Genomic DNA, 56906 nt, shown 5'->3' with positions numbered 1-56906 from the left:
CACATCGCGGCTTGGCGTGGTGGGATCCGATCCGGTGTCGGCATTGGACCAGAACAGGGCGTTGGAGCCGGGATCGACGCGCTTTTCGTATGTATCGGTGATCCGCACGACATCATGCTGTGGCAGCGTGTAGTGGAAGAACGCCACGACAACGAGCCAGAAAAGCCCCCAAAATCCCCATTTCACATAGACCATTCCGGCCCCCTTACATGAAGTTCGTCACATAGATGATCACCGCCACCGCCACGGTCGGGATCACATAGACCAGCAAGATCAGCTTGCGTCGGAGCGAGTTCTCGTAATCGGTCATCCCGGCTTTGATATAGGTATCCTTGTCGCTGGGCCTACCCTGCTCGTCCCATTCGCGCTCGAGTTTTTCGCGACGCACGGATCGCGACCAGATCGATATGACCACGTAAATCGCCGTCAGGAAAAGGAAGCCGAAAAATACCAGCCGTGCAAATGCCGCCATGCCGCTTACCCCCGTACCACTTGTGGTCACCTGTCACACCCTGAATACGGGCTGTGCCAGCGCGGTGCAATGACGTGATCGCCGCAGACCAAGGCAAAAGGGCGGCCCATGGGACCGCCCTTGCATGTCAGGGATCATTGAACCGGCTTAGCCGACCACGTTGAACTCAGGGCCGTAAGGATAGCCGGTGATGTTCTCGTTGCCGTCCTCGGTGATGACGAGGATGTCATGCTCGCGGTAGCCGCCCGCGCCGGGCTGACCTTCGGCAATCGTCAACATCGGCTCCATGCTGATGACCATGCCGGGCTGCAGGATCGTGTCTATATCCTCGCGCAGTTCCAGCCCCGCTTCGCGCCCGTAGTAATGCGACAGCACCCCGAAGGAATGGCCATAGCCGAAGGTGCGGTATTGCAGCAGATCGCGTTCCTCGAAGAAGGCGTTGATCGCATGGGTCACCTCGGCGCAGCTGGTGCCGGGCTTGAGCAGCGACATGCCATATTCATGGGCCGCGACGTTGGCCTCCCAGATGCGCAGGCTGGCATCGTCCACCTCACCCACGAACATGGTGCGTTCCAGAGCGGTGTAATAGCCCGAGATCATCGGAAAGGTGTTCAGGCTGAGGATATCGCCGCGCTCGAGCTTGCGGGCCGTGACAGGGTTGTGCGCGCCGTCGGTGTTGAGGCCCGACTGGAACCAGACCCAGGTGTCACGGTATTCGGCATCCGGGAAGCCTTTGGCGATTTCCAACTCCATCGCATCGCGCCCGGCCATGGCCACGTCGATCTCGCGCGCGCCGACCTTGACCGCATCGCGGATCGCATAGCCGCCCACATCGGCCACCCGCGCGCCCTCGCGGATCAGCGCGATCTCGGCGGAGGATTTCCACAGACGCTGGCGCATCGTGGCGGGGGCGACATCGACCATGGTCAGCGGCTTGAGAAAATCCTCGAGCTTGTCGCGCTGCTGCAGGGTCAGGTGATCGCCCTCATAGCCGACGACCTTGTTTTCACCCGTCACCGACAGGATCGCACGCCAGAAATTGTCACGCTGCCAATCGGTATAGGTGATGTTGTCACCGTGACAGCGGCGCCAGGGCTGGCCTGCGTCGATGCCGGCGCTGATCGTGACGCAGTCGCTGTCGGTCACGACAAGCCCGTAAGGCCGGCCAAAGGCGCAATAGAGAAAGCCGCTGTAATAGGCGATGTTGTGCATGGAGGTCAGCACGACCGCCTGAGCGCCGGCATCTTCCATGATCTGGCGCAGACCCTTGAGACGCGCCTCATACTCGATTTCAGCAAAGGGCAGCTTTGCCTTTTCGCCGTTGTGGAAACGATACATTTCAGGACGTGCAGTCATATCGACCCTCCTTCGAAAGAAAGGTCCCGGCGTTCAGGACTGTTGGAGCATGCGGCCTTATGGGGCGACGCCATCGCCCCGACCGTGCACCTTCCTTGCCGATCCTGCGCATTCTGGCAAGATGGTTTGCGACACGCCGAAGGGAAAATAGCGACCATGAGCATCAGACCGGGACCGACCAACCTGATTACCGATGTGCCGGGCCTTCTGGTGGGCAATGCAAGCGACGACCACATCAAGACCGGCGCGACAGTCCTTTTGGGCGAAGTGCCGTTTACAGCGGGGGTTCATGTGATGGGCGGTGCCCCCGGGAGCCGCGAAACAGACCTTCTGGCACCCGACAAGACCGTTACCGAGGTCGATGCGCTGGTTCTGTCGGGGGGGTCGGCTTTTGGGCTGGATGCAGCGTCGGGAGTGGCGGATGCATTGCGGGCGGCCGGGCGGGGCTTTGCAGTTGGGGATCAGCGCGTGCCGATCGTGCCCGCGGCGATCATTTTCGACCTGCTGAATGGCGGTGACAAGCATTGGCCCGAAAACCCCTACAAACGGCTCGGAATGGAGGCGCTGGCACAGGCCGGCACGATGTTCGATATCGGCACCGCCGGAGCAGGGGTGGGCGCCACGACCGCGACCCTCAAAGGGGGGCTGGGATCAGCGTCGGTCATGCTGCCGTCGGGGCATATGGTGGGCGCTCTGGTGGTGGTAAATGCGCTTGGGTCCGCAACGGTCGGCGATGGGCCGCATTTCTGGGCGGCACCGTTTGAAATGGGCGGGGAATTCGGCGGGTTGGGGCCAGCCCCTCATTATCCCGACACGCTCATTCCCCGGACCAAGCTGTCGCAACATGCCAATACCACGATCGGGATCGTCGCCACCGATGCGATCCTGAGCAAGGCGCAGTGTACACGGCTGGCCACGGCGGCGCATGACGGCTTGGCGCGGGCGTTGGTGCCGTCCCATACGCCGATGGATGGTGATCTGATCTTCGCCGCGGCAACAGGCGCGCGGAGCGTTGAAAACCCTCTGGTCGACACGCTGGCGCTTGGCCATGCGGCGGCGATCTGCATGGCGCGCGCCATCTCCCGGGCCGTCCATGCGGCGACGCCCGCAGGCGGCGATACCCTGCCCTGCTGGTCCTCGCTCAGCCGGTAAGGGCGGCGACCATCGGGCTTGCGGGATCGGTGAGCGCATCGATCACATCGAAATGATGCCGACCCTGTGCCACATGATGCCCACAGCCCCAAGCCTCGGCCAGCCAGCGCGCCTGATCAAGAAAGACCGGCCGCTCGTCTGCGCCGACCCAGACGGTGACGTCGACATGGTCCATGGGCCGCATCAAGACGGGGCTTTCCGCCTCGGCTGAGGACATATCAAGACGAAACTGGTCGTTCATCGACGTCCTGAGCAGCGGACGCAGATCCGACACTGGCGAGATCGGGACCGCGCGCTTTAGCCGCTTGGCGGTAGCATCGGCCAAGACCCCCTGAACGCAAAGGCGCGCTGCCAAATGGCCACCCGCCGAATGCCCCGCCAGTATGATCGGACCCGGGATCTCGTCTGCGGCCATCTCGGTGGAGCGGGCGATCTGGCGGGTGATGTCGGCGATCTGCACAGCGGGACAAAGATCGTAGGAGGGCATGGCCACAGCCCATCCATGCGCCAGCGGACCGGCGGCGAGATGCGACCAGTAGGACCTGTCGAATTTCAGCCAATAGCCGCCATGCACGAAGACGCACAGACCGGCGGGCGGACCCTTGGGCAGAAACAGGTCAAAAGCCTGGCGCGGTGTCGCGCCATAGGGCCGATCAAGGCGGGCATGGCCGGTATTGGCAAGCTCTTCGCGAAAGGCGGCGGCCTGCACGGTCCAGCGAGGCGGATAGCCTTCGGCCCCTTGAATATAGGGCCCATTGGCATAGGCATCGTCCAGTTCCATCATAATATCCTGCCTCTTTGTATGGACAAGCCTAGCCCAAGATGATTTCCCTTTGCCAGACCAATCCGAAAAGGGACAAGCCATGACAAAGACCGATCTGAAATCGCTTCTCAAGGATCCCAGCCTGCTGGCCGAGCAGGCTTATGTTGGCGGTGACTGGGTAGACGGTGACAACGGCACGTTCGAGGTGACCAACCCCGCCCGCGGTGACGTGATCGCAAATGTTGCCGATCTGAGCCGGGCGCAGGTGGCCAAGGCCATCGCTCATGCCGAGGCCGCCCAGAAGGAATGGGCAAGCTGGACCGGCAAGGAGCGCGCTGCCGTGCTGCGTAAATGGTTCGATCTGATGATGGAGAATCAGGAAGATCTGGGCATCATCCTGACTGCCGAACAGGGCAAGCCGCTGGCCGAGGCCAAGGGCGAGATCGCCTATGGCGCCAGCTTTGTGGAGTTCTTCGCCGAGGAAGCCAAGCGCATCTATGGCGAGACGATCCCCGGCCATCAGCGCGACAAGCGGATCACGGTCATCAAGCAGCCCATCGGGGTTGCCGCGTCGATCACGCCATGGAACTTTCCCAACGCAATGATCACGCGCAAGGCCGCGCCGGCGCTGGCGGCGGGCTGTGCCTTTGTGGGGCGGCCGGCGACGGAAACGCCTTTGTCCGCAACGGTCATGGGCGTTCTGGCCGAGCGCGCGGGCATCCCGAAGGGCGTGTTCAGCATCGTCACCTCGTCCAAGTCCAGCGAGATCGGCAAGGAGTTCTGCGAGAACCCCGCCGTGCGCAAACTGACCTTTACCGGCTCAACCGAGGTGGGACGCATCCTGCTGCGGCAGGCCGCTGATCAGGTCATGAAATGCTCGATGGAGCTCGGGGGGAACGCGCCCTTCATCGTGTTCGACGACGCCGATCTGGATGCCGCTGTCGAAGGCGCGATCCTGTGCAAGTTCCGCAACAACGGCCAGACCTGCGTCTGCGCCAACCGGATCTATGTTCAGGCCGGGGTCTATGACGCGTTCGCCGCCAAGCTGAAAGAGGCCGTTTCCAAGCTGAAGATGGGTGACGGGCTTGAGGATGGCGTGATGCTTGGGCCGCTCATCAACGCGGATGCCATTGAAAAGGTTCAAGAACATGTGGCCGATGCCACGGCCAAGGGCGCTCAGGTGATCCTTGGAGGCGGCGAGCCTGTGCAGGGGCCGGGATACTTCCTGCCGCCGACCATCGTGACGGGTGCGACGCAGGACATGCAGTTCGCCACCGATGAGACTTTCGGGCCGCTGGCGCCGCTGTTCAAGTTCGAGACCGAGGATGATGTGATCGCCATGGCGAATGACACGATCTTCGGGCTGGCCAGCTATTTCTACGCCAAGGACCTCAGCCGGGTCTACAAGGTGGCCGAGGCGCTGGAATACGGGATCGTCGGGGTGAATACCGGGATCATCTCGACCGAGGTGGCGCCGTTCGGGGGGGTCAAGCAATCGGGCCTTGGCCGCGAGGGCAGCCATCACGGGATCGATGATTATCTGGAGATGAAATACATCTGCATGAGCGTCTGACGCCGAATCGGGGGCAAGCCTCTGGTTAACAAGGGAAAACCCGGTTCGGTATCACGTCGGTAAAACGTCGGTATCGCGTCGGTATCACGGACAGCCGCGCGCCCCGTTAACAGGGCGCGCGGTTTTTTGTGACCGTTTGGACGATGCGCTCGTCGAAGGCGGGATATCCGGGTTATTATTCCCGCGTTCCTGTCCGCCAGAACAGAGTCCGCCAGAATAGAGATTGCAGCATGAAGACATTTGCCACCGCCCTCATCACCAGCGTTTTTTTGGCCACGCCGCTTGTCGCGCAGGATCGCACCCGAGACGTCACCGGCGAGCTGAGCTATCTTGCAAGGATCGCGCTGCCGCCGGATGCGCAAGTCACCGTCGAGGCGCGCGGCGCGTTCGACACGGTCCTCGGGGAAGTTCAGTTTTCGACCGAAGGCCGTCAGGTCCCGATCCCTTTTGCCTTCGACATTCCTCCCCGTCTGTCGGGAGAGGTCAGCGCGGTGATCCGGGTGGGCGGGCAGCCGCGCTGGATCGTGCAGGATGTGCCGATCTCGGCCGGCTCAGACCCGGTCGATCTGGGCGAGCTGCGGCTTGCACAGGTCACGCCGCTGGCCTTTGCCACCGAATTCGATTGCGACGGCCAGCCGGTCTTGCTGGGGATCATCGGAGACCGGATCGCGCTGCGGATGCGGGGGCGCGATATCGTGATGACAGAAGCCATGTCGGCATCTGGCGCCCGCTTCGTCAGCGAGGGCGAGGGTACGGACGAGATCGAGTTCTGGGAGAAGGGCGGCGAGGCGATGCTGAGCATCAACGGCACCAAGGTTGCCGATTGCCAGCGCATGAGCGCGCCGGACGAGACGTATCGCGCCCGTGGCAACGAGCCGGGCTGGACCGTGACGCTTGGCGATGAGACGATCGAGGTGGTGGCCGATTATGGCGAGCTGACCCGCAGCGCCCCGCGCCCCGAGGTCGAGGTGGCTCCGGGCGCCTATGTCTTCGACATGCCGCAGATCGCGGCACGGCTGACGCTGGAAGACAGGATATGCCGGGACGACGCCACCGGCATGCCCTATCCGCATCGCGCGGTGCTGGTGCTCGATGACCGGGAATTGCGCGGATGCGGCGGCGATGCGGCAAGCCTTCTGGCGGCGGGAGACTGGCGGATCGAGGATGTGGCCGGCATGGGTGTGGTGGACGACGCACAGGCCGAAATCACCCTGAGCCGGGCCGGGCGGCTTGCGGGCAGCACGGGCTGCAACCGGTTTTTCGGCACCTATGAACTGACCGGCGAGGGGCTGAGTTTCGGGCCTGTGGGGGCAACGATGATGGCCTGCCCCGATGCGCTGATGATGCAGGAGCGCCGGATTTTCGAGGCACTTGAACAGGTGCGCCGGTTCGATCTGGATGAGACGGGTGCCTTGCTGCTGATCGGCGGGCCAGAGGATGCCCCGCTGTTGAAGGCGCGGCGGTTCTGAGGCGGGGATCAGAAGGCAAGGGGCGTGCCCCCGCCGGACAACTCCGGCGAGGGGCGAGACGGTTCGGGATCAGTTGACCGTTTCGGCATCGACCACGTCTTTTTCGTGGCCGACGGTGCGGGTGCTGGCGATCTCGATCCGGCGGGGTTTGAGCGCCTCGGGCACTTCGCGGACGAGGTCGATATGCAGCATCCCGTCGGCATGGCTTGCGCCAGTCACCTTGACATGATCGGCCAGCTGGAACTTGCGTTCGAATGCGCGGGTCGCGATGCCGCGATGAAGGAAGGTGCGGGTGCTGTCATCCTCGGCCTTGCGGGCGGAGACGAGCAGCGCGCCGTCACGGACCTCGACGCTCAGGTCGCTGTCGGTGAAGCCGGCAACGGCGATCGAGATGCGATAGGCGTCATCGGCGGTTTTTTCGATGTTGTAGGGTGGATAGGTGGGTTGCGCCATGTCACTGGACAACACGCGGTCCATCATGTCGGCGATCTGGTCGAAGCCCACCGTGGCCCGGTAAAGGGGTGCAAGATCAAAGTTACGCATTGGTCATCCTCCTTGTGAGCGATACCTGTGGTGAAGCCTTCCCGTAGGGACAGGCCGTATATGTCCGGCCCGCAGAGCGGCACCGGGACGCCTTAAATCTGGGGAGAGGGTTCGCGGCTTTCAAGACCTGCGCGGCACGGTCTCAGGGACGTGAGAACTTGGCGCCCGAGGCACGCTGCGTGTCGCCCACCTGCACGCGGCGAAAGCCGGTGTTCACGGGTTGGGCGGGGGTTGCCGCGCGCAGATCGCGCTTCAGTCCATCGACCAGCGCCGCAAGCTCCATGCCATAGGCAAGAGGACGGTCACCCCCCGGATCGCCGCCGCTGATGACCGACAGGATGCGGGCGCGATGCCCGTCGCGGGCAAAGACCGGCGCCCCCGAAGAGCCATAGGTCACGTCGCAGTCAAAGGCCATGATCCCGTCCTGATGCCAGTCCAGCCCGCATTCGCGCTGCCACGAGGGTGCCGCATCCCGGTTGCGGCCATAAGACACGACGCTGACGCGCAGCCCGTCGCGCCCGCCTTGATGCAGGAGGAACGGCGCGGCCAGAGAGGTTTCGATGGGTGTGGCCAGTTGCAAGAGAGCGGCATCGAGGCGGACATTGTCGGCGGTCATGCCGGCGGCGGGATCATAGGCCTTGGGCGCCGCATGGCGCGCGACGCCACGTTCGGCGATCACCGCGCCATCGCGAAGACCTGCGCGAAAACGGATGGTGTCGGCGGGGCGGGGGCGGTGCTGCGCGTCATAAAGGCAATGGGCGGCGGTCAGCACGAGGTCGGGGGCGATGAGCACGCCGGTGCAATAGCCCGACTGGCCCAGATCGACACGACCCACGGCCTCCCAGCCGAAGAGGTCGTCACGGTCGGTCAGGCGCATGAGGCCCGTGGTTTCGGCCATGAGCGGAGCGGCCCAAAGCCCGCAGCACAGGACTGCGCCGAGAATGGCCCGCAGACGCGTCATGGCTTTGCGAATTTCGCGCCGGTGTCGCGGGAGGCACCGGTGGTGAACATACGCTTGGGCGCCGCGTCAGTGGTGGCGGAGCCGTCAAGCAGGGCCATCAGCTCTTGCAGGGGACCAGCGAGCGGAGCGGCCAGAGAGACTTTCTGGCCCTTGAGATCGGCCATGGCCGAGACGACTGACACGATCCGCGCCTGGCCGTTCTGGAACGAGAAGATGGGCGCGCCCGAGGCGCCGAAATCGACATCGCAGGAGGTGACCAGCATGCCCTGCTGGCTTGCCATCACATCGCAGACCTGCTGCAGCGAGGGCGCGTCCGAACGGCCCCGCGCATAGCTGACAACGCCGATCTTCTGGCCTGTGACCGGGTCGCTGTCGGTCTGGAAGGGGATCACCTGCGTGTTGCGGATCGGGTGGTGCAATTCCAGCAGGGCCACATCGTGGCGCACCCTCTCGGCGATCATGGAGCCGGAGTAATCATACGAGGGGTGGATCACCGCACGGCGCACCCAACGATAGGCCGAGGCGCGGCCATTGCGCCAGCCCGCCAGGAATTCGATGCGCTCGTGATCGACCCGCGCGCCGGTGTCGCGGTCGAAAAGGCAATGCGCCGCCGTCAGCACCAGACCGGGCGCGATCAGGGCGCCGGTGCAAAAGCCGTGACCGCCGATATCCAGCCGCCCCACGGCTTCCCAGCCCCGGCCATCATCGCCGGTATCGAGCCGCTCAAGCCGACTGTCCTGCGCCGAGGCGGCGCCGGTCAGGCAAAGGGCGAGTGTGATGCACAGGCGTTTCAGCATGGTCCCTCCGGTCGAATTGGCGAAACGCTAGACCGGTTGTGGGACGAAATTAAGGCGCGCCGCGCAGGTTCGGTATTCGGGGTTCGGCACTGTGACCGGCTTGCATCGCGGGGGGCATCGGCCCGCCGGTGGCCCAGTCCAGCAGTTCGACGGTATGGACGACGGGAATGCCGGTGGCCGAGCCGATCTGCATCATGCAGCCGATATTGCCTGCGGCGATCACATCGGGGTTGCGGGCCTCGAGGGTGCGGACCTTGCGCGCTTTCAGTTGGCGCGAGATCTCGGGCTGCATCAGGTTGTAGGTGCCCGCGCTGCCGCAGCACAGGTGGCTGTCGGCGGGTTCGACCACGGTGAAGCCCGCGCGCTTGAGCAGGTCCTTGGGATAGGTCTTGATCTGCTGGCCATGCTGGAGCGAACAGGCGGCGTGATAGGCGACGGTCATTTCGCGCGGAGCGCCCTCGGGCAGATCGAGCTGCATCAGAAGCTCGCTGATATCGCAGGCAAGACCGGCCACGGTGGCGGCCTGTTCAGCCAGGGCGTGATCGCGGAACATATGGCCGTAATCCTTGACCGTGGTGCCGCAGCCCGAGGTGTTGATGACGACGGCATCCAGCCCCTTGCCCTCGATCTCGCGGGTCCAGGCGCGGATGTTGCGGGCGGCGGTGCGGTGGCTTTCGTCAGTCTTGCCCATGTGATGCGTCAGCGCCCCGCAGCAGCCCGCGCCTTCGGCAATGACCACCTCACAGCCCAGACGGGTCAGCAAGCGGATGGTGGCGTCATTGATGTCGGTGTTCAGCGCCCGTTGCGCGCAGCCGGTCATAAGCGCCACACGCTTGCGCGGGGTACCATGGGCGGCAAAGGTCTGCGGATCGTCATTGCGGCTGACGGGGGGTACCTGTTTGGGCGCCATTTCGAGCATCGCCCGAAGCCGGGCATCGGGCATCAGCGCCGCGAAGGGCCTGCCGATCTTGGCCCCCAGAAGTGCCACGCGGAAGCGCATCGGATAGGGCAGGATCCGCGCCAGGATCCAGCGCAGGGCGCGATCCCCGAAGGGGCGCTTGTAGCGCTTTTCGATATAGTCGCGGGCGTGATCCACGAGATGCATGTAATGCACGCCCGATGGACAGGTCGTCATGCAGGCAAGGCAGCTCAGGCAGCGGTCGATATGCTTGACGGTCTTTTCATCGGGCACACGCTCGTTTTCCAGCATGTCCTTGATCAGATAGATGCGGCCACGGGGGCTGTCGAGCTCGTCGCCGAGCACCTGATAGGTCGGGCATGTGGCGGTGCAGAAGCCGCAATGCACACAGGCGCGCAGGATCTGATTGGAGCGCGCGATGGCGGGGTCTTGCAGTTGTTCAGCCGTGAATTCGGTTTTCATCGTTCGCTCACCATTTGTGCCGTGTAGAGCCCGAACCAGGGCAGTGTCGTGGCCATTGCGCCGATGGCATGCGCCCACCGAAGGGTGGCGGCGTCCTGCACCCGGGCGCGGATCGCCAGCATGCACAGCGCCAGCACAGCAATCCACGCCAGCCAAAGTGCCGCCAGCGGCACAAGGGCTTGCGCCGTTGCGCCAAGACCGGGCGTGACCGCACCCGATTTCACCGCGAAGGCCAAGCCGGTACAGCCGCCCGCGAGCACCCACAAGGAAGCCACCCCGCGCATATCGGGCGATAGGCGGCACAAGCCGATGAACAGCGCCGGACCAACGCCGAAGATCAGAAGAAAGGTCAGCGCCAGTGTCATGCGGTCTGTCCCATCAGCCCGGGGTTGAACAGCCCGTTCGGATCGAACTTCAGGCGCAGCCCGTCCTGCAGCGCGGCCACCGGCGCGGGCAGCGGATGAAACACGCCCGCGTTGCGATTGCCCCGGATCAGAGTGGCATGGCCGCCCGCATCGTCCACGGGCTGGCGGATCACGGCGGGGGCTGTACCTTGGGGGACCAGAAGCCAGATCAGCCCCCCGCCCCAGTCGTAAAGCGCCTCGGCGCCCGGCACCGACGCCACGATCCCCGGCGCATCGGAGGGTTTGACCGACAACCGCCAGACATCGCCCGGACGGTCGTGGAACACCGTCACATCACGCAGATCTTGCCAAAGGGCGCGGTTGGCGGCGGTATCGTGGTCAAAAAGCACCTCACCGAAGCCGGCCAGCAGTTTTTGCAACTCGGCCGCGCGATAGGCGACGGATGCTTCGGAGCCTTCGATCCGGATCAGGGTGCGGGCGGCGCCCTGCGCCTGTGGCAGATGCACGGCGCCTGTCACCTCGAAGGGCGAGCCAAGAGCGCGCGACAGCGCCGCAACCGCCGATACATCATCCAGCCCAAGGATCGACAAGGTGGCGGTGGTGACGGTATCCGGCAGCACCTTGAGGGCCACTTCGGTCAGGATGCCAAGGGTGCCGTAGCTTCCGGCCAGCAGCTTGACCAGATCATAGCCGGTCACGTTCTTCATCACGCGGCCGCCATTGCGGATCACCTGTCCCGACCCATCGACGAAGCGGACGCCCAAAAGGAAATCGCGCGCGGCACCTGCCTGAATACGGCGCGGCCCGGAGACATTCGCGCCGATCACACCGCCGATCGTCGGCTCTCCCTTGGTGCCCAGAAGGCCGCGATGGTCCATCGGCTCGAAGGCGAGGCGCTGATTTTCAGCGGCAAGGGCGGCTTCGACTTCGGCCACAGGGGTGCCGGCACGCACCACAAGGGTCAGAGACCCCGGCTCATAGAGTTCGATGCCGGACAATCCCGCCGTGCTGAGCGGGGTGCCGTTGGTTGGCCCGCCGATCGGACGGGTGCCGCCGCCCTGTACGTGAAAGGGCGTGTCGGCACTGGCGACGATGGCGGCAAGATCGGCCTCGCTCTCGGGGGTGAGGATGGTCATTGCGGTGATACTCCGAGGCAGGCGTCGCAGGCGGATGGACGGCAAGGCGCCGTCATTCGGCGGCGATACGGTGGGATTCGCTGGATTGTAGCGGGAAGACCTTGGCCGGGTTCAAGAGCCATTTCGGATCGAACACGTCCTTGACCGCCATCTGCATTTCCAGATCCTGAGGCGCGTATTGATCGACCATCAGATCGCGCTTTTCGATGCCGACACCGTGTTCGCCGGTCAGGCAGCCGCCCACCTCGACACAAAGCTTGAGGATCTCGGCGCCGAACGCCTCGCAGAGTTCCAGATCGCCGGGCTTGTTGGCGTCGAACAGGATCAGCGGGTGCATGTTGCCGTCACCGGCATGGAACACATTGGCCACATCGAGACCGAACTCCTTGGACATCTCGCCGATCCGCTTGAGGACGAAAGGCAGCTGACTGACCGGGATGGTGCCGTCGAGGCACATGTAATCGTTGATCTGGCCCATGGCGCCGAAGGCGGATTTGCGACCCAGCCAGATGCGGGCGCTTTCCTCGGCGGAGGTGCTTTGACGCAATTCCACCGGATTGTGGGTGCGGGCGATCGCCATGATGGTTTCAAGCTGCTCGTCGATTTCGGCGTCCGAGCCTTCGACCTCGACGATCAGAAGCGCCTCGCAATCGGGGTAGCCGGCCTTGGCGAACGCCTCGCAGGCGCGGATGCAGGGGCGGTCCATGAACTCGATCGCGACCGGCAGGACACCGGCCTTGATGATGTCCGAGACGCATTGGCCCGCCACCTCGTTGCTGTCGAAGCCCATAAGGACCGGGCGGGCGCCTTCGGGTTTGTGAAGGATGCGAAGGGTGGCTTCGGTGACCACGCCAAGCTGCCCTTCGGAGCCGCAGATCAGGCCCAGGAGATCATAGCCCGGCGCATCGAGATGCGCGCCCCCAAGTTCCATGATGGTGCCATCCATCAACACCATCGTGACGCCCATGAGGTTGTTCGTGGTCACGCCGTATTTCAGGCAATGCGCGCCGCCTGAATTCATGGCGATGTTGCCGGCGATGGCGCAGGCCAGCTGGCTGGAGGGGTCGGGGGCATAGAAGAACCCATGCTCCTCGACGGCGCCGGTCACGGACAGATTGGTGCGGCCGGTCTGTACCTTGATGAACCGGTTGTCATAGTCGGTGTCGAGCACGTCATTGAGACGCGCCACGCCAAGGATCACGCTGTCGGCGGTAGGCAGGGCGCCACCGGCCAGAGATGTGCCCGAGCCGCGCGGCACCACCGGCACGCCCATCGCGTGGCAGATGCGCAGGGCATCCGAGACCTGCTGCGTGGAGGAGGGCAGGATCGCGGCCAGCGGCGGACATTTGTAGGCAGTGAGCGCGTCGCATTCGTAGGCACGGGTTTCGGACGGATCGGAGATCACCGCATCCGCGGGCAATACCTCCAGCATGCGCGAGACCAGCTCGGCCTTGCGCGCAATGATGTCCGGGTTGGGACGTGGCATTTCCATCGGCGATCCTCCCTATTGGTAATAAAATATAACCAATTTCAGCGGCTGGCAAGTTGTTCTTGTCGGCTGTATCGTGCCCGCATGAATTGGATGGATCGCCTGAGCTTGTTTTCGACATTGGATTATGTCGCTGCCACCGTGCTGTTCGGCGGGTGGATCATTATCGGTTATGTAATTGAAAATCCACCACGAAAATATCCCTCGGTGTCGGTTCTGATGGCTCAGTACCGGCGGGAATGGCTGGTGCAGATGATCACGCGGGATCCGCGCATATTCGACGCGCAGATCCTTGCGACGCTCAGACAGGGCACCTCTTTTTTCGCCTCGGCCACGATGATCGCGATCGGCGGGTGCTTTGCGCTTTTCGGGAACATGGAGAGATTCATCGGGGTCGCCAAAGACCTGACACTGGGCGCGGATCCGAGGATCGTCTGGGAGGTCAAGGTTCTGGTGCTGATCCTTTTCCTCGCCAACGGGTTTCTCAAGTTCGTCTGGTCAAACCGGCTGTTCGGCTATTGCGCCGTGCTGATGGCGGCGGTGCCGAACGAGGCCGACAATCCTCTGGCGGCGAAGCGCGCCGCAAAGGCAGGAGAGATCAACATCACCGCGGCCAAAAGTTTCAACCGTGGGCTGCGGTCGGTGTATTTCGCGCTGGCGGCGACGGTCTGGCTGTTGGGTGCGGAGGCGCTGATCGTAGCGGCGGGCCTGACCTGCCTCGTGCTGCTGCGCCGGGAATTCGCGTCGCATTCGCGCACCGTTCTGATGGAACCTGAAAGCTCCGGCGGAACCAACTGACGGGATAGGGCGGCACGGATCACCGCGCCGCCCCGAACCCTATCGCTGCCCACCCCCTATCAAGGGCGCGCGCTGGACTTGCGTCAATGCGCAAGCCCGTTGCCGTTGAACCCCGGATACGCCGCTGCGCCATTCCGCTGCGTGTCATTCTGCGAACGGAGCGGCTGCGGACCGCCGGCCTTGGCCGTGGCGTCGGTATGGAAGCTATCGATCTCGCCGGCAAGGCTGGCCGATGCTTGCGACAGAAGCCGCGAGGCTGACGTGCTTTGGACCACCATTTCGGCATTTTCCTGCGTCACGCGGTCAAGCTGACAGATGGCGCTGTTGATCTGCGACAGGGTCGCGGACTGGTCACTGAAGCCATGCGCGATACGTCCGACGATTTCGGAAAGCCCGCCGACACCATCGAAAATTTCACCCAGATCCTGACCGGCGCGATTCACCAGATCCACCCCGTCCGAGACATGGCGCGCGCTTTCGGCGATCAGCTCGGCGATTTCGCGCGCGGAGTCCGAACTGCGCTGCGCAAGCTGGCGCACCTCGGAGGCGACAACGGCGAACCCACGCCCGGCAGGACCGGCACGGGCGGCTTCGATCGCGGCGTTGAGCGCCAGAAGGTTGGTCTGCACCGAGATCGCATCGATCGCCGTGACGATGTTCGAGATGCGGCCAGAGGATTTCTGAATGAGGGTCATCGCCTCCATCACCTCTTCGACAAGCCGGCTGCTGCCTTCGGTCTTGGAACTGGAGGTGCTGGCGATCACATTAGCGCGCTGCGCCTCTTCGGAGGCGACGCGCACGGTTTCGGTGAGTTGTTCGACGGTAGCGGCTGTCTGGCTGAGCGCGGCGGATTGTGTCGATGTACGCTCGGACAGGTTTTCGGACGACAGCTGCACCTGATCGCTGATTTTCCGAACCGTGCCTGTCACGGACGAGACGCGCCCAAGAAGAGCATTCCAGCCTTCGACCGTGTTGTTGAACGCCTCACCAAGGATCCCGACGTCCGGAAGCTTGCTGACCTTGACGCGATGGGTCAGATCGCCATCACGCAGACGGTCAAGGGCTTTGGCCACATCCTCGATCGCTTCGCGGCGTTCGGTGATGTCAGTGGCGATCTTGACGACTCGGATGACCTTGCGGGACTCGTCGAAGACGGGCGCATAGGTCGCCTGAATCCAGAGCCTGCGGCCTGTCCGGGTGCGGCGCGGAAATTGATCCGAAAAACTGTGACCTTCGCGAAGACGCTCCCAGAACCGGGAATAATCGCTGCTGCGGGCGTATTCGGGATCGACGAAAATCCGGTGATGGTTGCCGGCCACGTCTTCTGCGCGGTATTCGACCGCTGCGAGAAAATTCTTGTTCGCCTCGATAATGGTGCCATCGACGGTGAAATGAATGACCGCCTGGGTGCGATTGACCATATCCAGCAGTGCTGAGTCAGCCTCGCTCAGGGGTCCAGCGGATGAAATATCGAGTGTCACTTTGAGGTCCTTTGTGTGCATGTCTCACCGAAGAGAACGGCACATGGACTCGATGTTTTAGCATGAAATGAATCGCTTAGCGTCGGCCTTCGCGCAGCCAGCCTCCGAGAATGAGGCCGGAGATGAGCAGCAACACCGCCCAGGCGGGCAAAAGCGGGGTCTGAGTGACCGAGGCGGTTTCGAACGCACCGCGCGGCGTGATGCCGATCCAGCCACGACCCGATGCCGGACGTCCCTCGCGGACCTCGCGGATGCGCGGCAGCCCGTCCTCCAAAGCCTTTGCGCCGCCGCCGGTGCGCTCCAGCACCGGTTGCAGGGCCGAGGCGCTTGCGATGGTCTGTTCGAATTCCACGGGTGCTGCGGGGCCAAGCCCGATCACGGCGGATTGTTCGCCGTTTTCCAGCCGGTAGAGGCCGATCTCGGGGCCGTCATACAGCGTCTCGAAGCGGCCGGGACTGACTTCTTCGAGGTCCCTCTCGATCGTGTCACCCGACGGTGTGGTGATCGTGACAGGCCCGACATCATCGGTGAGCGAGCGACGGATCACGCGCATCTGCTGGCCCGTTGCCTCGGCCCAAAGCGCCTCTTCCTCGAGCTCGGGTTCCTTCATCATCCAATGGGCAAGGCGGCGCAGCAATTCCAGTTGCGGGCCGCCGCCCTCATAGCCCCGGTTCCACAGCCATGCATGGTCCGAGGCCAGAAGCGCCACACGCCCTTCGCCGACGCGGTCGAGCACCAGAAGCGGACGGTCATCCTTGCCGGTCATGACCACATCGCCGGTGGCTTGCTCCACCTCGATCTGACGCATCCAGCGCCCCCATTCGCCATCATATTCCTGCTCCAGCCCGGCGGTCACGGGGTGACGCTGACCCAGTTCGGACACTTTGGGGCGATAGCGTTCTTCCAGAACACGGGCCGTCGGGCGGGCCGGGACGATCGATTCAAGCGGCGTGCGATACAGGCTGTCGGCCGAAGCGAAATCGGGGCCAGCCGCAATCAGCACCGCGCCGCCCCGTTCGACATAGTTGCGCACATTGTCCAGATAGATCGACGGCAGGATGCCACGCCGCTTGTAGCGGTCGAAGATGATGAGGTCGAAATCCTCGATCTTTTCGAGAAACAGCTCGCGGGTGGGAAAGGCGATCAGCGAGAGTTCGCGGACCGGCACGCCATCCTGTTTCTCTGGGGGGCGCAGGATGGTGAAATGCACCAGATCGACCGAGCTGTCGGATTTCAGAAGATTGCGCCATGTGCGCCCGCCTGCATGAGGCTCGCCCGAGACCAGGAGAACCGACAGACGGTCGCGCACGCCGTTGATCTGCACCAGCGCGGTATTGTTGCGGTCGGTCAACTCGCCCTCGACGAAGGGGGTGGTGAATTGCAGCACATTGCGCCCGCCATGCGGCAGGGTCAGCGGCAGGTCGACTTCGCGGCCAAGGGGCACTTCGAAGCGCCGCGGTTCGGCGCCATCGACCGAGATGTCGAGCGGCACGTTGCGGACATCTTCGGGGGCGGAGCCGTCATCGGTGATGGTCAGGGTTAGGATCACTTCCTCGCCCAGAATGGCGAAGGCCGGGGCGTTGCGGATCTCGAGGCGGCGGTCCCAATCGGCGGCGCGGCCCGTATGAAGAAGGTGCAGCGGCGCAGGCAGATCGGGGGCGCGGTCGATGTCATGCAATTGGCCATCGGACAGCAGGATCGCCCCGGCGATGCGGCCTCGGGGTTCTTCGGCCAGCGCTTCGGCAAGGGCGGTCATGGCCTGGGTGCCGCTGTTGTCGGCACCGTCGGGCACGGTGATGCGGCGCACCTCGGTGTTGTCGCGCGCCTCGAGCCGGGCTGCCAGATCGTCGGCAGCCGAGCTGGTCATCGCCGCGCGGTCGGCAAGACGCTGGCTGGCGCTTTGGTCTTCGACGATCAGCACGATATCGTTCAAGGGCTGGCGGTCTTCCTGTTGATAGACCGGCCCCATGAGCGCGGCGAGGATCACCAGCCCCGCCAGCGCCCGCAAGGGCCAGCCCGACAGCCCCCTCCAGAGCGCCAGCGCAATGCCGGCGGCCATGATCGCACCAAGCGCAGCAATCAGCCAGACAGGCAAAAGCGGGTCGAAAACGATGCTCGAGGTCATTGGCCCAGCCTGTCCAGAAGTGCGGGGACATGCACCTGATCGGATTTATAGTTGCCGGTCAGCACATGCATGATGAGGTTGACACCGAAGCGGTAGGCCAGTTCGCGCTGCCGCTCCCCGGCATAGCCGCGCCCGACGGGAAAGAGCGGCGCGCCGCGATTGTCCATCGCCCAGGCCGCCGCCCAGTCATTGCCGCCGATCACCACCGGGGTCACGTTGTCGTTGAGATTGCGGAACGGCATTCCCTCGATCCGTTCGGCATCGGCGGGTGCGGCCTCGACCCAGACAGGGCGACCGGAATGGCGGCCGGGGAAATCCTGCAGGAGATAGAAGGTGCGCGTCAGCACATGATCCTCGGGGATCGGCTCGAGAGGCGGGATGTCAAGCGGTTGGGCCAGCCGTTGCAACATCTGACCATTGGGCGAGGATGCGCCGAACCCCGCGACGTTGGCATCACGGGTATCAAAAAGGATCATGCCGCCGGTGCGCAGATAGCTGTTGAGCTTGGCATAGGCCTCTTGCGAGGGGATCGGCTGTTCGGGGGTGACGGGCCAGTAGAGGAACGGGTAAACCGCCAGCTCATCGGTTTCCAGATCAACGCCGATCGGCTCGGACGGCTCGACCGAGGTGCGGAAGAACAGCGTTTCCGACAGGCCCGCAAGACCGGCGCGCGCGGTGTCATCCAACCCGCGGTCGCCGGTGAGCACATGCGCCAGAACCACTTCGGATACGGCCAGCAGTTCCTTGTCCAGCGTCGAAGGCGTCCCCTCTTGCGCGGCGGCGGGGGGCACGGGCAGCATCAGGCCCGGCAGCATCACCGCGCCGAGGACTAATCCCGCGGCACGCGCCGGCAAAAGGCGCCCAGACAGCGCAAGCGATGCCACGATATCCGCCAACAGGATCACCGAGGCCAGCGCCAGAAGCCAGCCGCCAAGCGGCGTTTCCGGCGCACGTGCCAGCCCTTCGACCGGAAGGCGCGAGGGCCATGAAACGGGTGAAAGCACAGTGTCGGCGCGGGTGACATTGAGCGCAAGACGGCGGTCCGGACCATCATAGAGCCCCGGAGGCAGGTTTGGGCCAAGCGCATCCGTGATCAGCCGCTCGCCCGCGATCCCCGGCAAGGTGCCCGCATCGCGCAACTGCCCAAACCCGTCGAGCACCTGAACCGGCTGCCATGTGGTGCCCTGCATCTCGGCCATGTCCGGCAGCGCCACGGCCGAGGACACGGCCAGACGTTCGAGCATCTGCACGAACAGCCCCGACAACGGCAGCGACGACCATTCGGCATTGGCGGTCACATGGAACAGGACCACCTGCCCGGCGCCGACACGCTTTCGGGTGACCAACGGGGTGCCGTCGGTCAGCTGCGCGATCACACGGTCGGCAAGTGTTGGATCGGGCTGCGCCATGACCTGCGCCGAGACGGTCACATCATCACGAATGCTCAGCCCGGCAAAGGGGCTGTCATCAGGGAAGGGCGCAAGCGTCTTCGGCTCACCCCAGCTCATGGCGCCGCCGACGGTGCGCCCACCGGCCCGCAGGCGCACTGGCAGCAGCGGGCTTTCACTGTCGCGCGACACATCCGACGCGGCAAGGCGCGGACCGGCGAACCGCAAGAGAAGCCCGCCCTTGTCCAGCCAGTCCAGCAGGGCCTCTTGCTCGGCGGCGGACAGCACGGCCACATCGGCCAGCACGATCACATCCGGGTTGGCGGGAAGGATATCCATCAGCGCGCCATCCAGCAGATCAGCCGACGGCAACAGCGCCTGTTCCAGGTAATGCAGCGGCGAAAGAAGTTCGAGCCCCTCGCGGTCTTCGCGCCCGGCGATCAGGGCGACCTCGCGGCGCTTGAGGCTGTCATCGGTCAGGCTGACGGCGCCGGCAGTGCCCTGCCCCGCGATCTCGAACCGGGTCAGACGACCGCGCAATTCACCGGGCAAGGACAATTCGCCGGACGCCTCAAGGGCGCTTTCCTCGAAGGTGATCGGCAAGGTCGCCAAAAGACGCGGCACGCCTTGCGGATCGCGGCCATGCGCCTCGACCGTGATGTCGCGCGCAGCACCAGGGGTGGCGCGCAGCGCGCTGAGTTGCACGATCCCGTCCTCGATCACCGCCGGTTTCAACGCGATGATGGGTGCGGGGCTTTCATGCACGGTCACCGGGCCGCGACGCTCGAGCTCGGAGAGCAGCGCATCACGGCCAGGACGCGACAGCCCGTCGGAAAACCAGCGCGTTTCAAATTCCTGCGTGCCCAGCATCGCCAGAGCATCCTGCATCATGGCGGGGGTGGGCGCCCAAGGATCGGGCGCCAGCCCGGACAAACGGCTGCGCCAGTCTTCGGCCGAGCGGAAGGTCACGGGTTCGGGATCGGTCAGGCGAAGTATGGCGACGGGCCTTGAGGCCCGGCCCGCCTCGGACAGGAGCCCATCCAGCAGACCCGTCTGCGCGGCGTGATCGCGGGCGCTGGCCCAGCTGGCATCCATCACGATCAGAAGCGGGCCGGTGCGCGCCGCATCATCGGCACTGCGCGGATTGAGCACCGGCCCGGCCAGACCCACGATCACCGCTGCCACCGCCAGCATCCGCAACAGCAAAAGCCACCACGGCGTGCGGTCGGTCACGGTGTCGTCGTCCTTCAGCCCAAGAAGCAGCGCCACACCGGGAAACCGGCGCCGGATCGGTGCGGGCGGCACGGCGCGCAGCAGGATCCACAGGATCGGCAGCGCAGCCAGCGCGAGCAGAAGCCAGGGCGCGGTAAATCCGATGGGGCCCAGCATCATCGCGACATCCCCCCGTCAAAGGCGCGATAAAGCCACAACAGCGCCGATTGCGCCGGATCCGAGCTGTGGTGAAGCCCGTAATGCCAGCCAGTTGCGGCGCAAAGCGATTGCAGCTCGGCCTTACGCTCGGCCAGCCGTTCGAGATACCGGTCACGCAGATCCGACGCCTTGAGCGTTTCATGCGCCATGGTGCCGCCCATGCTTTCGAAGATGGTGCGCCCACGATAGGGAAACGCCTCTTCGGCGGGGTCCAGAAGGTGGAGAAGTACACCTTGCACGCCACGATCGGCTGCGCTGGTCAGGGCGGCGCGCACGGCATCGATGGAGCCGAGGAAATCCGAGATGAAGAGCGCGCGGCCATGCGGGAGAAGGCCGTTGAGATCGGGCGTGCCGTAATCCTCATCGCTCTCTTGCGTGAGCGCCTCGGCCAGCCGGAGGATCTGGGTTTCCCCCCGGCGCGGCGGCAGAGCCTGACCGGTCAGGCCGACACGTTCGCCCGCGCGGTTGAGCAGGATCGACACCGCAAGCGCCAGAACCCGCGCGCGATCCGCCTTTTCGGGCAGGCTCGCATCCGAGGAAAACCGCATCGAGGCCGCGTCATCCACCCAGATCATCACGCTTTGTGCGATCTGCCATTCCAGTTGCCGGACGAATTGCGCATCGGACTTGCCAGAGCGGCGCCAGTCGATGTCGCGGCGCGCGTCGCCCGGCATCACTGGGCGGTATTGCCAGAAATCGTTGCCCATGCCCGCACGCCTGCGCCCATGTTCGCCCAAAAGCACGGTCCCGGCCAAATGCTCGGCCCGCGCCAGAAGCGGCGGCAGCGGGGCGGCTTCGGCCTCGGATCTGGCGCGAAGATGGGCGGCGTCGGTCACGCTGCGGCCTCGACCCGTGTGATCTGCGAGACGGTTTCGGCGATCAGGCCTTCAAGGCTTTCGCCACGGGCGCGGGCCGCGAAATTCAGCGCCATACGATGCGCAAGCACCGGCTGGGCCATCGCCGCCACATCGTCGAGGTCGGGCACCAGACGCCCCTGCAGCATGGCCCGCGCACGCACCGTCAGCATCAGGGCCTGTGCCGCACGAGGACCGGGGCCCCATGCCACATCCTTGCGGACGGCCTCGGGGGCGGTTGCGTCTTCGGGACGGAAGGCGCGCACCAGATCGAGGATCGTCTCGACAACCGATTCCCCCACAGGCATCCGGCGCAGCAGCTTTTGCGCCGCGATCAGCTGGGCCGCGTCGAACACCTGATGGGACGTCGCCTCTTCGGCGCCGGTGGTGGCCAACAGGATGCCACGCTCGGTGTCGCGGTCGGGATAGGGCACGTCGATCTGCACCAGAAAGCGGTCAAGCTGCGCCTCGGGCAAGGGATAGGTGCCTTCCTGTTCGATGGGGTTCTGCGTGGCGAGAACATGGAACGGCGCGTCGAGGGGCCGATCCTCGCCGGCGACGGTCACCTGTCGTTCCTGCATCGCCTGCAGCAACGCCGATTGCGTCCGAGGGCTGGCGCGGTTGATCTCGTCGGCCATCAGCAGCTGGCAGAAGATCGGGCCGGGAATGAACTTGAACGCCCGCCCGCCATCTGCCGCGGTTTCCAGCACCTCTGAGCCGAGAATGTCGGCCGGCATCAGATCGGGCGTGAACTGGACGCGATTGGCATTGAGGCCCATCACCGTACTGAGCGTTTCCACAAGCCGCGTCTTGCCCAGACCCGGAAGGCCGATCAGAAGCCCATGGCCACCGCATAAAAGCGCCGACAGGGACAGATCGACCACCCGCTCCTGTCCGATGAAGCGGCGGGTGATCGAGGCGCGCGCCTGCGCCAGTTTGTCTTCCAGCGCTTCAATACCGGCAAGCAGATCGGCGTCATCGGTCATGGCAAAACTCCTGTCGGGACTATATCTTCCCCTAAGAGTGTATCGCGCGAAACCGAAATGGCAAAAGTAATGAGCAACGATACGATCACGACGCTGTCAGTGGACAGTCTTGCCGCCTCGGTCAGGGCGGCGCAAGGCAAGGGTTTACCGCCCGTTCGTCAATGGAGTCCGCCATATTGCGGTGATCTGGACATCCGAATCGCGCGCGACGGGACGTGGTATCACGAGGGTGGCGCGATCAACCGGCCGGGTCTCGTGAAGCTGTTCGCAGGCATCCTGCGCCGCGAAGGGGATCGGTATTACCTTGTCACGCCGGTGGAAAAGGTGGGAATCACGGTCGAGGACGCGCCCTTTGTGGCGGTCGATGTCGAAGCCGAGGGCAGCGGCCCGCAGCAGGACCTGATTTTCGAGACCAATATCGGTGACAAGGTCGTCGCCGGCCCCGAAAATCAGATCCGGGTGGAGCGTGACCCCGACAGCGGAGAGCCGTCACCATATGTGATGATCCGGGACGGGCTGGAGGCGCTGATCGACCGCAAGAGCTTTTACCGCTTGGCCGAGATCGGCGAGATATCGGATGGCTGGTTCGGGTTATGGTCCGGGGGCATGTTCTTTCCCATGATCCCCGAGGCGGACCTGCCTGATCTTTGAGGCGCGGGCGGCGGGGCGGCACCTGCGCTAATGTGGCGCCGAGATTGCCAGACGCCTCCGGCGGCTGGCAAGGTCATCCGGTGATTTTTGCGGTGTGTTGAGAGGCTATGTACAGCCTGAAGCGTCGCACAACGATAGACGGCCCGAACATGGCCTGCACCACAGGCACAACGGGCGACAGGGCGGCGCGCATGACAGGTTTTGGGCCTCACAGGACATTGAGCTACGCGGCGCAATTGCAGCTTGCGATGGTAGGGCTCGCCGCGCCTGCGGTGATCTTTGCATGGCTCGGCTGGCAGGTTCTGGCACAATCCCAATACAGGGTCGAACGGGGCAGGATCGCAAGCGACATCTACACAAGCCTGCTGGAGTTCGACCTTGAAAAGGCCAGCCTGCGGAAATGGAGCTATCAGCAGGCGTTGGATCAGGTGGCCGACCCGGGCCAGCGGGATGCCAGCCTCATGCGGATGCGCGCCCAGATCACCCGCATCGCCGACAAGGCCGAGCGTGCCGCGCAGCTCGATCTGGAACGCGGCAAGGTTCTGGATGAACACGCGCAACGGCTTGGATTGCTGGATTTTCTGAACGACGTGGTCGGCAAGCTGGACCGCGAAACAGCGCGCTTGCTGATACAGGATGACAGCCAGGCATGGCCGATGGCGGTGATCGACGCGGATTTCGACCAGTTGCGTGGCGTACCATTGGCTGATGCGCTGCGTGACGCGCTGGAGGTTGAGGCCGCAGCGCTCGACCGGGAACGCACTCGGGCGGATGATGGCCTGTCTGCGGCGCGCGGTCTGTTCGTGACGGCGGGCAGCTTCGGATTTGTTGCCACGTTCATCATGGCCGTTCTTCTGGCTCGTCGCCTGCGTCAGCCGCTGAAACATCTCGAAGACGGGCTGAGCGCCTATCAAGAGGGTGACTTCACCTATCGGTTCGACCGGTTCCGCGACACCGAATTCGTAACCCTCGGCCAGCAGTTGAACGCCATGGCCACCGAAGTCGAAGCAGCCCGTGCGCGCGGTCAGCAGAACCGCGCCGAACTGGAACGGACCGTGGCCGCGCGAACCGCTGAACTGCGGCGCACGCTTGATGAACTGGCCGCCTCGGAAGGGGCGCGGCAAAAGTTGCTTGCCGATATCAGTCACGAATTGCGCACGCCCGTGACCGTCATCCGGGGCGAGGCGCAGGTCGCGTTGCGGCACAAGGCGGTGAGCCCGACAACATATCGCACGGCACTTGAGCGGATTGTCGGCGTCACGCGCCAGATGGGACATCTGATCGAGGATCTGCTGGTTCTCGTGCGCGACCCCAAGGGCCAACCCCTGATTGCGGCGCGCGATATCGGGCTGTCAGATGTGATCGGCCCGGTGCTTGAGACGGCGCAGAGCCTTGCCCGGGAGCGCGAGGTGATCTTGCACGGCCCCGATCCGTATTGCGACGTGACGCTGCGGGCCGATCCCGCGCGGCTGAGGCAGGTGCTCGGCTGCCTTCTGGATAACGCGCTGCGCTATTCGCATCCCGGCGGCACGGTACGCCTTGCGGTGGCGCAGGAGTCTGCAGATCGGCTGGAAATCCAGATCAGCGATCAGGGCATCGGCATCGATCCCGATGATCTGGACAGGGTGTTCGATCGCGGTTGGCGGTCCGAGGGCGCGCGGATGCATCGACCGGACGGGCTGGGGCTTGGGCTGGCCATCGCGCGGCAGCTGACACACGCGCAGGGCGGCGTGCTCGAGATACGGGGCGGGCCTGACGGGCAAGGGGTCATCGCCGTTGTCAGCCTGCCTCTGGCGGTGACGGACGACAGGCCCGACCAGGAGGAGAAAGAGGCACATGGACATTCTGCTGATCGAGGATGACGCCCGCGTGGCCGATTTCGTGATGCGCGGCCTTCAGGCCGAAGGATATGGCGTGCAATGGGTTCGGACCGGACGCGCCGGATTGGCGGCTGCCGAAACCTTTTCGCGCGGCTGCGTCAGTCAGCAAAGCGCGGGTGTGGTTATTCTGGATGTGCTTCTGCCCGAGCTAGACGGGCTGACCCTGTGCCAGATGCTCCGGCAGCGCGGCCATCATGTGCCCGTCCTGATGCTCAGCGCGATGGGGGAAAGCCATGAGCGGGTGGATGGGCTGCGGCGCGGCGCGGATGATTACCTGACGAAACCGTTTGATTTCGACGAACTTCTGGCGCGGATCGAAGCGCTGATGCGACGCGGCCGGACCCCGGCGGCCGTAAAGCCCACGAGCATCGGAACGATCACGCTGGACCGGCAATTGCCGGGTCTGCGCAGCGCCGGCATCGAGACCATCCTCAGCGCGCGGGAAATGGCGCTGATGGAATTGCTGGTGGCCGCGAATGGCGCCACCATCAGCCGCGAACGCATCCTGTCGCGGGTCTGGCAGGCGGATCGCGATCCGCTGACCAATATCGTCGATGTCTATGTCAGCCGCCTGCGTCGCAAGATCGTCCGGCTTGACCCGGATGTGGCGATCACGGCGGTACGCGGGCTTGGGTATCGGATAACCGGACCCCGCCCCCACCATGCCGGGGATTTAGACACGAGTGGAGACGGGGTGGACGCGCCGTGAGGCGCGATCAGTTTGCGCTGAACGGCAGCGATGAGTGATGGAGCACGATCCGCAGGTTGCCCTCGTCATCGCGCTGATAGCCCCATGTCTTGTCGACGGTCGTCACCGCGCCTGTCGTGTCGGTGATGTGGACATTGCCGATGGTCTTGGCGGTATTGCCGCTGATGAAAATGGCGGCATTCTCGATTTCCACCGCGGTCCAGCCCTTCAGAGCGAAACCAGAATCGCCGGGAAAGTTCTCGTCATGACCGACGAAATAGGCCAAGGCGCCTTCGGACGTCGTGCGGAATGTCTGCGGCGCCGCGGCAAGCGTCGGCTTGAACAAGACCGGGCCGATACCATACCCATAGGCCGCGTCGATCACGGCCTCGGCAGTGGCGCGCGCCTTGTCGATGCCGCCTTCGGCGTAGTCGTTCGAGATCTGAACAAGCGCCTCGCCCCACGCCACCTGCGCGGCCTCGACCTCGGCCTGGGTGATGGTGGTGTCGATCATCGTGGCTTCAACGGCCAGAACGGCGCTTGCCGAAACCGTGAAAAAGGATGCAGCAGCAACTGCCGAAACAACTGATTTCATGGTGTATTGTCCTTTTGGTTACGCACGGACCATCCGCACGGCATGACCATCAGTTAAGGACCGAGCCTGACTGCCGCATGAGCCAAAGATGAACGAAAGATTAAAATGCGACCGGATGGCAGAGCGGCGGCTCGACGATGCCCCTGTCAGCCGATCAGACCCGGATCACGGCATTGGGCACTTGCGGTCTCGATCTCGATCGAGGCGTGGAGAATGCCGAAACGATCCGCCAGTTTGTCCTTGATCTGCGCCCTAAGGGTCATTGCATCGGCGCCGGATGCCATGACGACATGGGCCTGAAATGCGTTTTCATGTTCCTGCATGCGCCACAGATGCACCGAATGCACGCCCTCTATTTGGTCCATGTCGCACAGGACGCCCGCCACCTCGTCCAGCGTAGGGCTGTCGGGGCTGCCCAGCATCAGCACATGGATGGCCGGACGAATACCCTTGGCCGCATGAAAAAGGATGTAGCCCGCGATCATCACAGTCACCAGCGGGTCGATCAGCCGCCAGTCATAAAGCAGGATCAGCGTGCCCGCGACGATGACCGCAAGCGATCCCATGGCATCGGCCAGATTGTGCAAGAAGGCCGCTCGGATGTTCATGCTGTCCCGTGACATGCCGTGGATCAGCCATGCGGTAAGCGTGTCGATGACCAGCGCCACGCCCGCGACCACGACAACGATCCATCCCTCGACGCCACTTGGGTTGATGGCCCGCTGCACCGCTTCGGCCAGCAGAAAGACCGCGATGACGATCAGTGTCGTGTAATTCATGAGCGCCGCCACCACCTCGGCCCGGCCATAGCCGAACGTCATGCTGGCATCCGGCGGACGCCGCCCGATCCGCCGCGCGGCAAAGGCGATGACCAGCGACAGCGCATCGCCCAGATTGTGAACCGCATCGGCAACCAGCGCCAGAGAGCCCGAAACGACACCCGCCGCGATCTGCACGAGGGTCAGCACGATATTGACCGCCACCGCCCAGGCGACGCGCCGGTCACCCTTCAGATCAGGGACATGGCTGTGATCGTGCGGCATCATCCGCCTCCTGCAGGGACCGCGCAGACGTCAGGACGGGTTGCGCACCACGTAGACCGAGCATTCGGCATGGGTGACCACATGGCTCGCGGTGGTGCCCAGAAGATAATCTTGAACCTTGGGATTGGCGGCGTCCATCACGATGATATCGACCTTTCGGGCGGTCGCCAGCTTGACGATCTGCCGGTGCACCGCCCCCTTGCAGACGACGGTTTCTATCTCGACCCCTTCGGCGGGATGGGACGCAATGAATTTCTTCAGCTCATCGCCCCAATACTGTCCTGAATCGTAGATGTTCAGGTTCCGCTCTATCTCGGGGGCCACGGTGGCGACGATCAGCTTGGCACCGCGGCGCTGCGCCATTTCGACGGCTTCCTGATAGGCGTGATATTCGAACTTCACGTGGCGGAGATTGACCGGGCAGAGGATGAGCTTGGTTTCACGGGGCATCACGGGCCTTTCTGCAACTTGGCGTGACAAGGTTGCATGGCCCTAGATGATTCGCAAAATCGGCGCGGCACATGACCGGCGCTCCGGTGCCTGGAAGCGGCAGCATTCGCCCCGGGCGAAACACCGCCTGCAGCCAGGAATTTCAAAAAGGTCATTTATTGTGCGAATGCGCCAACAATTGTGCATAATTCCGGGGTGATCCGGTGCCGCGCGCATGAAACAGGCGTACCCCGTGACGATCGGACTAATCTGAGGCGTCCTCGAAAGAGGTTGGGGGCCAATAATGAACGAAACGACGACTTTCGACGAGATGTGGGGACATGACGGGTCACTGCGCCCGGCTTACCGCAAGTTTCACGACTGGTTTGGGGATGAGGATCCGGCGCGCCTGCGCGCCAAGCAACGCGAGGCCGAAGAGCTTTTTCGCCTGACGGGCATCACCTTCAATGTCTATGGGCGGGCCGAAGCCGAGGAGCGCCTGATCCCCTTCGACATCATCCCGCGCATCATATCGGGATCCGAATGGCTCAAGCTGTCGCGCGGGATCGAACAGCGGGTGCGCGCGATCAACGCTTTCCTGCACGACATCTATCATGGGCAGGAGATCATCAAGGCCGGGCGCATCCCCGAGGACATGATCAGCCGCAATGACGCTTTCGTGCCGCAGATGATCGGCGTCAGCCCTCCGGGCGGGGTCTATACGCATATCGTCGGCATCGATCTGGTCTGTACCGGGGCCGGGGAATTCTATGTGCTCGAAGACAACGCCCGCACGCCGTCGGGTGTCAGCTACATGCTGGAAAACCGCGAGACCATGCTGCAGATGTTCCCCGAGCTGTTCAGCCAGAACCGGGTTCAGCCGGTGCAGAATTATCCCACCGATCTGCGCCGGTCGCTGGCGGCCTGCGCGCCCTCGGGTGGCGGGGACGCACCCGTCGTGGCGGTACTGACCCCCGGGATCTACAACTCGGCCTATTTCGAACATGCGTTCCTCGCCGATCAGATGGGGGTCGAACTGGTCGAAGGGCATGATCTGCGGGTGGTGGACGGGCGTGTCGCGATGCGCACCACACGCGGCTACAAGCCCGTCGATGTGCTCTATCGCCGGGTCGATGACGATTTTCTCGATCCGCTCAACTTCAATCCCGAAAGTCAGCTTGGCGTGCCGGGAATCATGGATGTCTACCGCGCCGGCGGAATCACCATCGCCAACGCACCCGGCACCGGCATCGCCGATGACAAGGCGGTCTATTCCTACATGCCCGAGATCGTCGAGTTCTATACCGGCGAACGCCCCCTTCTTCAGAACGTGCCGACATGGCGCTGTTCGGATCCCGACCAACTGGCGCATGTGCTGGACAATCTTTCGGATCTGGTGGTCAAGGAAGTGCATGGCTCGGGTGGTTACGGCATGCTGATCGGGCCGACCGCGACCCGCAAGGAGATCGCCGCCTTCCGCAAGAAACTGATGGCGCGGCCCGGCAATTACATCGCGCAGCCGACCCTCAGCCTGTCCACCGTGCCGATCTTCTCGCGCACCGGGCTGGTGCCGCGGCATGTCGATCTGCGGCCCTTCGTGCTGGTCAGTCCCGAGGGGATCAAGATCACGCCCGGCGGCCTGACGCGCGTTGCGCTCAAGAAAGGATCACTGGTGGTGAACTCGTCCCAGGGCGGCGGCACCAAGGACACCTGGGTGCTGGAGGACTGACGCGCGATGCTTGGAAAAACCGCAAACGGGCTGTTCTGGATGTATCGCTATCTGGAAAGGGCCGAAAATACCGCCCGCCTGATCGAAACAGGACAGCGCATTGCGCTGACGCGCCTGACCGATGGCGATGGCGAATGGGTCTCTGTGCTGCAATCTGCCGGCGCGCTGGATGCGTTTCGGGCCGAGAACGACAGTGTCACCAAGGAGGCCGCGATCGACTGGCTGTTGCGGTCGCGCTCCAACGCCTCCTCGGTGCTGTCCTGCATCGAAGCCGCGCGGCAGAACGCCCGCATGGTGCGCACCGCCCTGACCGGCGAGGTCTGGGAGGCCGTGAACGCCACTTACATGAAAAGCCGCGAGGTTCTGGCGCGCAAGGTGTCGGAACGCGATCTGCCTGCCGTTCTGGGCGCGATCCGGCAGCAGACGGCGCTGGTACGGGGGATGACGCATGGCACGATGTTGCGCAACGAGATCTACGATTTCGCCCGGATCGGCACCTTTCTGGAACGCGCCGACAACACCGCGCGCATCCTCGACGTGAAGTATTACGTGCTGCTGCCATCGGCCAGCGCGGTGGGCACGTCACTGGACAATGTGCAGTGGGAGACGATCCTGCGCTCGGTCTCGGCGCGGGGCGGCTTCCGGATGGAATACGGTGCCGGCGGCGGCCCCAGGGAGATCACCGAATTCCTGGTACTCGACCGGCGGATGCCGCGGAGCCTGGCGTTCTGCGTGGGCAAGCTGCGCGACAATCTGCGCTATCTGCACAAGGGCAAACGGACGCCCCTGCCGTCGCTCAAGCAGGTCGATCAGCTGGAACGGCTTTATCTGTCACATGACATCGGGGCGGTGTTCGAATTCGGGCTGCATGAATGCATTCAGCAAATCCTGGATCATCTGGGGCAGATCGCCCGACAGATCGAAATCGACTTCCGGTTCTACGAATGAGCGGCTCCATGCGCCTGAAAATCCGCCACGCCACCCGCTACCGCTTCGAGACGCCAGTGAAATACGGGCTGCAGCAATTGCGCAAGACCCCGAAATCCACGCCGCAGCAATCGATCCGGTCATGGCGCACCAAGGTCGAGAACGGCCGCAAGGAGCTCAGCTTCGAGGATTATCATCACAACACCACCGAACTGATCAGCTTTGTACCCGGCGCCACCGAACTCAGCGTCATCAGCGAGGGCGATATCGATGTGACGGATACCGGCGGGATCGTAGGCCCCCATCGCGGGCCTGCGCCCTTGTGGCTCTATCTGCGCGACACGGCCCATACGCGGATCAAAACCGGGGTGCGCGGCCTTTTGCGCAGCATCGGCGCGACGCCCGATCTTGAGGGGATGCATCGGCTGTCCGCCGGTATCCGCGAAGCCGTGGCCTATGAGATCGGCGCCTCCGAGCCGAACTGGAGCGCCGAGGACGCCATCGCCGCAGGGCGCGGCGTCTGTCAGGATCACACCCATATCTTCCTCGCCTGCGCACGCGAAATGCAGGTGCCGGCACGTTACGTGTCAGGATATCTGATGCTGGACGACACCACCGCACAGGACGCCATGCATGCCTGGGCCGAGGCCCATGTGGACGGTCTTGGCTGGGTCGGCTTTGATGTGTCCAACGGAATTTCGCCGGATACGCGCTATGTGCGTGTCGCAACCGGGCTGGACTATGCCGAGGCCTCTCCGGTATCGGGAACACGGATCGGCGGCACGGGCGAAACTCTCGAGGTGCAGATCGACGTGGCACAGCAGTAAAGGCCCTGTGGATGACATATTGCGTGGGAATGGTTCTGGATCGCGGACTGGTGTTCATGTCAGACACCCGGACGAATGCCGGGCTCGACAATATTTCGACCTTTCGCAAGATGACGGTCTGGGAACAGCCGGGCGAGCGGGTCATCACACTGATGGCCGCGGGCAACCTTGCTACGACACAGGCCGTGGTCAGCCTGCTGGATGAACGCAGCAAATCGCCGGAACATCGCGAGCCGTCGCTTCTGGCGGTGCCCTCGATGTTTCAGGCCGCCCGCATGGTGGCGGAGACCCTGCGCGAGGTGATCGATCAGCATGGCGATGGCGGCCTGCGGTCGGACAGCACGTTTCACGCCACGCTGGTCATTGGCGGGCAGATCGCCGGAAGCCCCCCGCGCCTGTTCATGATCTATCCCGAAGGCAATTTCATCGAATCCGGGCAGGACACGCCGTTTTTCCAGATCGGCGAGACCAAATATGGCCGGCCGATCCTCGTGCGTGCCTATGACCCCGCGATGAGCTTCGAGGCGGCGATGAAACTGCTTGTCGTGAGCTTCGATTCCACGCTCAAGGCCAATCTGACCGTTGGGCCACCCTTCGATTTCCATTTCTACGAGGCCGACAGCCTGCGTGTCGGACATCGGGGGCGGATCGAACCCGAAGACCCCTATTTTCAACAGGTCTCGAAGGGCTGGGGCGATGCCCTGAAAGAGGCGCTGGAGATCCTGCCGGACTACCGTTTCGGCGAGTGAGGTGGATCGGCCCGGCTGGCCGGGCTCAATGCGCCTCGGCCCAGTTGGCGCCCTGTCCTGCATCCACAACCAGTGGCACGTCGATCTTGACCGCCGGGTCGGCGGCAGCTTCCATCACCTCGCGCGCGGTCGCGATAAGGGCATCTGCGGCGCCGGCCTCGACTTCAAAGATCAATTCGTCATGCACCTGCAAAAGCATCTTCGCGGGCATCCCCTCGATTGCGGCGGGCATGCGGATCATCGCGCGGCGGATGATGTCGGCGGCCGTGCCCTGAATGGGCGCGTTGATCGCGGCACGGCGGGCGAAACCCGCGCGCGGCCCCTTGGCTGAAATCTCGGGCGTGTGGATCTTGCGCCCGAACAGGGTCTGAACGAACCCATGCTCCTTCGCGAAGTCGACGGTCTTGTCCATGTAGGTCTTGATGCCAGGGAATCTTTCGAAATAGCGGTCGATGAAGCCCTGCGCCTCGCCGCGCGGAATGCGCAGGTTGCGCGCAAGGCCAAAGCCGGAAATCCCGTAGATCACCCCGAAATTGATCGCCTTGGCCTGCCGCCGAATCTCGGGGGTCATCTCGTCGAGCGGCACATCGAACATCTCGGATGCGGTCATGGCGTGAATATCCTGCCCGTCACGGAACGCCTGTCGGAGCGCGTCGATATCGGCGATATGGGCAAGGATGCGCAGCTCGATCTGGCTGTAGTCGAGGCTGACCAGAAAATTGCCCGGCTCGGCCACGAAGGCCTCGCGGATGCGGCGGCCTTCCTCGCTGCGCACGGGGATGTTCTGCAGGTTGGGATCGGTCGAGGCCAGCCGCCCGGTGGTGGCACCGGTCTGCACATAGGATGTGTGCACCCGGCCCGTATCCGGATCGATGTGATCCTGCAGCGCATCAGTATAAGTCGACTTGAGCTTGCTCAGCGCGCGCCAGTCCAGCACGCGGGCAGGCAGATCATGTTCGGTCGCCAGATCCTCGAGCACATCGGCGCCGGTGGCATAGGCGCCGGTCTTGCCGCGCTTGCCGCCATCCAGCCCCATCTCGTCGAACAGAATCTCTCCCAATTGCTTGGGGGAGCCGACATTGAACTTGCGACCTGCCAACTCGTGGATCTCTTCCTCGAGCTGCGCCATTTTCTGGGCGAACTTGCCGGACATGCGCGACAGCGTCTCGCGGTCCACCTTGATCCCGTTCCGCTCCATCTGTGCCAGCACCGGAGACAGAGGGCGTTCCAGCGTTTCATAGACGGTGGTCACCTTCTCGCGGTGCAGCTGCGGCTTGAAGACATGCCACAGGCGCAGGGTGATATCGGCATCCTCGGCGGCGTATTTCACGGCATCGGCGATGGGCACACGGTCGAATGTGACGGCGGATTTCCCCGTGCCCAGAAGATCCTTGATCGGGATCGGCTGGTGGCTGAGATACCGCTCGCTCAGCGTGTCCATGCCATGTCCGTGAATCCCCGCATTGAGCGCATAGGACATCAGCATCGTGTCATCGAAGGGCGCGACCCTGATGCCATGACGCGCGAAAATCTTCGCGTCGTATTTCATGTTCTGCCCGATCTTGAGGATCGCATCGTCCTCGAGCACGGGCTTGAGCGCCCCAAGAACGGCGTCCAGATCAAGCTGCCCCTCGGCCAGCGCATCGCTGCTGAACAGATCCCCCGACGCACCCTCGGTATGGCGCAGCGGGATATAGCACGCCTGCCCCGGATCGACCGCCAGAGATATCCCCACAAGCGCCGCCTGCATCTCGTTGAGCGAGGTGGTCTCGGTATCGACCGCCACAAGGCCCCGCGCCTGGATGTGAGCAATCCATGCCTCGAGCGCCTCCATGTCGCGGACATGCTCATAGCTGTCGGGGTCGATGGCGGGCCAGTCTGGGGCGGCGTCGCCCTCGGTCGGATTGGCACCCGCCGGGTTGGTGTCGGGGATCACCGGCGGCTCTGCGCCAAGGCTGTCGGCGATGCGCTTGGACAGGGTGCGAAACTCCATTTCCGCCAGAAAAGCCAGCAGCGTATCGGGGTCGGGATCACGCAGCTCGAGATCGTCCAGCGTGAAATCCAGCGGCGTCTCGCAATCCAGCTGCACCAGCTTCTTGCTCAGCTCGATCTGCGCGCGATGCTCGATCAGGGTCTGGCGGCGCTTGGGCTGGGGAATTTCCTCGGCGCGGTCAAGAAGCTCTTCAAGACTGCCGAATTCATTGATCAGCAAGGCGGCGGTCTTGATGCCGATGCCGGGCGCGCCGGGCACGTTGTCGACGCTGTCACCGGCCAGCGCCTGCACATCCACCACACGATCCGGGCCGACACCGAATTTCTCTTCCACACCCTCGGAATCGATCCTGCGGTTCTTCATGGCGTCGAACATTTCGACCCCGTCGCCCACCAGCTGCATCAGGTCCTTGTCCGACGAGATGATCGTCACGCGCCCGCCCAGATCACGGGCCTGACAGGCCAGCGTGGCGATGATGTCATCGGCCTCATAGCCCTCGATTTCCTTGCAGGCGATGTTGAAGGCTTCGGTGGCGCGGCGGGTCAGCGGGATCTGAGGGCGCAGATCCTCGGGCATGGCCTCGCGGTTGGCCTTGTAGAGATCATAAAGATCGTTGCGGAAGGTGTGGCTGCCCTTGTCGAAGATCACCGCGATATGGGTCGGCGCATCGGCGCTGGCGCTGTTGCCGTCGATATAACGCTGCAGCATGTTGCAAAACCCCGATACCGCACCGATCGGCAGACCATCGGATTTGCGCGTCAGCGGTGGCAGCGCGTGGTAGGCGCGAAAGATGAAGGCCGATCCGTCGATCAGGTGAAGGTGACAGCCCTTGCCGAATGAATTGCCCATGATCGCCCCCTTGCGAATTGCCGATGACCTGCGATGCGGTATTGCCACGAACCGCCGCGCGCTTCCAGCGGGAAGGACAGGATGGGGGCCCTGCCCCCGACGTCGAAATCCCCCAAGAGGGATTTCAACGCCTCCCCCGGGATATTTTCAGCCAGAAGAAACAGGGGCTCAGGCGCAGGCCGGCGCGGGCTCGGACCGTTCGAGCGCGATCAAGGCGTCGATCCGGGCATCCGGGATCGCCCCAAGCGAGGCGGTGCGCCCGATCACCAGAGCGGGCGTGCCGAAAAAACCGAAGCGCCGGGCAAGATCGGCCGTGATGGCAAGCTGACGCGTGACGCCGGGATGATCCATGTCGGCGATCAGCGTGTCGGGATCGATGCCTTCGTCCTGCGCCAACCGGCGCAGAAAGGCGGGGTTGGGCACGAAAGAGCTGTCCATCAGCCTTGTGTGGAACGCCGCATAGGCACCCTGCCGACGCGCGGCCAAGGCGGCGCGGGCAGCCTGCATCGAGGCGGGGCCGAGCAGAGGCAGTTCGTGCCAGGTGAGCGAAACGCCACGCGTTTGCGCCAGATCGGCAAGCCGCGGGCTGAGGCGGCGGCAGAACGTGCAGCGGTAATCCGAGAAATACGCCAGGGGGATGTCACCGGGCGCGCGGGCTTCGGTGTAAAGAAGCTCGCAGGTCGAGAGGCCGGACCACGCGCTGTCGGTCCGCTGGCTGTCCTCGATGCCGACAAGCGCTGCGGGTGCTGAGGGCGATCCGGCAATCCGGCGAAACCCCGGTAGATCGGGGATCGGCTCGAAGGCGAAGGACGGCGCGAGCAGACCCGAGAGCCGGGGCCAGGCGGCAAAGCCAAGCCCGGTCAGCCCGAGCGCCGCGGCGCCGGACATCAGAAGATCGCGGCGGTCAGGCAGCGGGGACCTGACCTTCGAAATCGCGGTGGATGAACTTGCAATCGCAATAGGGGCATTCGACGAAGCCCTTGTCGCGGGGAATGGACAGCCAGACACGCGGATGTCCCAACGCGCCTTCGCCGCCATCACAGGCGATGCGATAGCTGTCGACGATCCGGGTTTCAGGTGCCTGCGTGACCATCTGGCGTTTCCTTTTGCCTGCAATTCCACTACGTGCGGAATATGAGCGATCCGAACGACAGGGGCAAGGGCAGCCATGGGCGAGAACGCCATCGAAATCCGAGGTCTTGAAAAAACCTATGCCGCCGGCAAGGGCAGTCCGGCCAAACCGGCCCTGCGGGGCGTCGACCTGGAGATCCCGACAGGCTCGGTCTTTGGCCTGCTGGGGCCGAACGGCGCGGGCAAATCGACCCTCATCAACATTCTTGCCGGGCTTGTCGTCAAGACCGCGGGGCAGGTCACGATCTGGGGCTTCGATCAGGATGTGAACCCGCGCCAGAGCCGCGCGTCGATCGGGGTGATGCCCCAGGAGCTGAACCTTGATCCGTTCTTCTCGCCGCGCGCCGCACTCGAGGTGCAGGCGGGGCTTTACGGCGTGCCCAAGTCACAACGGCGCAGCGACGAGATCCTTGCGCTGGTGGGGCTGGAAGACAAGGCCGAGGCCTATGCAAGGACCCTGTCGGGGGGCATGCGGCGGCGGCTGCTTCTGGCCAAGGCATTGGTGCACAACCCGCATGTTCTTGTGCTGGACGAACCGACGGCGGGCGTCGATATCGAGTTGCGCCAGATGCTCTGGACAAATGTGAGGCGGCTCAATGAGCAGGGGATGACCGTGATCCTGACCACCCACTACCTGGAAGAGGCCGAAGAGATGTGCGACGAGATCGCGATCATCAATGCCGGTCAGGTGGTGGCGCGCGACAGCACCGCCAACCTGCTCGACCGGCTCGATTCCAAAACGATGATCATCCATCCCGAGACCGAGGTCACCACCTTGCCCAAGGCGCCGGGGATCGAGGTGGAGCGTCGCGCCGACGGATCGCTTGCGCTCAGCTACCAGTCGCACCAGACCCCGGCCGAGGCCGTGCTCGAAGCAGTGCGCAATGCCGGTATCCACATTCGCGACGTCAAGACCGAGCAGGCCGATCTGCAGGACGTGTTCCTGGAACTCACCCGGTCGAGATAGTTTGGATGACGCAGGGATTACAGACTGAGGCCGTCTTGCAACCGTATCGGACAAGACGCCGACTTCAGCGTCCGGGCGCAGGCGTCACAAGCAAGCGGCGCGAAGGGTGCCTGCGCAGTGGTCATTCAGAGCGGACCTTCAATCTCTGAAAACACAGGTAAATTGTCCCAGAACTTGTCGTAATATCTGGAAATGTGAGAGACCCGCCCGTCGAACTCTGGGGCAAGCAACCGTTGCAGATAAATGAAGCGATTACCCAATTCCAATGTCTGCCTTGCAAAGCCAAGAAGTGCATCGATCGTCAAATCGTCCATATCAAAGAAGGGATGCGCGCTTATCGCCCTTTCCCTATCCCTACTGCCGGTGTTCAAATGAGCATATTGCTCTGTCCGAAGAACCCGTATCTGGCTCTGGGTTGGCGAAGCGCTTATTCTATCAACCTCAGCAGACAGATTTTCGAAATACCCGGAAAACTCTTGCGCATCGCGCTCGATACCGCTGTCGATGAAGAACGCCCTGTGTCTGCTTATTATTTCATTTTAGGCCCTCTCAGCATATTGCTTCGCAGCGGGAATAGACTGAGCATCAGCGCTTGTGTCCCAGTGGCGACTACAAAAGAGAACCAGTCCCGTCTGGACGCTTCGAATACAAAGATCCATAGCATGTCCAGCGTAGCTATTATTGAATTTCGCTGTGCGATCAGCATCATTCACAATCCCTGCCAGAAAAGAATACAAAGCAAAACCGTAGTCTTGCTGCCGGTGAATGCGGTTAACTATGTCATCGAATTTTGTCAGATCGGCATTGAGCACGAAACCCTCCCTCGTCATCAGGACCCCGATACTCGGGACGATAACTCAATCGTGAGCCGCGAGCGATTTGACCTTCGGGTGCTGGTGCAACATCTGAAATAAGGTTCAAACAGATGCCTCAACCCACCTTCCGATCTGTCATCGCCGCTTCGATCCGTTCAAGCCGGCGCAGCACCTCATCGCGGTAGGTGTCGGTTTTTGCGGCGTCTTCCTGATGATGCGCGTCCTGCATCGAATTCACGATAAGACCGACGACAAGGTTCACCACCGCGAAGGTGGTCACAAGGATGAAGGGCACGAAGAACATCCAGGCCTGGGGATAGACCTCCATCACCGGGCGCACGATGCCCATGGACCACGATTCCAGCGTCATGATCTGGAACAGCGAATATGCCGATAGACCAAGCGTCCCGAACCAGTCGGGGAAGGTGGCCCCGAACAGCTTCGTGGCCATCACCGACGCGATATAGAAGATGATGCCCATCAGCAGGAACACCGATCCCATGCCGGGCAGCGCCGCCATCAGCCCCTCGACCACACGGCGCAACGAGGGCGTGACCGACAACACCCGCAACAGACGCAGGATACGCAGCGCCCGCAGCACACTGAGCCCCTGACCGCTCGGGATCAGCGAGATCGCGACGATCACGAAATCGAAGATGTTCCAGCCGCTTCGGAAGAACGCGATCGGGCCGCGGGCAAAGAGCTTGGCGGCGATCTCGATCACGAAGATGCTCAGGCAGATCGTATCCAGCACGATGATCAGCGGACCAGCCGCCTGCATGATGACAGGCGAGGTTTCCATGCCGAGAATGACCGCATTGAACAGGATCACCCCGAGGATGAAATTCTGCACCGCGCGCCGGTCGATGAAGGTGCCGACCTTTTGTCTGACTGTCATGGCTGAGATACCCACCTGTCCGCGTTTGCGCAGGATATGGGGCAGCCCGTGACCACCTGCAAGCCGCAAGACACCATCATGTTTCGGCAAATTCGCTGCGGGCATAGCCCTGCAGATAAAGCAGCGCGCTCAGGTCGCCGTGATTGATCCGGATATCGCACTCAGCCGCCACCGACGGCTTGGCATGCAGCGCGACACCCGTACCTGCAAGGCCCAGCATTCCCAGATCGTTCGCCCCATCGCCAACCGCAATCACATCGGCCGCAGACAGGCCAAGCCGCGCGGTGATGTCCTGCAGCGCCTGCACCTTGGCTTCGCGGCCAAGGATGGGCCGGGCCACATCTCCGGTGAGCAGGCCATCCGCGATCAGCAAAGTATTGGCGTGATTCTCGTGAAAGCCCAGATCGGCGGCCACCTTGGCGGTGAAGGCGGTGAACCCGCCCGACACAAGGGCGCAATGCGCGCCGTGCGCCCGCATCGTCGCCACAAGCGCGCGCCCCCCCGGCATATAGGTGATCCGCTCTGCCAGAACCCTGTCGATCACATCGGCCTGCAACCCCTCGAGCAGTGCGACACGCTCCAGCAACGCGCCTTCGAAATCCAGCTCGCCATTCATCGCGCGGGCGGTGATCTCTTTGACATGGGCGCCGACACCGGCCATGTCGGCCAGCTCGTCGATGCATTCCTGCTGGATCATGGTGCTGTCCATATCCGCCAGCAGCATCGCCTTGCGGCGGGTTTCGGCGGGCTGAACCACCAGATCGACGCGTTGCGTTTGCAGATCAGCCCAGACGTCCCAGCGATTGCCGGGGGTTTCCGCCACGGCGAATTCCGCCGCCTCATCGGGCGAGAGCCACTGTGCGTCGCCGCCGCCCCATGCATTGCGCAACGCATCGACAAGGGCAGGATCGAGCGCGCCTGCCGGCGCAATCAGGGTGACGATGAACATGGAAACCTCGGCGTTGCTGTGCGCCTGTGCCATAGCGCAGCTTTGGCGCAGGTTCTAGGGTCGAGGCGCACGCCCCGGATCCCGATCATGCGACAGACCGGCCAAGGCGCATATAAGCCGCTTCCGCCGCCGCCAGCGCCCCTTCGAGAAAGCCGCCCTCGTCCGGCGATGTCTCGGTCCCGGCAAAGATCAGTCGCGCGGTCGGCGCTATTGCCCGGTAGGTCGGATGACCGGCGGGCGGGGTCCGGTCGGCCTGCGTGGCGGTGGCGGGATCTGTGCTCCAGTCCTTGACGATCACATCACGCGGCGTGGCGGCATCCGGCCCGAAAAGGCGTGCAAGCTGCGCCAATGCCGCCTCCTGAAAGCCGGGGTGGCCCGCAGCGCCGGGAAGGGCAAAACCGAACAGCGCGCCCTCGCCGCCCTCGGCCAGCGAGGCGTCGTGAATTTCCGCCAGCGGCCCGCGATGGGACATCGCATCGCCGTTCAGCCCGGTGTCGCGCCAGAAGGCGGTGGGATATGTGGCAACCAGCTTGGCATGGCCCGCCATCCATGTCGGCGCATCGGGCACCGCAACGCCAAGCCCGCCCACAAGACGGGGTGGCAAGGCCAGTACGACGCGCTCGGCGCGGATCTCTGCGCTGTCACAGATCAAGGTCACGCCCGCTGCATCCTCGGTCACGCGGCGCACCGCCTGCCCCAGCACCAGCCGGTCGCCCAGTTGCCGCGCCAGGGCATCGGTCACCCGCGCCAGCCCGCCTTCGATGCGCAGCGCGCCGCCCATCGTGGCGAAATCCAGATCGCGCCGAATGGTCCCGTCGCCTGCTTCGAACACGAGGCGCCCCTGCGCATATTGTGGAAAACAGCGCAGGCCCAATCGCTCGACAAGTGCCAGCATTCGGCGGTTATGCGGCCAGATCCAGGCCGGGCCAAGATCATATCCGCGCCAAGACAGAACCCGGCCACCGGCGCGGTCGCGCGCCTCGAGCACGGTCACATCCCGCCCCTCGGCCTGCAGACTGGCCGCCACAGCAAGGCCCGAAAGCCCCGCGCCGACGATACAGATCCCGGTTTCAGACATCACGCCAAATGCTCCATCACGCCGGACCAATCGGGCGCCGGCCCGATGATGTCAAGCGTCACGCAGGCAACAGCCGCGCATCCGAGAACGACAGCAGCTTGCGGCTTTTCTCGTCCCACAGGTGCAAGCGCGCGCAACCAAGGCTGTCGCGCAACGTCAGACGTTGGGTATGGGCCAGAATGTCATGATCGCGCAGCACTTCGCTCAGCCTGTAGAACGGAATGCGGCTGGCAAGGTGATGCACGTGGTGCATCCCGATATTGGCAGTCATCCAGCGCAGGACACCGGGCAGGTCATAGAACGAACTGCCATGCAGCGCGGCTTCCTGCACGTTCCAATCCGCCTCCTGATCCCAGATCGTGTCTTCGAACTGGTGCTGCACGAAGAACAGCCACATCCCGGCCATTGCCGCCAGCAGCGTTGTCGGCAGGTAGATGAACAGGATCACCTGCCAACCGCCCAACCAAAACAGTCCCGTCAGCAGCACCGCAATCGACAGGTTCGTGCCCATCGCACTGATCCAATATTTTCGGCCCGACCGCATGAGGCCGACCGGAAGCCGGTTGTGCAGGAAGAACATGAAGAACGGGACGATGCCGAACAAAAAGACGGGATTTCGTACAATACGATACCCCAACCGCCCGAAAAAGCCCTTGGCCCGGTATTCCTGCACCGTCAGGGTCGGCACGTCACCGATCCCGCGACGGTCCAGATTGCCCGTTGACGAATGATGGATGGCATGGGTCCGGCGCCATGTTTCGTAAGGCGTCAGCGTCAGAACGCCGATCACGCGGCCCACCCAGTCGCCCACCTGTCGGTTCTTGAGAAAAGAGCCATGCCCGCAATCGTGCTGGATCATGAACAGCCGCATCAGGAAACCGGCATTCAAAACCGCAAACGCCAATGCAAGCCACGGGCTGATCTGGAGGGACCACCATGCCAAAGCCCACAGGGCAAGGAACGGCAGGATCGTGACGCTGAGTTCAAACACACTACGAGAGAGGATCGGTTCGCGATACTTGGCGAGGATCCGGGTCCATTCAGAAGGTTGCAATCGAATGCCTTTTCTCAGGGATTGTCAGAAAGAAGGGAGAAGGTCGACGACCCGTCGCGTGGCACACGGCTCAGGCTTTCCCGGTGGATTTCTTGGCAGGCGGCTTGGGTTTCGCGGCATCCGAGTCAAGCTTGGCCTGCGCATCACGTTCAAGCCGCGCCTGGCGCAATTGCGCGGTCTTGCGGTCCTTGGTGGCGTTCTGTTCTTCGATGATCTCGTTGGCGGCGCGCGTGGTTTTTTCCATCGCGGTTTCTGCTCGGGGTTTCACCCCGCTAAACGGCCGTGGCTGTGACGGTTTCGTCATCGTTCAAGCTCCTGTTTGGCCAAAGATCAAGTCAAGGGCGCCGTCCGCACGGAGCCCATGTCCAAAGCGATGTCGGCAAATCTGTCGGGCGGTCCGGCTGCGGGAATGGTTGCTTTCGCTCATACGGCGGCCCACACAGGCAGGATCATGCTGCAACCGGTCCGGTTGTGGGTCTTGGCATCGGCTTTGCCTTCGTTCGGGAAAGCCACAAGGCGCGCTAGGCGGCCGCAGAATATGTCCATCATTCTTTCCGGGTTCACGTGTCAGTCGCTTGCCCCTGCGTCAAACAGGGGCGCAACGCAAACTCGAAAGACGGATCCTGTCGCATGCGCTTGTCGCGCCATGTAAGTCTTCCTTGGCTCCGACGCAATGACCAGACGTGCAATCATCCCTTTTGCACCACCGATCAACCTTGGTGATTTTCACGCAAAACACCGCTCCACCCGCCGGTTTCGTCCCATCCTCCCGTCGCGCATCCCCTTGTGCAAAAGGCAAACACCACCTGCCCGACCGCCTGAAGTTTCCGATGATGGACACGGGCGTCGCATTTTGTCACCGAAACGCCGCTCTGCGTCATTTCTGCTCTTGCACAGGTCGCGGCTTGGACATATTCCCGGCGGTGGGACACCCCTCCCCAACGAGGGGCGCTTATCTGGAAGGATAGCATCAATGGCTACGCAATACCCGGCAACGCGGCCGGCAAACCCGCGTTTTTCCTCTGGCCCCTGTGCCAAACCCCCCGCATTCGATCTTGCAAAACTGGCTGATGCTCCCTTGGGCCGCAGCCATCGCGCCGCCGTGGGCAAGGCCAAGCTGAAGGCCGCCATCGACGGCACCCGCGAGATCCTGGGCATCCCCGACGATTACCGCATCGGCATGGTGCCCGCCTCGGATACCGGCGCCGTGGAAATGGCCATGTGGACCATGCTGGGCGCCCGCAAGGTCGAGATGCTCGCCTGGGAAAGCTTCGGCGCAGGCTGGGTCACCGACGCGGTCAAACAGCTCAAGCTGGACGCCGTCGTCAAGGAAGCCCCCTATGGCGAGATCGTGGACCTGTCCACGGTCGATACCGACAATGATGTCGTGTTCACATGGAACGGCACCACCAGCGGCGCGCGCGTGCCCAATGGCGACTGGATCAAGTCCGACCGTGCGGGCCTCACGATCTGCGATGCCACCTCGGCGGCCTTCGCGCAGCACCTGCCCTGGGACAAGCTGGATGTGACCACCTTCTCCTGGCAGAAGGTTCTGGGCGGCGAGGCGGCGCATGGCATGATCGTGCTCAGCCCACGTGCCGTCGAACGCCTGGAAAGCTACACGCCGCCCTGGCCCCTGCCCAAGATCTTCCGCCTCACCAAGGGTGGCAAGCTGATCGAGGGGATTTTCGTCGGCGAGACGATCAACACTCCCTCCATGCTGGCGATCGAAGATTACCTTCTGGCGCTGGACTGGGCGCGCTCGGTGGGTGGGCTCGCAGGTCTGTGCGAGCGGGCCAACCAGAACCTCGCGGCGGTGCAGAGCTTCGTGGCGGAAAACGACTGGATCGCGTTCCTCGTCAACGACCCCGAATACCGCTCGAACACCAGCGTCTGCCTCAAGTTCACCGACGACCGGATCACCGATGGTGCGGCCTTTGCCAAGGCGGTGGTCAAACGTCTCGACGCCGAAGGCGTGGCATATGACATCGGCGCCTATCGCGACGCCCCTCCGGGCCTGCGCATCTGGTGCGGCGGCACGGTCGAGGCCACTGATGTGGCGGCCCTGATGCCTTGGATCAAATGGGCCTTCGAGGCCGAGATCGAGGCGCTGTCACAAGCGGCCTGATCCCCACAATCCTGCAAGAATACCGGGGCCCGCCGTGGCCCCGCCCCTCCCCCATTTCTCACAAGGACCACGAAAATGGCTCCCAAGGTACTCGTCTCCGACAAACTCTCTGAAACCGCCGTGCAGATCTTCCGTGATCGCGGCATCGACGTGGATTTCATGCCCGATCTGGGCAAGGACAAGGACAAGCTGCGCGAAGTGATCGGGCAGTATGACGGTCTCGCCATCCGCTCGGCCACCAAGGTGACCGACAAGATCCTCGAAGCCGCCGACAATCTCAAGGTGATCGGCCGCGCCGGGATCGGCACCGACAATATCGACAAGGACGCCGCGTCGAAAAAAGGCGTGATCGTCATGAACACGCCCTTCGGCAACATGATCACCACCGCCGAACATGCCATCGCCATGATGTTCGCCGTGGCCCGCCAGATCCCCGAGGCCAGCGCCTCCACTCAGGCCGGCAAATGGGAAAAATCCAAGTTCATGGGTGTCGAGTTGACCGGCAAGACGCTCGGCGTGATCGGCGCGGGCAATATCGGTGGCATCGTCTGCGACCGTGCCCGTGGTCTCAAGATGAAGGTGGTGGCCTATGACCCCTTCCTCGGTCAGGAAAAGGCCGACAAGATGGGTGTCGAAAAGGTCGAGCTGGACGAGCTGCTCAAGCGTGCCGACTTCATCACCCTGCATGTGCCGCTCACCGATCAGACCCGCAATATCCTGAGCCGCGAAAACCTTGAGAAGACCAAGAAGGGCGTGCGGATCATCAACTGTGCACGCGGCGGGCTGGTCGATGAGCAGGCGCTGGCCGATCTGCTGACCTCCGGCCATGTCGCCGGGGCGGGCTTTGATGTGTTCGCGGTGGAGCCGGCCACGGAAAACCCGCTGTTCGGCCTGCCCAACGTGGTCTGCACACCGCATCTGGGGGCGGCCACCACCGAGGCACAGGAAAACGTGGCGCTTCAGGTGGCCGAGCAGATGTCCGATTATCTTCTGACCGGTGCTGTCAGCAACGCGCTCAACATGCCCTCGGTCACCGCCGAAGAGGCCAAGGTCATGGGCCCGTGGATCAAGCTGTCGGATCATCTGGGCAATTTCATTGGCCAGATGACAGACGAGCCGATCAAGGCGATCAACATTCTCTATGACGGTGTCGTGTCCAACATGAACCTCGAGGCACTGACCTGCTCGGCCATTGCCGGGATCATGAAATCGGTCAATCCCGAGGTGAACATGGTCTCCGCCCCCGTGGTCGCCAAGGAACGCGGCGTCAAGATCAGCACCACCAAACAGGACAAGTCCGGCGCGTTCGAAGGCTATATCAAGCTGACGGTCGTGACCGACAAGCGCGAACGCTCCATCGGCGGCACGGTGTTCAGCGATGGCAAACCGCGTTTCATTCAGATCAAAGGCATCAATATCGACGCCGAGATCGGGCGCCACATGCTCTATACCACCAACAATGACGAGCCCGGCATCATCGGCACGCTCGGTCAGACGATGGGTGAAAACGGCGTGAACATCGCCAACTTCACCCTCGGCCGCTCGAATGCCGGCGGCGAGGCGATCGCGCTGCTCTATGTCGATGCCCCGATCGAACCCGCGGTCATCAAGAAGCTGGAAGCCACCGGCAAGTTCCAGCAGGTGCGCGCGCTGCAATTCGACGTGGCCTAACCGCTGTCACATTGACGCCCAAGCGGCCCGGTCATCATCGCGTGCCCGGGCCGTTTTTCTTTGCAGCGCCCCCTGCACCGCGTCATGCTGCGGGCATGACCCGACCGATCCATGTCATCCCCGATATTCACGGCCAGCGCGCCATGCTCGAAGACGCCTTGGCACGGATCGAGGCGGATGGCGGCGCGCGGGCGCGGGTGGTCTTTCTGGGCGATCTGGTGGATCGCGGCCCCGACAGTCGCGGGGTGATCGACCTGATCCTTGACGGGCTGGCGCGGGGGCGTGACTGGATCGTGCTCAGCGGCAATCACGATACTTATGTGACCCGGTTTCTCGATGATGGCGACGCCTTCACCAGCAAGGGCCACCCCGACTTGCCATGGATCGCGCCCCGCCTTGGCGGCGATACGACGCTGGCCAGTTACGGCATCGACACCGACGACCGCGCGCTGGCCGATATCCTGCACGATGCCCGTGCCGCCATTCCGCAGGCACATCGCGATTTTCTCGCCCGGTTGCCGCTCTGCCATCAGGAACCGGGGCTTCTTTTTGTTCATGCGGGCATCCGCCCCGGCGTGCCCCTGTCTCTGCAGACAGGCGAGGACATGATGTGGATTCGCGAGCCGTTCCTCAGCGATCCGCGCGATCATGGCCCGCTTGTCGTGCATGGCCACACCGCGCTTGACGCGCCATGCCATTACGGCAACCGCGTCAATCTGGATGGCGGCGCAGGCTGGGGCCGCCCGCTCTGTCCTGCGGTGTTCGAAGGGCGCGCGTGCTGGCTGCTGACAGACGCCGGTCGCGTGGCGTTGGTGCCCTGATCCGGCACCGCGACCGCGCGCCGCGTTAACCCCGTCGCGGCACCGATCCCGCACCGACGTTATACCGATGCGATACCGACGTTATACCGAACCCGTATTTTCCCGCCTTTTCCAAGCATTAACCCGATTCGCGGCCTATCCCCTCCGCATCATGTGACGGCACGTCCGCATTGCACTCCGCCCCCCTGCCCCGCTACCTTGCGGCAACGCATGTCACAAAGGGACCACGCCATGACCGATATCGTTATTCTCGACGGCGCACGCACCGCCATCGGCACCTTCGGCGGCGCGCTCGCGGCCACACCTCCCGCCCAGCTTGGCGCCGCCGTCGCCACCGCAGCGATGCAGCGATCCGGTGTCGCACCCGAACAGATCGGCCATGTCGTTTTCGGCCATGTCATCAACACCGAATCCAAGGACATGTATCTCAGCCGGGTCGCCGCCATGACCGCAGGCATCCCCGACACCACACCCGCGATGAACGTCAACAGGCTCTGTGGGTCGGGCGCGCAAGCCATTGTTTCGGCAGTGCAATCCCTGATGCTGGGGGATGCCGATTTCGCCTTGGCGGGTGGCGCCGAAAGCATGAGCCGCTCGCCCTTTATCATTCCTGACCAGCGGTGGGGCGCCAAGATGGGGGATGTGCGCACGCTCGACATGATGCTGGGTGCTCTCAACTGCCCGTTCGGAACCGGGCATATGGGCATCACCGCCGAAAATGTCGCCGCCGAGCATCGCATCGACCGCGCCGCACAGGACGCCTTCGCTCTCGAAAGCCAGCGTCGCGCCGCCGCCGCCATGGAGGCCGGGTACTTCAAGGATCAGATCGTCCCGGTCGAGGTCAAGATCCGTCGCGACACCGCGTCTTTCGACACCGATGAGCACCCCAAGCCCACCACCGCCGAAGCCCTTGCCGGCTTGCGCCCCGCCTTCCAGAAGGACGGCACCGTGACCGCAGGAAACGCCAGCGGACTCAACGACGGGGCCGCCGCCATGATCATCGCCCGCGCCGACGCCGCCAAGGCGGCTGGCCTCTCGCCCAAGGCGCGTATTCTGGGCTATGCCCATGCCGGTGTGCGCCCCGATGTGATGGGCATCGGCCCAGTGCCCGCCGTGCAAAAACTGCTGCAAAAGACCGGACTTACGGCGGATGACTTCGATGTCATCGAATCCAACGAGGCCTTTGCGGCACAGGCGCTGGCCGTCAACAACGCGCTTGGGCTGGACCCTGCCCGGGTCAATCCCAATGGCGGAGCGATCGCACTTGGTCATCCGGTCGGCGCCACAGGCGCGATCATCACGATCAAGGCGCTTTACGAACTGCAAAGAACCGGGGGCAAGCGCGCGCTGGTAACCATGTGCATCGGTGGCGGACAGGGCATTGCATTGGCTTTCGAACGGCTCTGACGCGTTACCTTAAGGGGTTGTTCACTTTAATCGCGGAGTCTGACGGCATTCCCGGGACAGGGCTGTCGGAGGACAGGGCATGAGCCTTGCCAACAAACTTGCCGAAGAACGGCGCGCACGGCTGGCAGCCGAACGGTTGCTGGAACAAAAACAGGCGGAATTGCAGGCCGCAAACCGCAAGCTGGGAAAGCATGCGGAACGGCTGAACGACCAGATCGTCGAGACGCGGGCCGAGGTTGAAACCGTCAGAAATGAAAACCTGCGCGTCAAATCCGACCTGACCGCCGCCAAACAGAAGGTCGAAATCGCCGAACGGCGGCTTTGGCACTCGATCCAGACGATCCGTGACGGCTTTGCCTTTTTCGACGCCGACAGCCGGATGATCGCGGCCAATGATTCATGGCTGGCAGTGTTCGACGGGCTCGAAGCCGTCAAGCCCGGCATCAGCTATATCGAAATCCTGCAATTCCTGACCGAAGAGGGCATCGTCAACATCGGAAACACCCCGCCCGCCCAATGGCGCGAGCGGATGCTTGACCGCTGGCAGGGCAACGCCCCCGAACCCGAGGTGATCCGCCTCTGGAATGGCGCCTATATCAAGCTGATCGACGAACGCGGTCATGGCGGGGACGTGGTCAGCCTTGCGCTGGACATCACCGAAACGATCCTGCGCGAAAAGGAACTGCAAGATGCCCGCCGCCGTGCCGAGGCGGCAAATCATGCCAAATCCTCGTTTCTTGCCAACATGAGCCATGAGATCCGCACACCGATGAATGGCGTTGTGGGTATGGCCGAACTGCTCATGGATACCGACCTGACCGAGGAACAGACTCTTTACGCCAACACGATCCGCAAATCCGGCGAGGCGCTTCTGGTCATCATCAACGACGTTCTGGATTACTCCAAGATCGAAGCCGAGAAACTGCATCTGCACGAGGAACCTTTCGATCTCGAACGCACGGTGCATGAACTGGTGATGCTCTTGCAACCCAATGCGCGCGACAAGGGGCTGGAGCTTCTGGTGGATTACGACATGTTCCTGCCGACCCGGTTTCACGGCGATCCGGGGCGCATCCGGCAGGTTTTGACCAATCTGATCGGCAATGCGGTCAAATTCACCGAACAGGGTCATGTGCTTGTCCGCGTTGTCGGTATACCCGAAGCCGCGACCGAAACCCCTGACCATGCAGACGCCATCGCGCATCTGCGCATCACGGTCGAAGATACCGGCATCGGCATAGCGCCCGACAAACAGGCGCATATCTTCGGCGAATTCAATCAGGTCGAGGATGCCAAGAACCGCCGGTTCGAGGGCACTGGCTTGGGTCTTGCAATCTCGCGCAAGCTGATTGCGATGATGCAGGGCGATATATGGATCGACTCCGAAGAAGGGCGCGGCTCCACCTTCGGGATTTCGCTGAACCTGCCCGTGCACGAGCGTCTGGACCCCGACAAGCTCCGCCTGCCCGACAGCCTGCGCCGCGTCCTGATCGTGGATCCGCAGGAGGTCAGCCGCACGATCCTTGAAAAACAACTGGCGTCCATGGGCCTCGACGTGCGCGGTTGTTCAAGCGGTGCGCAGGCGCTTGAACTGGCCGGCGCGACCGATCTGATCCTGAGCGAGCATCACATGCCCGGCATGGACGGTATGGAGCTTGCCGAAGCCCTGCGCGAAGCCGGGCAGGATGTACCGATCGTCCTGCTCAGCCCCTTGGCAGGGGGCACCTATGTTGATCCCGCCAGACCCTTGCTGGCGGCAGTTCTTCAAAAGCCCGCAACCCGTAGCGATCTTCTTGCGGCCTTGCACAAGGCAGCCCCTCCGGAGCCTGCGCGCCCGATGCGCGTTCTTGCCGCCGAAGACAACCGGATCAACCGGCTGGTCTTTTCCTCCATGCTCAAGGATCTCAACATCGAGCTTCATTTTGCCGAAGATGGCCGACAGGCTGTCGATCTTTATGGTGAAGTCAGGCCCGATATCGTTTTCATGGACATCTCGATGCCCGGAATGGACGGGAAAGAGGCAACCGCCCATATCCGCGCCCTCGAAAAGAGCACCGGGCGCCATGTCCCGATCATCGCCATGACGGCCCATGCCCTTGGCAGCGACAAAACCGAGATCCTGTCGGCCGGACTGGACCACTACATGACCAAACCGCTGCGAAAGGATGCCATCATCGAACACATTCTCAAGGCTCGGCCAGAGCGTGCCCTGGATCCGTGCGCCGCGGTCTGCGCTCCTCCAGAGCAGCAAGCGGCCAGCGCCTGAAGCGTTTCGCGAAATGCAGGGCTCTGTTCAATCGTTGCGCGCGTTTCGCCTTTAGCTGATGCCTCAGGTTAAAGGCGAAACGCTTCAGTCGCTCTCGGCGCGCACGAATACGGGTTTGTCAGGCTCGGACATATCGGGCCGATAGCGATAGCCGCCGGTGTCGAACTCGGTCAGGGCCTCGGCATCGGTCAACCGGCGCTGGATGATATACCGCGCCATCGCCCCGCGCGCCCTTTTGGCGTAGAAGCTGACGATCTTGGGGCCACCCGGCTTGTCCTCCATGAACACCGGCGTCACCACCCGCAGCTTGAGCGCCTTGGGATCGACCGCGCCGAAATATTCCTGGCTGGCGCAATTGACCAGCACCTCGGCGCCGATCTGGTCCGCCTGTTCATTGAGGGCGCGGGAAATCTTGTCGCCCCAATATTCATAAAGCGTCTTGCCTTTGGCGGTGTTCAGGCGGCTGCCCATTTCCAGCCGGTAAGGCTCGATCGCGTCCAGAGGCCGAAGCAGGCCATAAAGGCCCGACAGAATGCGGAAATGATCCTGCGCCCAAGCCATTTCCTCAGGTTCCAGCGACGTCGCCTCAAGCCCCTGATACGTGTCACCGGCAAAGGCCAGCGCCGCGGGCTTTTCCGCCATCGAGCCGAATTCGCTGAACCTGTCCCGGTTCAGCTTGGCCAGGTTCTCGCTGATCTTCATCAGCTTTTGCAACGCATCCACCGAAAGGCCCTGCGCCACACCGGCCAGCTCATCCGCCTCGGCGCGAAACATCGGGCGTGTGGGGGTGATCCCCTCCACCGGGTCCATGTCCATCTTCTTGGCGGGGGAAACGACAACCAGCATGTGAAAAGTCCCTTGCTATGAGTTGAGCAGGATTTAGTCCGCCGTGTGCAGAACGTCCAGAAATGCCGGGCCAAACCTTTCGGCCCGCCGTTCGCCCAAGATGCGGGTCAGCTCGCCCAGATCACGCGGCCGGCTCGAAGCGACCCGCGCCAGAAGCGAGGCCGAACAACTCAGCGGCTTGTCGATGCCGCCCTCGCCGCGCGCAAGATCGGCCTGCACTTCGAGAAGCTGATCGTACAGCGACCCCGCCGCGCGCCCCGCCAGCTTGCGCCGCTTGGGGTGCAATGCCTCCGCCTCGCCATTGATGATCGACAGGAAGGCATCACCATAGCGTTCCAGTTTCTTGGCGCCGACGCCGCTGATCCGGGCCATCTGATCCAGCGTCACAGGGCGGGTCTCGGCCATTTCGATCAGGGTGCGATCGGCGAACACCACATAGGCAGGCACCTTGACGGCCTCGGCCAGCGCCCGGCGCTTGGCCTTGAGCGCCGACAGCAACGGCGCATCCTCGTCCGATACAAGCGCGCGCACCGCGGGGCGGTTCGATTTGGAAACCAGCGTGTCGCGGCGCAGGGTGATCGGCTGTTCATCGCGCAGGATCGGCCGCGCGGCCTCGGTCATGCGCAGCGCGCCATGACGCTCGGGGTCGGGACGCACCAGATCATGCCCCATCATTTGCCGGAACACACCCTGCCAGCCCCGCCTGTCGATGTCGCGCCCCACACCGAATGTGGGCAGCTGATCGTGACCCCTCTGGCGGACCTTGTCGGTCGCATTGCCTGTCAGGATATCGATCAGATGCCCCGCGCCGAACCGTTCATCGGTGCGCAATATGGCCGATAGCGCCTTGCGCACGGCCTCGGTTCCGTCGAACGTCTCAGGCGGCGTGTCGCAAAGATCGCAATTGCCACAGGCGGTCGCCTCTTCACCGAAATAGCGCAAGAGATTGGCACGGCGGCATTCCAAAGCCTCGGCCAGCCCCAGAAGCGCGTTCAGCCTGCCGTGATCCGCCATGCGGCGCTCCGGCGGGGCAAGCCCCTCGTCGATCTGGGATCGGCGCAGGCGGATGTCGTCGGGGCCGAACAAGGTCAGGGTTTCCGCTGGCGCCCCGTCGCGACCGGCGCGGCCGATTTCCTGATAATAAGCTTCGATCGACTTCGGCAGATCGGCATGTGCGACCCAACGGATATCGGGCTTGTCCACGCCCATCCCGAAGGCCACCGTTGCAACCACGATCAATCCGTCCTCGGTGTTGAACCGGGTCTCGACCTCGCGCCGGCCTTCGGGGTCCATGCCGCCGTGATAATGGCACGCGTTGTGGCCACTTTCGCACAAGGCCCTGGACAGGCTTTCGGTGCGGGCGCGCGTTCCGCAATAGATGATGCCGGACTGTCCCTTGCGCGCCGCGGCGAAATCCATGATCTGCCGGCGAGGGCTGTCCTTGGGGCTGAAGGCGAGGTGGATATTGGGCCGGTCGAAACCACGCAGGAAGGTTTGCGGCGGTTGACCATCAAACAGCTTTTCGACGATCTCGGCGCGGGTTTCGGCATCGGCCGTGGCGGTGAAGGCGGCCAGCGGCACGCCAAGCGCCCGTCGCAATTCCCCTATCCGCAGATAATCCGGCCTGAAATCATGGCCCCACTGGCTGACGCAATGGGCTTCGTCCACCGCGATCAGGCTGACACCGATGCGCCGCAACATGGTCATGGACGATCCGGCCGCAAGCCGTTCCGGCGCGATATAAAGAAGCTTGAGCCGCCCCTTGTCCAAAGCGTCCCAGACGGCAGATGTTTCCTCTTCGGTGTTGCCCGACGTCAGCGCCCCAGCTTCTACCCCGACCTCGCGCAGCGCGCGGACCTGATCCCGCATGAGCGCAATCAGCGGTGAAATCACCACCGTCACACCCTCGCGCATCAGAGCGGGCAGTTGGAAACAAAGGGATTTGCCACCACCCGTCGGCATGATGGCCAGCACGTTTTCGCCCTGTGCCACGGCATCGACGATGTCTTCCTGCCCGGGGCGGAACGCATCAAATCCAAAGATGTCGCGCAAAAGCGTGGTCGCGCCCGGCATGAAAGTCCTGTCTGTCTTTAACTCTGCTCTTGGCAGGACTTTTTCACACTCGGAATCGCGGAACAAGAGGCTGGTCAGTAAAAGGCCGCCGCATTGTTCATCAGGATGATGCGGATTGCATAGACCGCGATCAAGGCCACGAGGGGCGCCAGATCGATACCGGACATGGATGGCAGGATCCGCCGGATCGGGCCATAGATCGGCTCCAGGATGCGGTTGAGCATGTACCAGATCTGCGCCACGAATTGCTGATGCAGGTTCAGCACCTGGAAGTTTATCAGCCAGCTCATCACGACATGCGCAATGATGAAGAACCAAAGCACATCAAGCAGGAGCATGAGGATCTGAAACAGGGATTGCATGGGAGTGTCCTTCAACCGCGAAACGCCCAAGACCTAAGCGCGCCGGCGGCAAAGCGCAAGCCTGACGCCGGGTTGCGGTTGACGCCGCCGTGCCGCGGGCAGAAAACCCGCAAAGAAAGGAGCTTCAGATGTATCCAGCCCCGCGCCTGTTCTGGCAGATGTTCAAGCACCGCAAAGATCCGCCCCTCGCAGCGACCGGGGTTCATGTCTCGAGCCATATCTGCCTGCCTTGGGACATCGACATGTGGATGGAATTGAACAACGGTCGGACCCTGACCCTGTTCGATCTGGGGCGTATCCCCCTTGCACAGCGCATCGGGCTGATCGACGCGATCAAGCCGCAAGGCTGGGGGCTTGCTGTGGCGGGTGCATCCGTCAGGTATCGACGCCGAATTCGCATGTTCGAACGCATAACGATGCGATCGCGCGTGGTGTTCTGGGATGACCGTTTCGTTTATATCGAACAGTCTATGTGGAAACCCGATGGAGACTGCGCCAACCACATTCTTTTGCGGATCGCCGTGACCGGCAAGGCCGGGATCGTGCCGCCTGCAAGGGTCTTCGATGTCATGGGCCAAACGGCACCCGTGCCGGAAGCGCCCGAGTGGGTCAGTGCGTGGATCGCGGCCGAAGCGCAAAGACCCTGGCCGCCTGCGCAGGAATAGCTTGATAGAACCGCAAGGAGCCTGTCATATCTTGTCAAACAAGAGGCGAGCATGACCGGTATTTCAAAGCGTAAGCGTATCTGGGGTTGGTTCTTTTTCGATTGGGCAAGCCAGCCTTACCATACGCTGTTGATCACGTTCATCTTCGGCCCTTTCTTTGCCGCTACCGCCGCCGAATACTTCATGGCGTCCGGCCTTGACGAACAGGCCGCCGATGCCAGGGCCCAAAGCCTGTGGTCGCTATGCCTGACGATTACAGGGCTCATCATCGGCTTCGGTGCGCCCTTCATGGGGGCGCTTGCGGATACGACAGGCCGCCGGTTGCCATGGATCATCGGATTTTCGGTGCTTTATGTGATTGGGGCGACCGGGCTGTGGTGGACGCAGCCTGACGGATCGAACATGTGGCTGGCCCTGACCGCGTTCGGCATCGGCTTCATCGGGGCCGAATATGCACTGATCTTCATCAACTCGCAGTTACCCTCGCTTGGCTCCAAGGAAGAGGTAGGCGCCTTGTCGGGATCCGGGTTCGCCATCGGCTATGTGGGTGGCGTGCTGTCGTTGATCATCATGCTGTTGCTGTTCGTGGAACAACCCTCGGGCAAGACATTGATCGGGCTTGACCCGGCCTTTGGTCTCGATGCCACGCAGAAAGAAGGCACGCGCTTTGTAGGGCCTTTCGTGGCGATATGGTTCGTGATCTTCATGATCCCTTACTTTCTGTGGGTCAGGGATGTCGGACCTCCCGCACAGGGCAAAGGTGTCGGCGATGCGATGGCCCTGCTGGTCAAGTCGGTGAAGTCCCTGCGCCGCCGCATCAGCTTGTCGGCCTATCTGGGGTCATCGATGATGTATCGCGATGCGCTGAACGGGCTTTATGGGTTTGGCGGGACATATGCGGCTCTGGTTCTGAACTGGCCGCTCGTCTTCATCGGGATCTTCGGGATCATCGGCGCGATTGCTGCCGCCGTATTCAGTTGGATCGGGGGCAAGGCGGACCGCGCCTTTGGCCCCAAGCCGGTGATCATCGCATCGGTTTGGGCGCTGATCATGGTCTGTGTGATCGTGGTGGGCATGGACCGCGAGCAGCTTTTCGGGATAGCGCTGGCCGATGGATCAAGACTGCCCGACATCATCTTCTTCGGCTGCGGTGTTCTGATCGGCGGGTTTGGTGGTACTTTGCAGGCGGCAAGCCGGTCGCTGATGGTGCGCCACACCGACCCCAAGGCGCCGACCGAAAGCTTTGGACTTTATGGGCTGTCGGGTCGAGCCACCGCCTTTCTGGCGCCAGCCCTGATCGGAACCGTCACAGCCCTTAGCGAGAGTGCGCGCATCGGTGTTTCTCCGGTGATTGTTCTTTTCCTGATCGGTCTGGTGCTGCTACGGTGGGTTCAACCGAAGGGAGACAGTGAGACATGGATCGCTTCCTGAAACTGATGGCCTTGGGCCTGATCCTGGCCGGGTGCAACGCGACGCCACAGGACATCTCCGCACCGCGTCAGGTCGTCTCGACACAGAACATCCCCGCCGCGATGGTGGGCGTGCATGCCAAGCAGTTGTTCGGAAACGCGCCCGACGGGTCACGCCAGGCGGCCGAACCATTTGGCGGATATGCCAAGGGCTGTCTCGCCGGCGGTATGCAACTTGCCGAGACCGGGCCGACATGGCAGGCCATGAGGCTCAGCCGGAACCGCAACTGGGGACATCCAGAAACCATTGGTTTCATTCAGGATCTTTCCCGTTTCGCAGCGACGCAACCCGGCTGGAGCGGGCTTTATGTCGGCGATATCAGCCAGCCGCGGGGCGGGCCGATGTTGACGGGGCATCGCAGTCATCAGATCGGGATGGATGCGGATATCTGGATGAGGCCGGCGGATCGGTTGACGCTGAGCCGGGCGGAGCGGGAGAGCATTTCGTCGATCTCGATGCAGCGGGCGAACGGGGCCTATACCAACGGGGAATGGAGCCGGGCGCATCATGAGATCATCAAGGCCGCGGCGAAGGATCCGAGGACGGACCGGATCTTTGTTTTTCCGGGCGCCAAGGTGCGGATGTGCCAGGACGAGGCCGGCGACAAAAGCTGGCTGCGCAAGGTCCGTCCCTGGTGGGGGCATCACTACCATTTCCATGTGCGCCTGAAATGTCCTTCGAATTCAGCGTCTTGCGTAGAGCAGGAGGCGCCGCCGCCGGGGGATGGCTGCGCGGATGCGCAGGAATGGGTGAGCAATATCCTCAACCCGCCGCCGCCTGATCCGAACGCCCCCAAGCCGAAACCGCGCCGCGAGTTGACCATGGCGGACCTGCCGGGGCAATGCGTGGCGGTTTTGCAGGCAGACTGACCATATCCTGCGGAAAAATTCTCACGAGCTACCGCATTTTGTTTTGACACGCCGAAAATCTGTGGCAGGCTGGGGATAAGTTCAACAAAGCGAAAGGAGGTGGTCCAGTGTCTATAAAGGATTTGGAGCGAGGTGCCGGAACAGTTTGGGAGGGTGCGTCCTAGGGCAGTCCCTGGGGCGATGATCCCCCGAATTGGTGCGTCCTAACCGGGCCACCTTCGCTAGCCTTTAGGGGGCCGTTCCGGGATCGGAACGGCCCTTTGGGTTTGGTACGATCCGTACGAAACCACCCCGCGTTCAGGACGAAATTCGGACCCGAGGGGCGAATTTGTGTCCATCCCGTACACAACTGCCTGCGAAAGACCGCATGAAGATCACCGATACGATCACCATCGAGGACTGGGAACTGACCGAACAGTTCATCCGCGCCAGCGGGCCGGGGGGGCAGAATGTCAACAAGGTCTCGACGGCGGTGGAGTTGCGTTTCGAGGCGGAGCGCTCGCCGCATTTACCGGATGTTGTCAAACGGCGCTTACAACGGCTTGCAGGACGGCGC

The 56906-nt window shown here is 63.1% G+C and carries 52 protein-coding genes (2 of these 52 running past the window's edge); 22 read left to right on the top strand and 30 right to left on the bottom strand.

Features of this window, described 5'->3' with window-relative positions:
- The 3 genes from F3H35_RS16055 to F3H35_RS16045 all read right to left on the bottom strand — a co-directional run.
- A protein-coding gene (locus F3H35_RS16055; RefSeq protein WP_149780552.1) for a DUF1523 family protein crosses the window boundary here: on the bottom strand, nucleotides 1-195 show its start. Its footprint begins 387 nt before the window's first position; the window shows 195 of its 582 coding nt (coding positions 1-195); its start codon is at nucleotides 193-195; the stop codon falls past the left edge of the window.
- Between the two features lie 10 nt (nucleotides 196-205).
- Nucleotides 206-472: a hypothetical protein gene (locus tag F3H35_RS16050; RefSeq protein ID WP_149780551.1), complete on the bottom strand. Its 267-nt coding sequence runs from the start codon at nucleotides 470-472 to the stop codon at nucleotides 206-208.
- Between the two features lie 147 nt (nucleotides 473-619).
- The gene (locus tag F3H35_RS16045; RefSeq protein ID WP_149780550.1) at nucleotides 620-1828 is read right to left on the bottom strand and encodes an aminopeptidase P family protein; all 1209 of its coding nucleotides are present in this window, start codon (nucleotides 1826-1828) and stop codon (nucleotides 620-622) included.
- Between the two features lie 156 nt (nucleotides 1829-1984).
- Between F3H35_RS16045 and F3H35_RS16040 the strand changes: the two genes are divergently transcribed.
- The gene (locus F3H35_RS16040) at nucleotides 1985-2980 is read left to right on the top strand and encodes a P1 family peptidase (protein ID WP_149780549.1); all 996 of its coding nucleotides are present in this window, start codon (nucleotides 1985-1987) and stop codon (nucleotides 2978-2980) included.
- Here F3H35_RS16040 and F3H35_RS16035 read toward each other — a convergent pair.
- Nucleotides 2970-3761: an alpha/beta hydrolase gene (locus F3H35_RS16035; RefSeq protein WP_149780548.1), complete on the bottom strand. Its 792-nt coding sequence runs from the start codon at nucleotides 3759-3761 to the stop codon at nucleotides 2970-2972. The two genes, F3H35_RS16040 and F3H35_RS16035, sit on opposite strands and share 11 nt — an antisense overlap.
- Nucleotides 3762-3843: 82 nt before the next feature.
- Between F3H35_RS16035 and F3H35_RS16030 the strand changes: the two genes are divergently transcribed.
- Together F3H35_RS16030 and F3H35_RS16025 are read left to right on the top strand one after the other, a co-directional pair.
- Entirely contained in the window at nucleotides 3844-5316 is a 1473-nt protein-coding gene (locus tag F3H35_RS16030; protein ID WP_007811431.1) for an NAD-dependent succinate-semialdehyde dehydrogenase, read from the top strand.
- 230 nt (nucleotides 5317-5546) lie between these two features.
- On the top strand, nucleotides 5547-6785 hold the full coding sequence (locus tag F3H35_RS16025; protein ID WP_149780547.1) for an META domain-containing protein: 1239 nt from the start codon (nucleotides 5547-5549) through the stop codon (nucleotides 6783-6785).
- Between the two features lie 69 nt (nucleotides 6786-6854).
- Here the strand turns inward: F3H35_RS16025 and F3H35_RS16020 are convergent, their stop codons facing one another.
- The 7 genes from F3H35_RS16020 to F3H35_RS15990 all read right to left on the bottom strand — a co-directional run bounded on the left by F3H35_RS16020 (nucleotide 6855) and on the right by F3H35_RS15990 (nucleotide 13460).
- Nucleotides 6855-7328 carry an Hsp20 family protein gene (locus tag F3H35_RS16020; RefSeq protein WP_149780546.1) on the bottom strand — a complete coding sequence of 158 codons (474 nt, stop codon included), beginning with the start codon at nucleotides 7326-7328 and terminating at the stop codon, nucleotides 6855-6857.
- Between the two features lie 142 nt (nucleotides 7329-7470).
- Nucleotides 7471-8289, bottom strand: a complete 819-nt coding sequence (locus tag F3H35_RS16015) for a trypsin-like serine peptidase (protein ID WP_317510652.1) — start codon at nucleotides 8287-8289, stop codon at nucleotides 7471-7473.
- Nucleotides 8286-9086: a trypsin-like serine peptidase gene (locus F3H35_RS16010; RefSeq protein ID WP_149780545.1), complete on the bottom strand. Its 801-nt coding sequence runs from the start codon at nucleotides 9084-9086 to the stop codon at nucleotides 8286-8288. The genes F3H35_RS16015 and F3H35_RS16010 overlap by 4 nt, the downstream gene beginning before the upstream one ends.
- Nucleotides 9087-9135: 49 nt before the next feature.
- Nucleotides 9136-10467, bottom strand: a complete 1332-nt coding sequence (gene glcF, locus F3H35_RS16005) for a glycolate oxidase subunit GlcF (protein ID WP_149780544.1) — start codon at nucleotides 10465-10467, stop codon at nucleotides 9136-9138.
- Nucleotides 10464-10832, bottom strand: coding sequence for a hypothetical protein (locus F3H35_RS16000; RefSeq protein WP_149780543.1), 369 nt, complete (start codon nucleotides 10830-10832; stop codon nucleotides 10464-10466). The genes glcF and F3H35_RS16000 overlap by 4 nt, the downstream gene beginning before the upstream one ends.
- Nucleotides 10829-11968, bottom strand: coding sequence for a glycolate oxidase subunit GlcE (glcE, locus tag F3H35_RS15995; protein ID WP_149780542.1), 1140 nt, complete (start codon nucleotides 11966-11968; stop codon nucleotides 10829-10831). The genes F3H35_RS16000 and glcE overlap by 4 nt, the downstream gene beginning before the upstream one ends.
- 52 nt (nucleotides 11969-12020) lie before the next feature.
- Nucleotides 12021-13460 (bottom strand): FAD-linked oxidase C-terminal domain-containing protein, encoded by a 1440-nt coding sequence (locus F3H35_RS15990; protein WP_149780541.1) that lies wholly within the window; start codon nucleotides 13458-13460, stop codon nucleotides 12021-12023.
- Nucleotides 13461-13541: 81 nt separating this feature from the next.
- On the opposite strand from F3H35_RS15990, the gene F3H35_RS15985 reads away from it, so the two are divergent.
- The gene (locus tag F3H35_RS15985; RefSeq protein WP_149780540.1) at nucleotides 13542-14255 is read left to right on the top strand and encodes a DUF599 domain-containing protein; all 714 of its coding nucleotides are present in this window, start codon (nucleotides 13542-13544) and stop codon (nucleotides 14253-14255) included.
- Nucleotides 14256-14338: 83 nt separating this feature from the next.
- Here F3H35_RS15985 and F3H35_RS15980 read toward each other — a convergent pair whose 3' ends face one another.
- From F3H35_RS15980 to F3H35_RS15960, 5 genes are all read right to left on the bottom strand, one after another.
- Nucleotides 14339-15736, bottom strand: coding sequence for a methyl-accepting chemotaxis protein (locus F3H35_RS15980; RefSeq protein WP_223228447.1), 1398 nt, complete (start codon nucleotides 15734-15736; stop codon nucleotides 14339-14341).
- Nucleotides 15737-15812: 76 nt separating this feature from the next.
- Nucleotides 15813-17861 (bottom strand): hypothetical protein, encoded by a 2049-nt coding sequence (locus F3H35_RS15975; RefSeq protein ID WP_149780538.1) that lies wholly within the window; start codon nucleotides 17859-17861, stop codon nucleotides 15813-15815.
- Complete coding sequence (locus F3H35_RS15970; protein WP_149780537.1) at nucleotides 17858-20641, bottom strand: DUF4159 domain-containing protein; 2784 nt, start codon at nucleotides 20639-20641, stop codon at nucleotides 17858-17860. Before F3H35_RS15970 ends, F3H35_RS15975 begins: the two co-directional genes overlap by 4 nt.
- Nucleotides 20638-21516, bottom strand: coding sequence for a DUF58 domain-containing protein (locus tag F3H35_RS15965; RefSeq protein WP_149780536.1), 879 nt, complete (start codon nucleotides 21514-21516; stop codon nucleotides 20638-20640). Before F3H35_RS15965 ends, F3H35_RS15970 begins: the two co-directional genes overlap by 4 nt.
- Nucleotides 21513-22520: an AAA family ATPase gene (locus tag F3H35_RS15960; RefSeq protein ID WP_149780535.1), complete on the bottom strand. Its 1008-nt coding sequence runs from the start codon at nucleotides 22518-22520 to the stop codon at nucleotides 21513-21515. Before F3H35_RS15960 ends, F3H35_RS15965 begins: the two co-directional genes overlap by 4 nt.
- A gap of 69 nt (nucleotides 22521-22589) precedes the next feature.
- On the opposite strand from F3H35_RS15960, the gene F3H35_RS15955 reads away from it, so the two are divergent.
- From F3H35_RS15955 to F3H35_RS15945, 3 genes are all read left to right on the top strand, one after another.
- Entirely contained in the window at nucleotides 22590-23171 is a 582-nt protein-coding gene (locus F3H35_RS15955; RefSeq protein WP_149780534.1) for a DUF1285 domain-containing protein, read from the top strand.
- Between the two features lie 191 nt (nucleotides 23172-23362).
- Entirely contained in the window at nucleotides 23363-25033 is a 1671-nt protein-coding gene (locus F3H35_RS15950; RefSeq protein WP_188130005.1) for a sensor histidine kinase, read from the top strand.
- Entirely contained in the window at nucleotides 25008-25760 is a 753-nt protein-coding gene (locus tag F3H35_RS15945) for a response regulator transcription factor (protein ID WP_149780532.1), read from the top strand. Before F3H35_RS15950 ends, F3H35_RS15945 begins: the two co-directional genes overlap by 26 nt.
- A gap of 7 nt (nucleotides 25761-25767) precedes the next feature.
- Here the strand turns inward: F3H35_RS15945 and F3H35_RS15940 are convergent, their stop codons facing one another.
- The 3 genes from F3H35_RS15940 to F3H35_RS15930 all read right to left on the bottom strand — a co-directional run bounded on the left by F3H35_RS15940 (nucleotide 25768) and on the right by F3H35_RS15930 (nucleotide 27827).
- Nucleotides 25768-26334, bottom strand: coding sequence for a phosphoribosyl-AMP cyclohydrolase (locus tag F3H35_RS15940; RefSeq protein WP_149780531.1), 567 nt, complete (start codon nucleotides 26332-26334; stop codon nucleotides 25768-25770).
- 146 nt (nucleotides 26335-26480) lie between these two features.
- Nucleotides 26481-27377 (bottom strand): cation diffusion facilitator family transporter, encoded by an 897-nt coding sequence (locus tag F3H35_RS15935; protein WP_149780530.1) that lies wholly within the window; start codon nucleotides 27375-27377, stop codon nucleotides 26481-26483.
- Between the two features lie 30 nt (nucleotides 27378-27407).
- Entirely contained in the window at nucleotides 27408-27827 is a 420-nt protein-coding gene (locus F3H35_RS15930; protein WP_149780529.1) for a universal stress protein, read from the bottom strand.
- A 283-nt stretch (nucleotides 27828-28110) separates the two neighbouring features.
- Between F3H35_RS15930 and F3H35_RS15925 the strand changes: the two genes are divergently transcribed.
- The 4 genes from F3H35_RS15925 to F3H35_RS15910 are packed head-to-tail and all read left to right on the top strand — an operon-like array spanning nucleotide 28111 to nucleotide 32038.
- Nucleotides 28111-29535, top strand: a complete 1425-nt coding sequence (locus F3H35_RS15925) for a circularly permuted type 2 ATP-grasp protein (protein ID WP_149780528.1) — start codon at nucleotides 28111-28113, stop codon at nucleotides 29533-29535.
- A gap of 6 nt (nucleotides 29536-29541) precedes the next feature.
- A complete protein-coding gene (locus F3H35_RS15920) occupies nucleotides 29542-30483 on the top strand; it encodes an alpha-E domain-containing protein (protein ID WP_149780527.1) in 942 nt (313 codons plus the stop codon).
- Between the two features lie 8 nt (nucleotides 30484-30491).
- Nucleotides 30492-31289 (top strand): transglutaminase family protein, encoded by a 798-nt coding sequence (locus F3H35_RS15915; RefSeq protein WP_149780526.1) that lies wholly within the window; start codon nucleotides 30492-30494, stop codon nucleotides 31287-31289.
- An 11-nt stretch (nucleotides 31290-31300) separates the two neighbouring features.
- Nucleotides 31301-32038 carry a proteasome-type protease gene (locus F3H35_RS15910; RefSeq protein ID WP_223228446.1) on the top strand — a complete coding sequence of 246 codons (738 nt, stop codon included), beginning with the start codon at nucleotides 31301-31303 and terminating at the stop codon, nucleotides 32036-32038.
- A gap of 25 nt (nucleotides 32039-32063) precedes the next feature.
- On the opposite strand, the gene polA is transcribed toward F3H35_RS15910, so the two are convergent.
- From polA to F3H35_RS15895, 3 genes are all read right to left on the bottom strand, one after another.
- Complete coding sequence (polA, locus tag F3H35_RS15905; RefSeq protein WP_149780525.1) at nucleotides 32064-34880, bottom strand: DNA polymerase I; 2817 nt, start codon at nucleotides 34878-34880, stop codon at nucleotides 32064-32066.
- Nucleotides 34881-35048: 168 nt separating this feature from the next.
- A complete protein-coding gene (locus F3H35_RS15900) occupies nucleotides 35049-35768 on the bottom strand; it encodes a DsbA family protein (protein WP_149780524.1) in 720 nt (239 codons plus the stop codon).
- A gap of 16 nt (nucleotides 35769-35784) precedes the next feature.
- Complete coding sequence (locus tag F3H35_RS15895) at nucleotides 35785-35973, bottom strand: zinc-finger domain-containing protein (protein ID WP_007811470.1); 189 nt, start codon at nucleotides 35971-35973, stop codon at nucleotides 35785-35787.
- 75 nt (nucleotides 35974-36048) lie between these two features.
- Here F3H35_RS15895 and F3H35_RS15890 point away from each other — a divergent pair, with 75 nt between their 5' ends.
- Together F3H35_RS15890 and F3H35_RS15885 are read left to right on the top strand one after the other, a co-directional pair.
- Nucleotides 36049-36978 carry an ABC transporter ATP-binding protein gene (locus tag F3H35_RS15890; protein WP_149780523.1) on the top strand — a complete coding sequence of 310 codons (930 nt, stop codon included), beginning with the start codon at nucleotides 36049-36051 and terminating at the stop codon, nucleotides 36976-36978.
- A gap of 194 nt (nucleotides 36979-37172) precedes the next feature.
- Entirely contained in the window at nucleotides 37173-37892 is a 720-nt protein-coding gene (locus tag F3H35_RS15885; protein ID WP_149780522.1) for a hypothetical protein, read from the top strand.
- Nucleotides 37893-37908: 16 nt separating this feature from the next.
- On the opposite strand, the gene F3H35_RS15880 is transcribed toward F3H35_RS15885, so the two are convergent.
- The 5 genes from F3H35_RS15880 to F3H35_RS15860 form a co-directional block, all read right to left on the bottom strand.
- Nucleotides 37909-38691 carry an ion transporter gene (locus F3H35_RS15880; protein WP_149780521.1) on the bottom strand — a complete coding sequence of 261 codons (783 nt, stop codon included), beginning with the start codon at nucleotides 38689-38691 and terminating at the stop codon, nucleotides 37909-37911.
- 76 nt (nucleotides 38692-38767) lie between these two features.
- The gene (serB, locus tag F3H35_RS15875) at nucleotides 38768-39640 is read right to left on the bottom strand and encodes a phosphoserine phosphatase SerB (RefSeq protein ID WP_149780566.1); all 873 of its coding nucleotides are present in this window, start codon (nucleotides 39638-39640) and stop codon (nucleotides 38768-38770) included.
- Nucleotides 39641-39725: 85 nt separating this feature from the next.
- Nucleotides 39726-40718, bottom strand: coding sequence for a flavin monoamine oxidase family protein (locus tag F3H35_RS15870; protein WP_149780520.1), 993 nt, complete (start codon nucleotides 40716-40718; stop codon nucleotides 39726-39728).
- A 58-nt stretch (nucleotides 40719-40776) separates the two neighbouring features.
- Complete coding sequence (locus F3H35_RS15865) at nucleotides 40777-41772, bottom strand: fatty acid desaturase (protein ID WP_149780519.1); 996 nt, start codon at nucleotides 41770-41772, stop codon at nucleotides 40777-40779.
- A 70-nt stretch (nucleotides 41773-41842) separates the two neighbouring features.
- Nucleotides 41843-42076: a hypothetical protein gene (locus F3H35_RS15860; protein ID WP_149780518.1), complete on the bottom strand. Its 234-nt coding sequence runs from the start codon at nucleotides 42074-42076 to the stop codon at nucleotides 41843-41845.
- 669 nt (nucleotides 42077-42745) lie between these two features.
- Here F3H35_RS15860 and F3H35_RS15855 point away from each other — a divergent pair.
- The 5 genes from F3H35_RS15855 (at nucleotide 42746) to F3H35_RS15835 (ending at nucleotide 50065) form a co-directional block, all read left to right on the top strand.
- Complete coding sequence (locus tag F3H35_RS15855; protein WP_149780517.1) at nucleotides 42746-43900, top strand: phosphoserine transaminase; 1155 nt, start codon at nucleotides 42746-42748, stop codon at nucleotides 43898-43900.
- Nucleotides 43901-43975: 75 nt separating this feature from the next.
- Nucleotides 43976-45571, top strand: a complete 1596-nt coding sequence (serA, locus tag F3H35_RS15850; protein ID WP_149780516.1) for a phosphoglycerate dehydrogenase — start codon at nucleotides 43976-43978, stop codon at nucleotides 45569-45571.
- 95 nt (nucleotides 45572-45666) lie between these two features.
- Nucleotides 45667-46392: a metallophosphoesterase gene (locus F3H35_RS15845; RefSeq protein ID WP_149780515.1), complete on the top strand. Its 726-nt coding sequence runs from the start codon at nucleotides 45667-45669 to the stop codon at nucleotides 46390-46392.
- Between the two features lie 231 nt (nucleotides 46393-46623).
- Entirely contained in the window at nucleotides 46624-47799 is a 1176-nt protein-coding gene (locus F3H35_RS15840; protein ID WP_149780514.1) for an acetyl-CoA C-acyltransferase family protein, read from the top strand.
- 79 nt (nucleotides 47800-47878) lie between these two features.
- The gene (locus tag F3H35_RS15835) at nucleotides 47879-50065 is read left to right on the top strand and encodes a response regulator (RefSeq protein ID WP_149780513.1); all 2187 of its coding nucleotides are present in this window, start codon (nucleotides 47879-47881) and stop codon (nucleotides 50063-50065) included.
- An 84-nt stretch (nucleotides 50066-50149) separates the two neighbouring features.
- Here F3H35_RS15835 and yaaA read toward each other — a convergent pair whose 3' ends face one another.
- The 3 genes from yaaA to F3H35_RS15820 form a co-directional block, all read right to left on the bottom strand.
- Nucleotides 50150-50911, bottom strand: a complete 762-nt coding sequence (gene yaaA / locus F3H35_RS15830) for a peroxide stress protein YaaA (RefSeq protein WP_149780512.1) — start codon at nucleotides 50909-50911, stop codon at nucleotides 50150-50152.
- Between the two features lie 33 nt (nucleotides 50912-50944).
- Complete coding sequence (gene recQ, locus F3H35_RS15825; RefSeq protein WP_149780511.1) at nucleotides 50945-52984, bottom strand: DNA helicase RecQ; 2040 nt, start codon at nucleotides 52982-52984, stop codon at nucleotides 50945-50947.
- A gap of 74 nt (nucleotides 52985-53058) precedes the next feature.
- Nucleotides 53059-53346, bottom strand: a complete 288-nt coding sequence (locus F3H35_RS15820; protein WP_149780510.1) for a YggT family protein — start codon at nucleotides 53344-53346, stop codon at nucleotides 53059-53061.
- A 128-nt stretch (nucleotides 53347-53474) separates the two neighbouring features.
- Between F3H35_RS15820 and F3H35_RS15815 the strand changes: the two genes are divergently transcribed.
- The 4 genes from F3H35_RS15815 to arfB all read left to right on the top strand — a co-directional run.
- Nucleotides 53475-54011 carry an acyl-CoA thioesterase gene (locus tag F3H35_RS15815; protein WP_149780509.1) on the top strand — a complete coding sequence of 179 codons (537 nt, stop codon included), beginning with the start codon at nucleotides 53475-53477 and terminating at the stop codon, nucleotides 54009-54011.
- Between the two features lie 51 nt (nucleotides 54012-54062).
- Nucleotides 54063-55442, top strand: a complete 1380-nt coding sequence (locus F3H35_RS15810; RefSeq protein WP_149780508.1) for an MFS transporter — start codon at nucleotides 54063-54065, stop codon at nucleotides 55440-55442.
- Entirely contained in the window at nucleotides 55427-56350 is a 924-nt protein-coding gene (gene mepA, locus F3H35_RS15805) for a penicillin-insensitive murein endopeptidase (protein ID WP_149780507.1), read from the top strand. Before F3H35_RS15810 ends, mepA begins: the two co-directional genes overlap by 16 nt.
- 367 nt (nucleotides 56351-56717) lie before the next feature.
- Nucleotides 56718-56906 carry the 5' portion of an alternative ribosome rescue aminoacyl-tRNA hydrolase ArfB gene (gene arfB / locus F3H35_RS15800; protein WP_149780506.1) on the top strand. The gene runs 231 nt beyond the window's last position, so 189 of the gene's 420 nt are visible here — the first part of the coding sequence; it begins with the start codon at nucleotides 56718-56720; the stop codon falls past the right edge of the window.

It is taken from the genome of Roseovarius litoreus, assembly GCF_900142765.1.
Taxonomy (GTDB): Bacteria; Pseudomonadota; Alphaproteobacteria; order Rhodobacterales; family Rhodobacteraceae; genus Roseovarius; species Roseovarius litoreus.
The sequence above is the reverse complement of the archived record's forward strand: the minus strand, read 5'-3'. Positions and strand labels throughout refer to the sequence as shown.

Bases quoted from the DNA above. Each gene is read 5' to 3' on its own strand.
- F3H35_RS15815 (WP_149780509.1), top strand. From the start codon at position 53,475: ATGTATCCAGCCCCGCGCCTGTTCTGGCAGATGTTCAAGCACCGCAAA.
- F3H35_RS15835 (WP_149780513.1), top strand. From the start codon at position 47,879: ATGAGCCTTGCCAACAAACTTGCCGAAGAACGGCGCGCACGGCTGGCA.
- F3H35_RS15810 (WP_149780508.1), top strand. From the start codon at position 54,063: ATGACCGGTATTTCAAAGCGTAAGCGTATCTGGGGTTGGTTCTTTTTC.
- F3H35_RS15840 (WP_149780514.1), top strand. From the start codon at position 46,624: ATGACCGATATCGTTATTCTCGACGGCGCACGCACCGCCATCGGCACC.
- serB (WP_149780566.1), bottom strand. From the start codon at position 39,640: ATGTTCATCGTCACCCTGATTGCGCCGGCAGGCGCGCTCGATCCTGCC.
- F3H35_RS15920 (WP_149780527.1), top strand. From the start codon at position 29,542: ATGCTTGGAAAAACCGCAAACGGGCTGTTCTGGATGTATCGCTATCTG.
- F3H35_RS15955 (WP_149780534.1), top strand. From the start codon at position 22,590: ATGAGCAACGATACGATCACGACGCTGTCAGTGGACAGTCTTGCCGCC.
- F3H35_RS15910 (WP_223228446.1), top strand. From the start codon at position 31,301: ATGACATATTGCGTGGGAATGGTTCTGGATCGCGGACTGGTGTTCATG.
- F3H35_RS15890 (WP_149780523.1), top strand. From the start codon at position 36,049: ATGGGCGAGAACGCCATCGAAATCCGAGGTCTTGAAAAAACCTATGCC.
- F3H35_RS16045 (WP_149780550.1), bottom strand. From the start codon at position 1,828: ATGACTGCACGTCCTGAAATGTATCGTTTCCACAACGGCGAAAAGGCA.
- F3H35_RS15960 (WP_149780535.1), bottom strand. From the start codon at position 22,520: ATGACCGATGACGCCGATCTGCTTGCCGGTATTGAAGCGCTGGAAGAC.
- F3H35_RS15820 (WP_149780510.1), bottom strand. From the start codon at position 53,346: ATGCAATCCCTGTTTCAGATCCTCATGCTCCTGCTTGATGTGCTTTGG.
- F3H35_RS15935 (WP_149780530.1), bottom strand. From the start codon at position 27,377: ATGCCGCACGATCACAGCCATGTCCCTGATCTGAAGGGTGACCGGCGC.
- F3H35_RS16040 (WP_149780549.1), top strand. From the start codon at position 1,985: ATGAGCATCAGACCGGGACCGACCAACCTGATTACCGATGTGCCGGGC.
- F3H35_RS16020 (WP_149780546.1), bottom strand. From the start codon at position 7,328: ATGCGTAACTTTGATCTTGCACCCCTTTACCGGGCCACGGTGGGCTTC.
- polA (WP_149780525.1), bottom strand. From the start codon at position 34,880: ATGGGCAATTCATTCGGCAAGGGCTGTCACCTTCACCTGATCGACGGA.
- F3H35_RS15985 (WP_149780540.1), top strand. From the start codon at position 13,542: ATGAATTGGATGGATCGCCTGAGCTTGTTTTCGACATTGGATTATGTC.
- F3H35_RS15950 (WP_188130005.1), top strand. From the start codon at position 23,363: ATGACAGGTTTTGGGCCTCACAGGACATTGAGCTACGCGGCGCAATTG.
- serA (WP_149780516.1), top strand. From the start codon at position 43,976: ATGGCTCCCAAGGTACTCGTCTCCGACAAACTCTCTGAAACCGCCGTG.
- F3H35_RS15870 (WP_149780520.1), bottom strand. From the start codon at position 40,718: ATGTCTGAAACCGGGATCTGTATCGTCGGCGCGGGGCTTTCGGGCCTT.
- F3H35_RS16035 (WP_149780548.1), bottom strand. From the start codon at position 3,761: ATGGAACTGGACGATGCCTATGCCAATGGGCCCTATATTCAAGGGGCC.
- F3H35_RS16050 (WP_149780551.1), bottom strand. From the start codon at position 472: ATGGCGGCATTTGCACGGCTGGTATTTTTCGGCTTCCTTTTCCTGACG.
- F3H35_RS15990 (WP_149780541.1), bottom strand. From the start codon at position 13,460: ATGGAAATGCCACGTCCCAACCCGGACATCATTGCGCGCAAGGCCGAG.
- F3H35_RS15925 (WP_149780528.1), top strand. From the start codon at position 28,111: ATGAACGAAACGACGACTTTCGACGAGATGTGGGGACATGACGGGTCA.
- F3H35_RS15975 (WP_149780538.1), bottom strand. From the start codon at position 17,861: ATGACCTCGAGCATCGTTTTCGACCCGCTTTTGCCTGTCTGGCTGATT.
- F3H35_RS16030 (WP_007811431.1), top strand. From the start codon at position 3,844: ATGACAAAGACCGATCTGAAATCGCTTCTCAAGGATCCCAGCCTGCTG.
- recQ (WP_149780511.1), bottom strand. From the start codon at position 52,984: ATGCCGGGCGCGACCACGCTTTTGCGCGACATCTTTGGATTTGATGCG.
- F3H35_RS16010 (WP_149780545.1), bottom strand. From the start codon at position 9,086: ATGCTGAAACGCCTGTGCATCACACTCGCCCTTTGCCTGACCGGCGCC.
- F3H35_RS15895 (WP_007811470.1), bottom strand. From the start codon at position 35,973: ATGGTCACGCAGGCACCTGAAACCCGGATCGTCGACAGCTATCGCATC.
- glcF (WP_149780544.1), bottom strand. From the start codon at position 10,467: ATGAAAACCGAATTCACGGCTGAACAACTGCAAGACCCCGCCATCGCG.
- F3H35_RS15855 (WP_149780517.1), top strand. From the start codon at position 42,746: ATGGCTACGCAATACCCGGCAACGCGGCCGGCAAACCCGCGTTTTTCC.
- F3H35_RS15880 (WP_149780521.1), bottom strand. From the start codon at position 38,691: ATGACAGTCAGACAAAAGGTCGGCACCTTCATCGACCGGCGCGCGGTG.
- F3H35_RS16000 (WP_149780543.1), bottom strand. From the start codon at position 10,832: ATGACACTGGCGCTGACCTTTCTTCTGATCTTCGGCGTTGGTCCGGCG.
- F3H35_RS16015 (WP_317510652.1), bottom strand. From the start codon at position 8,289: ATGACGCGTCTGCGGGCCATTCTCGGCGCAGTCCTGTGCTGCGGGCTT.
- F3H35_RS15860 (WP_149780518.1), bottom strand. From the start codon at position 42,076: ATGACGAAACCGTCACAGCCACGGCCGTTTAGCGGGGTGAAACCCCGA.
- F3H35_RS15945 (WP_149780532.1), top strand. From the start codon at position 25,008: ATGGACATTCTGCTGATCGAGGATGACGCCCGCGTGGCCGATTTCGTG.
- F3H35_RS15915 (WP_149780526.1), top strand. From the start codon at position 30,492: ATGCGCCTGAAAATCCGCCACGCCACCCGCTACCGCTTCGAGACGCCA.
- F3H35_RS16025 (WP_149780547.1), top strand. From the start codon at position 5,547: ATGAAGACATTTGCCACCGCCCTCATCACCAGCGTTTTTTTGGCCACG.
- F3H35_RS15930 (WP_149780529.1), bottom strand. From the start codon at position 27,827: ATGCCCCGTGAAACCAAGCTCATCCTCTGCCCGGTCAATCTCCGCCAC.
- F3H35_RS15940 (WP_149780531.1), bottom strand. From the start codon at position 26,334: ATGAAATCAGTTGTTTCGGCAGTTGCTGCTGCATCCTTTTTCACGGTT.
- F3H35_RS15900 (WP_149780524.1), bottom strand. From the start codon at position 35,768: ATGTCCGGCGCCGCGGCGCTCGGGCTGACCGGGCTTGGCTTTGCCGCC.
- F3H35_RS15845 (WP_149780515.1), top strand. From the start codon at position 45,667: ATGACCCGACCGATCCATGTCATCCCCGATATTCACGGCCAGCGCGCC.
- mepA (WP_149780507.1), top strand. From the start codon at position 55,427: ATGGATCGCTTCCTGAAACTGATGGCCTTGGGCCTGATCCTGGCCGGG.
- F3H35_RS15970 (WP_149780537.1), bottom strand. From the start codon at position 20,641: ATGATGCTGGGCCCCATCGGATTTACCGCGCCCTGGCTTCTGCTCGCG.
- yaaA (WP_149780512.1), bottom strand. From the start codon at position 50,911: ATGCTGGTTGTCGTTTCCCCCGCCAAGAAGATGGACATGGACCCGGTG.
- glcE (WP_149780542.1), bottom strand. From the start codon at position 11,968: ATGACCATCCTCACCCCCGAGAGCGAGGCCGATCTTGCCGCCATCGTC.